Origin of the sequence: Herpetosiphon gulosus (assembly GCF_039545135.1) — a bacterium.
Taxonomy (GTDB): domain Bacteria; phylum Chloroflexota; class Chloroflexia; order Chloroflexales; family Herpetosiphonaceae; genus Herpetosiphon; species Herpetosiphon gulosus.
On sequence record NZ_BAABRU010000028.1, the window covers coordinates 1 to 43,455 of the forward strand.

The 43,455-nt window shown below is 59.2% G+C and carries 38 protein-coding genes; 15 read left to right on the forward strand and 23 right to left on the reverse strand.

The features are described 5' to 3' along the window. Window positions 1-315 precede the first annotated feature (315 nt). Window positions 316-729 (reverse strand): VOC family protein, encoded by a 414-nt coding sequence (locus ABEB26_RS23565; protein WP_345724540.1) that lies wholly within the window; start codon window positions 727-729, stop codon window positions 316-318. Window positions 730-826: 97 nt separating this feature from the next. Between ABEB26_RS23565 and ABEB26_RS23570 the strand changes: the two genes are divergently transcribed. After that, a complete protein-coding gene (locus ABEB26_RS23570) occupies window positions 827-1,429 on the forward strand; it encodes a TetR/AcrR family transcriptional regulator (RefSeq protein WP_345724541.1) in 603 nt (200 codons plus the stop codon). A 215-nt stretch (window positions 1,430-1,644) separates the two neighbouring features. Next, window positions 1,645-2,163, forward strand: a complete 519-nt coding sequence (locus ABEB26_RS23575; RefSeq protein ID WP_345724542.1) for a peroxiredoxin family protein — start codon at window positions 1,645-1,647, stop codon at window positions 2,161-2,163. 183 nt (window positions 2,164-2,346) lie between these two features. Here the strand turns inward: ABEB26_RS23575 and ABEB26_RS23580 are convergent, their stop codons facing one another. Next, window positions 2,347-3,003, reverse strand: a complete 657-nt coding sequence (locus tag ABEB26_RS23580) for a lamin tail domain-containing protein (RefSeq protein WP_345724543.1) — start codon at window positions 3,001-3,003, stop codon at window positions 2,347-2,349. Between the two features lie 743 nt (window positions 3,004-3,746). Between ABEB26_RS23580 and ABEB26_RS23585 the strand changes: the two genes are divergently transcribed. The 4 genes from ABEB26_RS23585 (at window position 3,747) to ABEB26_RS23600 (ending at window position 8,407) form a co-directional block, all read left to right on the forward strand. After that, a complete protein-coding gene (locus tag ABEB26_RS23585; protein WP_345724544.1) occupies window positions 3,747-5,543 on the forward strand; it encodes an FG-GAP repeat protein in 1,797 nt (598 codons plus the stop codon). Between the two features lie 396 nt (window positions 5,544-5,939). Then, window positions 5,940-6,161 carry a helix-turn-helix domain-containing protein gene (locus ABEB26_RS23590; RefSeq protein WP_345724545.1) on the forward strand — a complete coding sequence of 74 codons (222 nt, stop codon included), beginning with the start codon at window positions 5,940-5,942 and terminating at the stop codon, window positions 6,159-6,161. Between the two features lie 72 nt (window positions 6,162-6,233). Then, window positions 6,234-7,085, forward strand: a complete 852-nt coding sequence (locus ABEB26_RS23595; RefSeq protein WP_345724546.1) for a hypothetical protein — start codon at window positions 6,234-6,236, stop codon at window positions 7,083-7,085. A gap of 350 nt (window positions 7,086-7,435) precedes the next feature. After that, window positions 7,436-8,407 (forward strand): ABC transporter substrate-binding protein, encoded by a 972-nt coding sequence (locus ABEB26_RS23600; RefSeq protein ID WP_345724547.1) that lies wholly within the window; start codon window positions 7,436-7,438, stop codon window positions 8,405-8,407. A gap of 142 nt (window positions 8,408-8,549) precedes the next feature. Here ABEB26_RS23600 and ABEB26_RS23605 read toward each other — a convergent pair whose 3' ends face one another. From ABEB26_RS23605 to ABEB26_RS23705, 21 genes are all read right to left on the reverse strand, one after another. Continuing rightward, window positions 8,550-9,260 (reverse strand): RraA family protein, encoded by a 711-nt coding sequence (locus ABEB26_RS23605; protein WP_345724548.1) that lies wholly within the window; start codon window positions 9,258-9,260, stop codon window positions 8,550-8,552. Window positions 9,261-9,381: 121 nt separating this feature from the next. Further along, window positions 9,382-10,680, reverse strand: a complete 1,299-nt coding sequence (locus tag ABEB26_RS23610; protein WP_345724549.1) for a lipopolysaccharide biosynthesis protein — start codon at window positions 10,678-10,680, stop codon at window positions 9,382-9,384. A 3-nt stretch (window positions 10,681-10,683) separates the two neighbouring features. Beyond that, window positions 10,684-12,972, reverse strand: a complete 2,289-nt coding sequence (locus ABEB26_RS23615; RefSeq protein ID WP_345724550.1) for a hypothetical protein — start codon at window positions 12,970-12,972, stop codon at window positions 10,684-10,686. A gap of 9 nt (window positions 12,973-12,981) precedes the next feature. Then, window positions 12,982-13,449, reverse strand: a complete 468-nt coding sequence (locus ABEB26_RS23620; protein ID WP_345724551.1) for a hypothetical protein — start codon at window positions 13,447-13,449, stop codon at window positions 12,982-12,984. A gap of 112 nt (window positions 13,450-13,561) precedes the next feature. Beyond that, a complete protein-coding gene (locus ABEB26_RS23625) occupies window positions 13,562-13,978 on the reverse strand; it encodes a hypothetical protein (protein WP_345724552.1) in 417 nt (138 codons plus the stop codon). A gap of 251 nt (window positions 13,979-14,229) precedes the next feature. After that, complete coding sequence (locus tag ABEB26_RS23630; protein ID WP_345724553.1) at window positions 14,230-15,396, reverse strand: glycosyltransferase family 4 protein; 1,167 nt, start codon at window positions 15,394-15,396, stop codon at window positions 14,230-14,232. Beyond that, window positions 15,393-16,541, reverse strand: a complete 1,149-nt coding sequence (locus tag ABEB26_RS23635; RefSeq protein WP_345724554.1) for a glycosyltransferase family 4 protein — start codon at window positions 16,539-16,541, stop codon at window positions 15,393-15,395. The genes ABEB26_RS23630 and ABEB26_RS23635 overlap by 4 nt, the downstream gene beginning before the upstream one ends. Before the next feature lies 1 nt (window position 16,542). After that, window positions 16,543-17,046, reverse strand: coding sequence for a glycosyltransferase (locus tag ABEB26_RS23640; protein ID WP_345724555.1), 504 nt, complete (start codon window positions 17,044-17,046; stop codon window positions 16,543-16,545). Beyond that, window positions 17,043-17,492, reverse strand: coding sequence for a PssD/Cps14F family polysaccharide biosynthesis glycosyltransferase (gene pssD / locus ABEB26_RS23645; RefSeq protein ID WP_345724556.1), 450 nt, complete (start codon window positions 17,490-17,492; stop codon window positions 17,043-17,045). Before pssD ends, ABEB26_RS23640 begins: the two co-directional genes overlap by 4 nt. Then, the gene (locus tag ABEB26_RS23650; RefSeq protein ID WP_345724557.1) at window positions 17,489-18,511 is read right to left on the reverse strand and encodes a glycosyltransferase family 2 protein; all 1,023 of its coding nucleotides are present in this window, start codon (window positions 18,509-18,511) and stop codon (window positions 17,489-17,491) included. The genes pssD and ABEB26_RS23650 overlap by 4 nt, the downstream gene beginning before the upstream one ends. 6 nt (window positions 18,512-18,517) lie before the next feature. Beyond that, entirely contained in the window at window positions 18,518-19,540 is a 1,023-nt protein-coding gene (locus ABEB26_RS23655; RefSeq protein ID WP_345724558.1) for a glycosyltransferase family 2 protein, read from the reverse strand. Window positions 19,541-19,865: 325 nt separating this feature from the next. Continuing rightward, window positions 19,866-21,956: a C25 family cysteine peptidase gene (locus ABEB26_RS23660; RefSeq protein WP_345724559.1), complete on the reverse strand. Its 2,091-nt coding sequence runs from the start codon at window positions 21,954-21,956 to the stop codon at window positions 19,866-19,868. Between the two features lie 481 nt (window positions 21,957-22,437). Further along, window positions 22,438-25,392 (reverse strand): type IV secretory system conjugative DNA transfer family protein, encoded by a 2,955-nt coding sequence (locus tag ABEB26_RS23665; protein WP_345724577.1) that lies wholly within the window; start codon window positions 25,390-25,392, stop codon window positions 22,438-22,440. A gap of 2 nt (window positions 25,393-25,394) precedes the next feature. Continuing rightward, window positions 25,395-27,329: a hypothetical protein gene (locus ABEB26_RS23670; protein ID WP_345724560.1), complete on the reverse strand. Its 1,935-nt coding sequence runs from the start codon at window positions 27,327-27,329 to the stop codon at window positions 25,395-25,397. Continuing rightward, window positions 27,326-27,586, reverse strand: coding sequence for a hypothetical protein (locus ABEB26_RS23675; RefSeq protein ID WP_345724561.1), 261 nt, complete (start codon window positions 27,584-27,586; stop codon window positions 27,326-27,328). Before ABEB26_RS23675 ends, ABEB26_RS23670 begins: the two co-directional genes overlap by 4 nt. Then, the gene (locus ABEB26_RS23680) at window positions 27,573-29,660 is read right to left on the reverse strand and encodes a helicase HerA domain-containing protein (protein WP_345724562.1); all 2,088 of its coding nucleotides are present in this window, start codon (window positions 29,658-29,660) and stop codon (window positions 27,573-27,575) included. The genes ABEB26_RS23675 and ABEB26_RS23680 overlap by 14 nt, the downstream gene beginning before the upstream one ends. Continuing rightward, window positions 29,657-30,052: a hypothetical protein gene (locus ABEB26_RS23685; protein ID WP_345724563.1), complete on the reverse strand. Its 396-nt coding sequence runs from the start codon at window positions 30,050-30,052 to the stop codon at window positions 29,657-29,659. The genes ABEB26_RS23680 and ABEB26_RS23685 overlap by 4 nt, the downstream gene beginning before the upstream one ends. A 67-nt stretch (window positions 30,053-30,119) precedes the next feature. After that, entirely contained in the window at window positions 30,120-30,389 is a 270-nt protein-coding gene (locus ABEB26_RS23690; RefSeq protein WP_345724564.1) for a hypothetical protein, read from the reverse strand. A 15-nt stretch (window positions 30,390-30,404) separates the two neighbouring features. Then, complete coding sequence (locus ABEB26_RS23695; RefSeq protein ID WP_345724565.1) at window positions 30,405-31,670, reverse strand: hypothetical protein; 1,266 nt, start codon at window positions 31,668-31,670, stop codon at window positions 30,405-30,407. After that, complete coding sequence (locus tag ABEB26_RS23700) at window positions 31,667-32,929, reverse strand: hypothetical protein (protein ID WP_345724566.1); 1,263 nt, start codon at window positions 32,927-32,929, stop codon at window positions 31,667-31,669. The genes ABEB26_RS23695 and ABEB26_RS23700 overlap by 4 nt, the downstream gene beginning before the upstream one ends. Next, a complete protein-coding gene (locus ABEB26_RS23705; RefSeq protein ID WP_345724567.1) occupies window positions 32,916-33,206 on the reverse strand; it encodes a hypothetical protein in 291 nt (96 codons plus the stop codon). The genes ABEB26_RS23700 and ABEB26_RS23705 overlap by 14 nt, the downstream gene beginning before the upstream one ends. Before the next feature lie 78 nt (window positions 33,207-33,284). On the opposite strand from ABEB26_RS23705, the gene ABEB26_RS23710 reads away from it, so the two are divergent. The 9 genes from ABEB26_RS23710 (at window position 33,285) to ABEB26_RS23750 (ending at window position 43,197) form a co-directional block, all read left to right on the forward strand. Next, window positions 33,285-33,968, forward strand: coding sequence for a hypothetical protein (locus ABEB26_RS23710; protein WP_345724568.1), 684 nt, complete (start codon window positions 33,285-33,287; stop codon window positions 33,966-33,968). Continuing rightward, window positions 33,968-34,105: a hypothetical protein gene (locus ABEB26_RS23715; protein WP_345724569.1), complete on the forward strand. Its 138-nt coding sequence runs from the start codon at window positions 33,968-33,970 to the stop codon at window positions 34,103-34,105. The genes ABEB26_RS23710 and ABEB26_RS23715 overlap by 1 nt, the downstream gene beginning before the upstream one ends. Then, window positions 34,098-36,746 (forward strand): hypothetical protein, encoded by a 2,649-nt coding sequence (locus ABEB26_RS23720; RefSeq protein ID WP_345724570.1) that lies wholly within the window; start codon window positions 34,098-34,100, stop codon window positions 36,744-36,746. The genes ABEB26_RS23715 and ABEB26_RS23720 overlap by 8 nt, the downstream gene beginning before the upstream one ends. A 310-nt stretch (window positions 36,747-37,056) precedes the next feature. Next, on the forward strand, window positions 37,057-37,983 hold the full coding sequence (locus ABEB26_RS23725) for a replication-relaxation family protein (RefSeq protein ID WP_345724571.1): 927 nt from the start codon (window positions 37,057-37,059) through the stop codon (window positions 37,981-37,983). A gap of 176 nt (window positions 37,984-38,159) precedes the next feature. Continuing rightward, window positions 38,160-38,732, forward strand: coding sequence for a hypothetical protein (locus tag ABEB26_RS23730; protein ID WP_345724572.1), 573 nt, complete (start codon window positions 38,160-38,162; stop codon window positions 38,730-38,732). A 68-nt stretch (window positions 38,733-38,800) separates the two neighbouring features. Beyond that, window positions 38,801-40,054 (forward strand): hypothetical protein, encoded by a 1,254-nt coding sequence (locus tag ABEB26_RS23735; RefSeq protein ID WP_345724573.1) that lies wholly within the window; start codon window positions 38,801-38,803, stop codon window positions 40,052-40,054. Continuing rightward, complete coding sequence (locus ABEB26_RS23740; RefSeq protein WP_345724574.1) at window positions 40,018-41,181, forward strand: C40 family peptidase; 1,164 nt, start codon at window positions 40,018-40,020, stop codon at window positions 41,179-41,181. The genes ABEB26_RS23735 and ABEB26_RS23740 overlap by 37 nt, the downstream gene beginning before the upstream one ends. A gap of 22 nt (window positions 41,182-41,203) precedes the next feature. Further along, a complete protein-coding gene (locus ABEB26_RS23745; protein ID WP_345724575.1) occupies window positions 41,204-41,920 on the forward strand; it encodes a hypothetical protein in 717 nt (238 codons plus the stop codon). After that, the gene (locus ABEB26_RS23750; RefSeq protein WP_345724576.1) at window positions 41,917-43,197 is read left to right on the forward strand and encodes an exo-alpha-sialidase; all 1,281 of its coding nucleotides are present in this window, start codon (window positions 41,917-41,919) and stop codon (window positions 43,195-43,197) included. The genes ABEB26_RS23745 and ABEB26_RS23750 overlap by 4 nt, the downstream gene beginning before the upstream one ends. Window positions 43,198-43,455: the final 258 nt, after the last annotated feature.

Genomic DNA, 43,455 nt, shown 5'->3' on the forward strand with positions numbered 1-43,455 from the left:
CGGACAATCCGTCAGCGTTTCTACACCCAACCCTGCATCCACCCCATCTCCGCTCTATCCCCGCGTCCCCGCAAACACATCCCAATCATAGTCCCGACGTAGACGGAATAAGATATTTTTTAGGAATGAGGTAGCTCAAATGTACTGAAGTGGGAGTTTTTGAGGGAATTTACAGTTAAGCCCATTAAGCCACCGCTCATGCGAGGAGCGCAACCCATGCATAGATTGCGCTCCTCTCGCGTTCGTTGTTCACTCCATGAACGGCGCGTTTTTGAAATCCCCCGCCATAGGCAGTACATGCATAAGCGAAAAACGCTACCCGGTATAGTGGGCACTGAATTCCTGCGATGGGGCAATCGTCGTAATCACATCAATGAGCACTCCATTCGGATCAGCCGTGATGAAATGGCGTTGTCCCCAAGCTTCATGACTGAGTTCGCGGAGCAATGGGAGCGCCGCGTGGGTGATTAATTGTTCATAGACGGCATCAACATCGCCCACCTCCATATTGAGAATCAACCCCGTTGTTGGCTGTTGTGCGACAGTTGGTACGCTCGAATGGGTATAATCGACGATAGCAAGCTCATAGTGCTCGGCAGTGGTATGGCGCAAACTGATATACCACGTCGATTCAAACGTTGGGTAAAATCCAAAATACTGCGTATAAAATGCGGCTGTTTCAGCAACACGCATGCTTTGAATGACGGGATAGATACTCGTTGGTTGCATAGACACTCTCAATCGCGTATACTTGATAGAAACATACAGACTGTATGTTTCTATCATACATACAGTCTGTATGTTTGTCAATCCATAGGAGTTACGAATGGTCGATCGTCGTCCTTCAACCAAAGCTGAACAGCGCACCCTCACAACCGCCCGCTTACTCAGGATAGCCCGCACGCAATTTGCCGAACACGGCTATGCACATGCCTCGACGGAACACATTGTCCACCAAGCTGGGGTCACTCGCGGAGCGCTCTATCATTATTTTGATAATAAAGCGGGTTTATTTCGCGCGGTTGTGGCAGAGCTGCAACACGAGGTCGCTCAACGGATTGCCGAGGCGACGAGCACCACCCCAGATCCATGGGAACAACTCCTGATCGGCTGTCGAGCATTTTTGCGGGCCAGCCTTGATCACGAGGTTCAGCAGATTCTCTTGATCGATGGGCCTGCCGTTTTAGGGTGGGACGCATGGCGCAAGCTCGATGCAGACCATGCAATGCGGTTACTCGAGGCGGGCATCCGTCAACTTGCGGATGCTGGCGAAATTGTTGTTTCCTCGATTTCTGCCATGACCCATGTCCTTTCTGGGGCGATGAATGAAGCGGTATTGTGGATTGCTCAAGCGACCGAACCGCAAACAGCGCTTGATGAGGCCATTGCGGTGTTGGAACAACTGCTCTCAGGGCTTCGTCAGCGTTAATCAGTGCTGCCACGCACTTCCATGAACCATCGGGATGATGTGTTTCATTGACATACAATGCAATCATACAAATGGGCTGGTGTGGGTGATGACATCCCGTCCGCCCCATGGTTATGGTGGACAGATGCACCCCGTTGCTTGACAACCATCCCAATGAAGCGGGGCGTACCATCGCAAATTGCTGGTGTTCCGCTACCACGTGCTGGAGGTTCATCATGATCCCCCTTACTCTGCTGACGGTCGGTCATACGGTTCCTGACTGGACATTGTCTGATGTTCACGGACAGCCCTATACCCTGTCGCGCTCGCTTGGTCTGTCTGGGGCACTCCTGACCTTCATCCGTGGGATGTTTTGCCCGTACTGCACCGCTCAATTGCACCAACTTCGTGAACATAGTGCCCCGATCCTTGCCCAGGGCGTGCAGCCACTCGTCATTGCAGCCCATGGCCCGGAGGCGCTCGCCGTTCACGCGGCGCTGGAAAACCGTCTGCCCATTCTGATCGATAGCGATCGGCATGTCATTACCACCTACGGCCTGCGCCATGATCTGCGCACCTACGCCGATGTGGGCTATCCGACGGGGGCGCTCGTGCACCCAACCACGGCCTTACTTGATACAGAACGTCGTCTCCGCTGGATCTACCGTGGCATCAACCCCGCCGACCGCCCCCGCCTTCCGATGATCCTGGAACAGATTGCCTTGCTCAACCGCCCCGCACACGATGGGGCATAAACCCGCTCTGGCGCGTCTCGGGTACAGGCTCCAAATACCATGGATCGCGTATATATGGCACCCGCTCCATGGTATTTAGAGCCGGATCGGGCGTTGTTGGCATTGGTTGAACGGTACATCTCTTTCGTTCACACATAGCTCAGCGCGACTCATAGCGTGATAGGCTCCTGCGCGATGTCCTACCTACTGACTCCGATAGCTTACTTGAAATCCATCACGCCGAAAGAGCACAGCGGGATCGGTGGTCGTATTATTCCAAATCGGTCCGCCTGCTTGCGAAACAATCACCAAGGATTGGCCTGGGGCGATCGTGCCACTGAGGATGGCATGGCGCTGATTGCCATTCATAGAGCAAATCCACCAATCCGTTAAATCCACCGTTTGGGTAGATTGGTTGCGAAGCGTGACAGTTTCCGGATTACCAGCTTTATTGACATTTTTTATCGCAATCGGCAGGTTGGGGGCAGCGGTATTAGCGACACCCGAACATGTTGGATTGACCGTGATCAAGGTCGGGGTTGGCGGAATCGCCGTTGGGGGAACTGCCGTGGGCGTTGGCAGGGGTGTATGCGTGGGAATCGGGGTGGGGGTGGCCGTGGGTGGTGGTGGAGCTTTGACAACGAGCGGCAGATAGCTCGATAGGCTGATGGGGACGATTGTTGGTATGACGGTTGGGGTTAGCGTGGCGGTTGGAGTCAGGGTGGCGGTTGGGATGAGCGTCCCCCCATCACTACTTCGTGTTGTCGAACGAGATGCAGGCAATGGCGCGGCAAGGGCTTGATAGCCGAGCAGAAAGCAGCCAAGGATACCCACTCCAACGAGGATGAGACGACGGATCATGACGATTCTCCTCCAAAGCAATACAGCAATCACGAATCGCAGTCACCAGTGCATCGCGACGGTGACTGTCATACGGTGTATTATACGCCATAGGCCACATGGTGAACTTAAACATACCTATCTGGCTATTTGCAGTCCATGCACCGAGGTGGTATACTGGGTTCCTCGACGTTCTCGCCACGTAACGGCGAACGCGCAGTTCATGGGGTGAACTGCGCGTTTTTTGTCGGTGGGTTAACTCCCTCACAGCTTAATTGCCCGGCATTGGCCGACATGACGCTTGCGTAGCTGGTCTTTCGTCAACGACGAGCACGGTTTCTCCACACCCTCCTTCCGCTCAAGCCAACCCACCCACATCCTGATTACGTTCTGTTTACGCTCCCACGCTATGCTCGTCATGGGACGACAGGAACATACTGCGCACGATCATCCGCGTCGTTCTCGCCCCATCCCATGCCGTCGCGTCGGCTTGAGGGACGGTGTTCTCGGGTGCGCTTGGAGGGTTTATGGGTCTGTTCTGGTGGTTACCGCGTCGCTGGTGGCGCATCGTTCGCATCATGCTGCTCACGCTGTTCACGCTGGCATGTGGACTGGTCGGGTGGAACCCGGTCGCACGGACGACCGCAGCCTCACGCCCGACCGTGGACGAGACCACCATTCGTCCACTCCTCACGCTCCACCAGCAGGCGTATTTCAAGCCCACGCAGGTCTCCATCGCCGATGCAATGGGATGGAGTGTAGCCGTGGATGGGGATACCCTCGTGGTTGGTGTGCCCCACGAGGATAGTAGCACCGCTGGAGTCCAAAACAGTGCCACCCCGACCGTGGATGAGGCGGTACTCGATGCTGGAGCCGTATATGTGTTTGTGCGCACAGGAACAACCTGGAGTCAGCAAGCCTACCTCAAAGCATCGCAGGTCTCCGCCGAGGATGGCTTTGGTACGCATGTCGCAATCCACGGCGATACGATTGTGGTTGGTGCGCCCCACGAGGATAGCAGCACCACCGGAGTCCAGAACAGTGCCACCCCAACCGTCGATGAGGCGGCCCTCGATGCTGGAGCCGTGTATGTGTTTGTGCGCACGGAAACGATCTGGCAACAACAGGCCTACCTCAAAGCATCGCAGGTCTCGCCAGCGGACATGGTTGGAACCAGTGTCGCTATCACCGGGGACACGATCGTCGTGGGAGCAACCGGGGAAGCCAGTAGTACGGCAGGAGTGCAAAACAGTGCGACCCCTACGGTCGATGAAACCACGCCCGAGGCTGGGGCCGCGTTGGTGTTTACACGCAACGGGACAACATGGAGCCAGCAGGCGTATCTCAAAGCATCACAAGTCTCGGCTGGCGATATCTTTGGCAAGTATGTGGCGATCGCCGATGACACTATCGTGGTTGGTGCACCGCAAGAGGATAGCAGTACTGTGGGTATTCAGCATAGTGCCACACCGACCGTGGACGAGGCCGCCCTCGATGCTGGGGCGGCGTATGTCTTCGTGCGGAGCGGGACGATGTGGAATCAGCAGGCGTATCTCAAAGCATCACAAGTTTCGGCTGGCGATATCTTTGGCTGGAGTGTCGCGGTCGATGGGGAGACCATCGTGGTCGGTGTGCCCCATGACGATAGTAGTACCACCGGAATCCAGAACAGTGCCACGCCGACGGTGGATGAAGCGTCAATTGATGCTGGGGCTGCCTCTGTCTTTATGCGGAGCGGGACGACGTGGAGCCAGCAGGCCTACTTCAAAGCATCGCAGGTCTCGGCTGGCGATATCGTGGGGTTTAGTGTTGCCGTGGATGGGGACACCATTGTGGTGGGCGCACCGCACGAGGACAGTAGTCGTGCTGGGGTCCAGAACAGTGCCGTGCCAACGGTGGACGAAGCGATGCTTGATGCAGGCGCGGCGTATCGATTTAGTCGCAGTGGCACGACGTGGAGCCAGCAGGCCTACCTGAAAGCCGTCCAAGTATCAGCGTCAGACATCGTTGGCTTCAGTGTGGCCGTGGACGGGGAGACGATCGTGATTGGTGCGCCGTATGAGGATAGCAGTACCACCGGAGTTCAGCACAGTACCATGCCGACCGTGGATGAGGCGGCCCTCGATGCCGGAGCCGTGTATGGCTTGAGCACTGGTCACGTCCAGTATCTGCCCTTCGTCGCAACCAGTCAGCCGTTGCTGCTTGCCACCCTCACTCCGGTTGCCGTGCCGACGATGCCCGTGACGACCCCACGAATGATCTTTTTTACCGCCACAATCACGCTTCCGAACGAACTCCCCGCCTATGGGCATTATTGGCTATCGGCCCATCCCCGCATGCTTGTCCCTAGTCTCGTTGACGATGCGGTGATGCTACGAGCAGGAACGACTACCATCTTTGCCTATACCTACAGTTTACAAGGCCAACCGCTCGCAGCATTCGTCGAACTCCCGGCGGACGTGCTGCTGCCGTGGGCAGGCCACGCGATCACGATCGAATTGACGGATGTTTCTGGCAGCGTCTATAGCAGCACCCCACTCTATCTGCTCTGGACTCCCTAATTCCCACCCCCTATCGGCTCCGTGCGCTTGGGTCGGAGCCGATAGGAGCACATACCCGTCGCAAGCACGGTGCAACACCGATCGTAGAGGGAGCACAGGAGGGTAGCCAATGTCCTCACCTGACCTCATAACAACAGCCCATTACCACCATTGATCTTCCAGCGGGGAGCAAACAAATGGTGCGTTCTCACGACTATCCTCCATCGCGCTTCTCAGGCCAAATACTACAGAATGTGGTATACTCTCTATCACATTGCCCACTGTTGTGTCTCCGTTTCTCGACACGCCGCTTCCATGACCTCGCCTAGCATTGCCTCCCATAGGAACACAACTCATTCTTCCCGAAGCTTATGCGGTTGAGACCAGCCATTGGTTCGTGTATAGCGGGAGGGCCACATGTCCCCAACGAAACGGCTCAGTCCACGGAAACTCCAGATTCTTGCACTCGTGGCGGAAGGAAAAACCGATCGGCATATTGCCATCCTACTGGGCATCGGCGAGTCCACCGTTAAGGCCTATTTGCATGAAGTGTATACGCTTTTGCGTGTGCAAAATCGGGCTGCTGCGGTGTATTGGTACTGCCATTATCTAGGACTGACGGCCCCCATCAAAGAATAGGCTATAGCGCTACCTAGCTATCGTGTACAGTAGTCGTATACCAAATCTTCTTTTGACCCTTCGGGAGGCCGTATGAATGACCAAGGAATTGATCAGGTCCACGACTGGTTACGGGTTAATGATCCGGTGTATTATCAAGCCTATCATGCGTCTGAAACCATTGCTGGGTTTCGTCAACGCCTTCAACTGGCAGAAGATCCGGTGACGAGCGTTGTTTCCAATGCACGCCTTGTCGGGAATAACGCCGATGCTGTTTTAAATGATAGCCGCGCCTTGCAAGCCGCAATTAGTACCGCAACCCAAGCGCAAGGGTTGGCCCAATTCAAGAAAAATCCGATGGATGGGTGTACGAGCGTCATGAATATTGCCCGCATTGCCGCTAATTTTAATCCTATCACCCCCAACATCACTGGAAACTATCAAGCCTACAATACCTATATCGAAAAAATCCTGAGTGCTCCATTCTTCAATCTCAATTTCACCGATATCAAAGTGGTCAATCAAAGCAGCAGTAATTGGAATGAAGCAATTGACAGCTTTGTCAATCTCTTTGAAGGGATTCTTGATTCCGATCGGTCAAAGATTAAAGAGGGTTTGGTTGCCTTAACCAAGGCCGCAACGAGCCACCTCAATCAGAAACAAGAACAGCAACTCTTTGTGCAGAATGTGCTCCAAGCAGATACCAATGCCTATACGATTGCCATTTATTATAGTCAAGTCGAGCTCGTGGAAGATTCGAAAAAAGGGGGCACAACGAAGCAATCTACCTTTAAGGTGGCTCGCACCTTGTTGAGTTTTCGGGTCAATGAATGGCCCTATTTTGCCGAAGCGGTGTGGGGGAAACATGTCCAAACCGTGATCGATTGGCTCAACGTGAATACCACGACCGCTGGAGCACGAACGGTCAATCTTTGCCTGGAATAACACCCCATCAGCGATCAGTTTGGTTACCGTTCCACGCGAAGCATCGCGATCTGACCACAGCATTCCGCACACGCGATGGCGGTTGGCCATCGCGTGTGCGGAATGCTCACCAGTGAGCACTGTGGATCGGACTGATCACGAACTCTGCTCGCGGCAGGAATGATCCTTGATGCTTCCTGCGCGATACCCCTTGACACCCCATGTGCTCCCGGCAATAATGCGGTATCCACATGCATTTCCATTCACCCCACTCCATCGTGGTGCTATTTCTGTTGGTAGGGAGATTTTCCATGATTCACCATGTAGCTCACCGAGCACACCGGAGCCACCGCATTGGAGCGTTCGCCGTCATGATGCTCATGCTCCTCGCTGCCTGTACAACCCAAACCACCCCCACCCCGGTTCCCATGGATGCCGTCACACTCCAGCTCAATTGGGTCAATGATTTCTCATCAGCGGGCTTTTTTGCAGCAGAAAAAAATGGCCATTTTGCCGACCAGCACATGCAGGTCACCTTGCGCGAAGGTGGCTTTGATGACAATGGCTATATTGATGGAACGGAACAAGTCAGCAGCGGCGCTGCCGATTTTGGCGTTGCCAGTGCAGATAGCATCCTGCACGCCCGTGCCCAAGGAAAACCCATCGTGGGCATTGCCGTGCTGACCCAAAACAGCCCGTTGGCGATTCTCTCCCTCCCTGCGACCAATATTCGAACCCCACAGGATTTGATTGGAAAAAAGGTGTTGGTATCGGAAGGCGGCGCAACCCAATTGTATACCACCTTGCTGGCATCCCAAGCCATTGCGATCAATCAAGCACCGCCGTTACCACGGACGGATTCGGGGATTGATCGCTTGGTGCGCGGCGAAATCGATGCCTTGGTAGCATGGAATATCAACGAGGCGATTGCCCTCGCCGAACTCGGCTATCCGCCATCCATCATGTTGTTAAGTGATTATGGGATCAATAGCTATGAATTAGTCCTGATTACGACAGAGCGCTTGGTAACAGAGAATCCCGACCTCGTAACCCGCTTTCTGAAAGCCTCCTTGCAAGGATGGAACGATGTCATCCTCAGTCCGGCGCAAGCGATTGGCTACGTGAAGGACTATGCACCTGGCGTTGATCGCGATGGTCAACTCCAACGCCTCAGTGTCTTCGTCGAGCTATTAAAGCCAGCCCAAACCAAACTCGGTGCTATGCTGCCAGAACGGTGGGCCTTTACCCAGAGGATGCTTCAGACCCAAGGTGTGTTGACCCAACCACTTGACCTTAGCCGCGCCTACACGACCAGATTCTTGGATCAACTTCCAGATCGCTAAACCATGCTGATCAACGAACGGTTTTTTGCGGTAAGACAGAAGTGGCTGATCAGCACCGCGCGTCACTCCACCAGCTACCTGTGTTGGTAGGTAGCTGGTGGAGTGATAGGGTGGGTGTCCTTCCCCTCGCTACCAAGCACACCTATTCCTCAATGGCTCCACCGATCTGCCGCAAATGCTGGCGAAAGGTGAACGACGGATCAGCCTGTCGCCGCACGCGATAGGTCTGAAACTGCACTTGATCACGCAACGATGTCCCTTCTTGAATAACGACCGCTTGGTGGCGTTCTCGTGCCCACAACGCCTGCGCCGTATTCAAGATCTGTTCGCCATGCTCGGCGGCGACCACGATCACGCCATCGTCATCGGCAAACACCAGATCGTCACGGGTCACGGCCATATTTCCCAAGTGAGCCACCTGTTGGGCATCGTCATCCCATGGATCAAGCCGGAGCGGGCCAACCGGGAACCGACCAAGACTAAACACCGGAAACCCGATCTGGAGGAGATCGGTCGTATCCCGATGCAGGCCCCAAACGACGATTGCTGCTAATCCTGCGGCCTGCGCTTCCAAGACGACTAAATCGCCAATACATGCTTCATCCATACGTCCATCATTATCAATCACCAATACATCACCAGGTTGGGCCGTTTCAAGCACGTCGAGGAATATATCAACACTGCCGTAATGGCGAACGGGAACTGCCCGACCAACACAATGACTTCCCGGGATGAGGGCTTGGAGCGTTGGGGGAGCTGCCCGAATTGGGAGCTTGAGCCGCACACACGCATCAGCAATCAGAGCCGTCGAGAGCGGAGCAAATTGTGTTTTCAGCACATCGTTGGGCATCATTATGGCATCCTCCATAGGCGATATGGTGCATGGTAGCATCGTTTGATCGGTGCTTCGGTAGCCTTCTGATGATGGGTCGTATCATGCGTCGACTACCGAAGCCATGCTATCCCGAACGCGATTATGGGGCAACCTGCCGATCACGGCGCAAGTGGTAACTATAGAGTCCTAATCCGAGCATCACGACGACTTGCACCCCACCCCACCCCCATCCGGCGGCGAGTAACCCCTTCGGAAGCAAGACTAGCATAACCAAGGTTCCGATGCCATTACTCAGGATGAGGCCGACCAGGACGGCGATCCGCCGCTCGCGGATGCGGAGGAGGGTGATCAGCAGAGTTGTTCCGACCCACGGAACGTTGCTGATTAACAAGACCAAGAGAAAGGGATAGCCCATTGTGGCATATGCTTGTCCATACCATGGTAAGAGGATCGGACTGACGAGCGCAAGGATGCTGCCTAAACCAACCGTGAGCAGGAATCCGGTCATCAGCACCCGTGGCAACAGGGTCATTAAGTGGTTAGGATGATAGGTTCCTTCACGCAGAAATGCATCAGCGGTTGAACTGGCCCACGCACTAATACTACTCCCCAACGACCACATAATAAAAAAAATCGCTCCGATGCGTCCCCCAGCCTGATGCACAACGATTAATGGGAGCAGCATGTCGGGTAATCGTTGCAATTGATCCGACAGATAGTTGGGCAATGCATCATTCATAAGGGCACGCTGTGGCCAATATTTCCATGAGAGCGTCCGTTGATACTGCGGAATCACCTTCGGCAACCCAATAATAATGCTTACGATGGTGACGATGCATGCTGCGGTTGTATAGGCAAGCATAATGGTCAAAAAACCACCAATCGGTTGGAAGAGGATGATAAGACCTAAGGCTAAACACGCTTGTCCTCCTTGTTTCAGCAAGGAAAATGATAAGCGTTGTTGGGTGAGGAATATCCAGTTCACAATCTGTGAAAGGGCAAGACTCATCGTGAGAATCAGGAGGATACCCCCTACCACGAAGCGATTGGCTTGGTCTTGTTCGTGAGGAAACCAAGACCTCATTGTTCCAAGGGCAATACTCACCATGAGGAGGGTCATTACCGCAATGATGCTGAGAATCAGATTAACCAAACCACTAGGGTTGCTCTGATAGCGAAGATGGCGCAGAACAACATATCCGAATCCCATTTGGGCAAGACTCGCCATGAACATTGCCGCACTAATGAGCGCAGAGCTATATCCAATCGCATCAGGAACAGCGATCCGCGTTGCATACATCCAAAAGAAAAATCCTAATCCGGTACCCACCATCCGCATCACGAGCAGGAAACTGGTTTGAAGCAGAAACGCATCACACCACTGATATACTCGGGTAGTAAGGGTTTGGATGGTGAGTACTCGTTGTTTCGTATTCATGACTTATTGTCCTGATGGAATGCGTGCAAACCACAACGTCAACGTCGGATGCTGATCGGCCATCACGCGTATGATTGCGGGTTGGTACGCTGCGGTTGTGGGAATCATCCATGGAACAGCGGTGACCTGGTGGGCAGGAAGCACCTGCTTCGTGGTCATCACGACCATCCCCTCCGGCGTTTCAATGACTACGGTTGCGGTGGTTGGCGTATCCGTGTTATTCGCGACCTCGATGGTTAATGATCCGGTCGTCGCTTGGGTTGCAAATACTTCAAGGGCGGGCATCAGGGTCGCTTGCGCACGCACCCCATGCGTTGCAAACCCAAGCCAACACCCAAGTACGATGACAATACTGATGCCATAGCGCCACCAGCGAGGAGCAATCGTGAAGCGCTGTCCGCGCAGGCGGAGCACCATCAGACTCGCAAGCGGGACGATCAGGGTCAGCACGACCATCCCATTAATGCCCATCCCACTTAAGTGCACGACATACCCCATCACGGTCAGATTCAACACAGACAAGGCAATTGTGCAGGCAAGGATGATGCGAATATCAAGGTCAGCACCAAAGATCTGTTTCCGTTGGGCCACCCAAAAGATCGCGAGGCCTGGGAGGAGAAACAGACCGAGGATCGCCCCCAGTAACCGCATCGCTGGAATGAACCATGAGAATGGTTTTGCTGGTGGGTCTGATGGGATAGGCAGCGGAAGCCCATGATCGGTCGGTTGTAACACACTTAAAACCGAACTCGCATACACTTGGTTCATGGAGGGATGGCGTTCAATCATGGGATTGGATAGCAGCCACGCAGCAAAAGACTGCCATTGGGTCGTGATTAAGGGCTTCGTGGTTTTCGCAATCGCAATAGCATCAATAGCCGCTGGAAGGGGTTGTCCTTCCACCATGGCGCGATAGGTTGGCGCGTCAATCCACGCGAGATTGACCGTCTGGTTGTCGATCGCCCGTTGGAGCGCAAATGACCCATAGAGATTCGCATCGCTGAGCATCGTACTTTTCGTGGCAAGCAACTGGCTGGCACGGCCTGTTTGGGCGGCGGTCATATCGGGCTGAATGGTTGGCGCAAAACTAAAAAAGCCCACCATGGCACTTCCGACGAGCAAGACGAGTACTCCCATGCTCCATGATTTCCAGGGAGCATCGCTCCAAATAATGGGCATTAACAAGGGAAACAAGACCGGAATAACTCGCAAACTTAATGCTCCATACAATAAATACATGCTCGTATGGGCTATCGCAATGCCGATGATGGCCCAGACAAAAATGCGTTGCGGTGTTGCCACGAGCGTCTGCAGATCCTGCGTTTTCCATGCCGTCTTTAACTGCGCGATCATCCACCATCCCACAGGCACGGTCAGGATCAGCAAACAGATCAAGGTACTCCATGTTGCGAGCGGTGGATTCACTGGGGCAATTTCAAACGGATCAAGCCCTGCGGGTGTTCGTTGGAGCAACGGACCAAAGACTTTACTCAGAAAACTTTGACCAATCGTATTCGCATTGACGGCTTGAAGCTGCTGCCAGCCATTCCGTAAGACACTTTCAAACGTGATGTCCCACGCCAACCAACTGAGCGGGAGCAACCATGAATAGCGATAGGTCGATCCCGTGGTTCGTTGTGCCCATTTACTCCCCGCAACCCCTATCGTCATTAAGCCAATCATCCAGAGTGGCGTGGTGTGGTAATGCAGAAAGGTGGCAAGAAAGATCGCGGTAAGGATGAGTTCATAGCTCCGTTTTGGGTGGTTAAGCCATTGAAAAAAAAGAATCAGAAAGCCGAGCAGCAGGCTATAGACCCAGACATACGTTTGCGTCCCAAATTGACTGTAGATCCCGGGATAATACCAACTGCAAAAGAGGGTAATGCCTGCGGCCCACCGTCGTGAGGGACTCAACATGATCGCAATTCCATAGTAGGCCAGCGCTAAGAGCAATGCGCCAATTGGGAGGACGACGAGCGCATCCAAGGGCCAATCGGTAGCATTAATGAGTGCGGTATGAATAAGATCGCTGCCTAAATGCTCGGCTCGATATGCTCCAGCACTAGTCGTATAGTCGGCGACCGCCCCTTGGTTGATAGAGAGTTGTGCTCGCGCGAGGCGAAAGGCATTCCACGGTTCTTGAAGCGGCTGTTGCGAGAGAATAATCCCTGGCAGGATACAAGCAAGTAAGACCATGATATCGAAGAGCATGGTGCGCGAAAAGCGACGTAGCTGTAGGCGATCGACCCATGCGTGGTGGGGCGTATTCGATGCGGGAGAAATAGCACTCATAACAGACTCCTACGCATGGGTCTCATGCGATTGCTGGTGCGGATCAAGGATATAGAGATCAAGCGGAAATCGGGAGACAAACGCACGGGTGCGTTCTTGAATGCCAAACCAACTTGCACGGATGCCATTAAGCAGACCTGCGTGGCGTATGAGGCGAATATCAAGATCGGCATAGGGTGTCCACGTGTGAACGGCACTCCCAATGACCTCACTCGTCGCAATGGATGATGCTTGGGTTATTCGGTGCATCAATTGTTCACGATACCGTTCAAAGCTTCGTGCCGTTTGTCCGGTCGGATAAAAATGTTTCAGCACCCCCCAGACATGGCCGTTACAACAGACATTGATCGTATGGGCAATCCCCCATGCGAGGAGCCAGCCATACCCATGACCGATGATCGCGGTTAATCCAAGCCCAATGCCCACGGTCAAGATCAGATCAAGGCCGATTTTGACCATGCGTTCCGTCCGGTGCATGTAGAATAGGCTCTGGAAACACCAGTGAGACATGAGTGCCATGCTTGGGTGGTGTAACAGTCGTCGCAGGCCATGATGGGACAACCGTGCATAGCCATGGGGTTTGGATGATTTAGGTGTTAGCATAGCGATCCTCAACAATACGCCAAATCGTCTGATGAATTTCCTCAATGGATTGATCCCCGTCAATTAACGGCCAGCCGAAGTGCGCAGCAATGAGACGAAAGGCATGAATACGATCGGGAAGTATCCGATCATGGGCCAAATCGGGTCGTCGTTGGCAGATACGGGCAGGATCGCCATCGAGCAGGATCAGGATGGTGTGCGCTGGGAGTAGCCGCCGATACCAGCGACCATACCAGCGCTCAAGGAGCGTAAAATCCTGGGTTGCAACCATTAAATCGGCGAGCATATCGATCACAAACCGTTCGCAGACGATTAATTTCCCATGCGCGATTGGCCAATACACCGCGTGGATTGCCACACTGAGTGCATCAACCCACAGCACGATTGGAAAGATAGTGTGCATCAACCACGATGCACGAAAATCCCAATACCCCTGCCGTCCATGGGGGTGGGATTCATACCAACTGAGTCCCCGGAGGCGTGCATAGATCAACAACCCACGACTTAACCGAAACGGAAAGCGTAACCAGCGATGGGTCACGGGAAATCCCTGCGCTTTAAGCTCATCCATTAATCGTCGTGCTTGGGTCGTTTTGCCGGTCCCATCACTCCCCGTGATATAGATCATCGGATATCGGTTGGTGTGAGGGCGCATTAATGACCAAGAAAGTGATGCCATTGGTTTCCCATTTCTGTCCATGACTGTACCAACGATGGTGTCGTCGGTGGCGTATAACGGTGTTGACTGCTGGCGATCAGTGCCTGCTGGAGTGATGATGGCTTGGCTGCTTCCGCAAGGATATGCGGCCCATAAGCGGCGAATTCAGGCAAACAGCTAATCGCCGTCGTAATCAACGGCTTCCCCAAGGCATGGGCTTCGAGGAGACTCAACGGTGCATCTGATGGAACAAGATCAAACGGCAAGGCCACACTATCCGCGAGGGTCACATGGCGAACTAACTCCTGAGCGGGCAGATACCCACTCACGATCCGCACAAAGGGAGCGATCTCGGGGTGCTGCAAGATGTGCCCTAGTTGCGCATCCGCACGCTGTAATTCCCGTGGATGGCGACGACTTAAGATCAGGAGTCGCAGTGCAGGATGCTGGCGACGGGCGGCGCGGAACGCATGGAATAAGGTATGTAACCCTCGTAATGGGGCAGGCGACCCAAAATATACCAGTACATGATCGGAGGGATGAAAGCCCAATGCATCACGGTCATCAGAGGCATGCGGCGGCTTCGCTAACCAATCAGGATCAACACCAGGTAGGAGCACGGTCATATCGTGCTCGGGAATGCCAAGGGCACGCAGGTGGGCTTTGGTGGTTTGGGTTTGGACGACCACATGATCGAATTGCTGCCGACGGTAGCCCTGCTGAAAAATCTGTGATGGTATCAAAGCCCCCGCCAGATGGATTGCGCCAAGCTCATAGTTTTTCAGTAATCGCCCCATCCCGATATCCCATAATTGGGAAAGCTGATAGAGCGGACTGGTAAAAATACCGATATTGACCACGCCGGGATAGTGATACACCCCATGGAGCATGCTCGTTTTTCCAAGATGCCACAACACCACCTCAGGGTTGCAGGCATGGAGTGCGGCCTGCAAGGCCTGATTCTTCGGATGGGCAACAATCGACGCGAGACGAATAAGCGGAATGCCGTACACCAGCGAGGCGGCATCAGACCCGGTACTGATGATCGTGACGGCATGGCCATGCTGTTGGAGTTGGGCGGCAACCTCACAGAGGTAGCGCCACGGTTGTAGCCGCAAACAATGGTTCTCACAGCCAGCGGCAATTAAGACAATCCGTTTCATGCAACGACTCCTTGGAGTGCTTGGTCATAGGCTGCAAGATAGCGCTGGCCAATCTTTGTCCACCCATAGTGCTGGTGAATCGTTAGCCCTGCCTGGTGACCAAGGGCACAAGCCACGTCAGGCTGCTCTATCAGATGACAAAGTGCCTGGGTTAATTGCGCGGGCGCATGCGGGCTTACCAGAAGACCATTGTCGGGGGTGATCACGTCAAGGGCTCCACTCACGGCGGTCGCGACCACGGGACAGCCACACGCCATTGCCTCCAGTAATGCCGTCGGCAATCCTTCATAATGGGCGGGGTGAACATAGGCCCATGCGCCCCGATACAAGTCGGCAAGCTGAACGCGATCATGGATATGCCCAAGGATATGCACATGCTGCTCAAGGTGTTGCTGTGTGATCTGTTTGTGGAGGGCGGCAGCGAGTGGCCCTTGGCCCACAATCAAAAAGCGATAGTCAGGGTACTGTTTCACCACATCCGCCGCACAAGCGATCAAATCCTCTAAGCCTTTGCGCGGCGCGAGCCGTCCAACGGTTAAAAAATAGCGTTGGCTAAACCGGGCCTGTGGGTCGATGGCCGGATAGAAGGTCGCCGTATCCACGCCATTTCCAACCACAGCCACCTGCTGTGGCGGTACTCCATACGTCGTTAATTCGTGGGCAACACTCGTAGCCACGGTAGTAATGGTCGTGGCTTGCTGCAAAAGTCGTTTTTCTAAGCGGATGCTAAAGGGGGTTTGCAGTTTGACCAAGAGTCCCAGGATCGAGCGCAACGGAATGGCGGCGGTATCGGTCTTCATGGGCGTATGCACGGTAACCACGACGGGATACGCACTGGTTGGAATTTTAACCAGCGGTGTATGGACATGGATCACATCAAGCCCATCGGTATTTGCAATCGTTTCCAAGGTTTGGGTCACAAAATAGCCATGCATATCGACATGCAAGGGGTAGATTGGCCAAAAGGCTGGCCGCCAAATATGGATACCCTGAACCCGTTCATAACGAGGCTTGGTTGTCTCACCCCGCGTAATCATATGGACAACATGGCCTTGGTCGGTTAAAAAGCGGCCAAGATTCCACACATAAAACCCAATGCCTTCGCAGGCTGGCAAGGGGGTTGAAAAGACAAGCGCAATACGCATGCTAGAAACCTTTCCGGCGTGACATAACACGATCCCATTGGGCCAAATAGGAACGAACGGTTGCAACTAAGGGTGATTGCGTTAATTCCCCCACACCAGGATCGATGACGTGCGTTAATGCCGCGATTAACGCCGTTGGCGTAATATCACGAACAAATTGCGCATAGCCGAGCTGTTCTACCGCGTGGGCGAGTTCGCATTGATGGTCGTCAGGACATTCGTTAAATTGCCGTGATCGTGCCACAACAATTAATGGGCGACCAGCTTGACGTGCCCCGAGAATGGAGCCAGCTCCTGCTTGACTGATCACGACGCGTGCTTGTTCGAGCAATCCACGATAATCATCCGCATTGAGCCATGGCTGCGCCTGCGCATGATGCACCGCAAGATGTGTATGGCCTGTTTGCATAACAACGGGTTCGTTGAGTTGGGCAGCAACGCGATCCATGGCATTAACAAGCCGGGTAAAGGGTTCTGGCCGTGTGCCAACACTTACAAAAATCATAGAATGGCTCCGACAAACTGAGCTTTTTTACCAGCAACAGAACATAATTGCGGCCATTGCACAAAAAAGGCATCACTGACTGGGTAGACGAGTTTTCCGGTTTGTGAGACACTCGTGACGCGACACCAACTTTCAATAAAGATGGTTTTACAACCAAACAATTTGCCAAGATAAAAAAAGGGAATGGCAATTTCAGCCCCCATACTGATAAGAACGTGAGGGCGTTCGTTACGAAGCACCTTTGCGGCCCACACAAATGTCCGCGCCATCCGGTAGAGATTTCGGCCAATATCGTGCGTAAAATAGGCTCGGCTCACCTGTTGCACATCTGCGGCACGGGCACTCTGATAGGTTGCAATAAAGGTGTCATAGCCCTCAAACGCAGCAAAGATCTGACATGTTTCAGTCCAATGACCACCATGGGAGCAAATAATGCCGACTTTCATGACCAGCCTCCTGCAAATCGATGCGCCAGATGAAGCAACGGATTGACCAACCATGCAAGCCATCGCGTGAGCCAGCCTTGCTGGATTGACTGAAAATCAAGCTGACTGCTTAATTGCTGGATAACGGCCCGTTCTTGCGCCTCGGTGGTCGGTGGTGCTGATACTGTCCGCAAATACCGCCAGATATGCTGATAGAGTCGGGGTTTGATCCCCCAATACCGTGGCCCACGCAGCAAAAAATAGCTTCCCGTAATGATCTCGGCGATGAGCAGTCCTGGAAGTAATCGGACTAAGACGCTTGGTGAAAAATTTTTGATGAGCATTGAATAGCGATTACGTTCAATCAAAAATGCTTTTTGGGCGGTATAGTTCAATTGATATTTGTGATGAATAACCGCCTCAGCAACATAAAAACACTGTAAGCCATGGAGCCGCACGCGTAAGGATAAATCACTATCTTCGACGTACATAAAAAATTGCGGATCAAACCCGCCGAGTGTCGTAAATAGGCTGCGCCGGATTGCGCACGCAGCCCCCGAAACAGCATCAACATAGGTACTTGTTTGATAATCCGTGCGCGGTTGGTTTGCCCCTCGGCAGTACGCCAACCCGGTATAATGCATCTGGTTACCACAGGCGTTAACCTGCTGTGGATGGTCATGATGGACAAGACATGCCGTTGTCAGACCAATCATCGGATCAGTTCTCAACGGACCTAAGAGTGCATCAATGGCTCCGGGCATCACCACGGTATCCGGATTAAGAAAGACGAGATACTCGCCTCGTGCCAACGCTGCACCATAGTTATTGCCCCCGGCATAACCGGTATTCGTATTTTCCAAGAGTCGAACCATGGGGTAGTGCTGCTGAATCACCATCTGGCTCGCATCCTCTGACCCATTATCCACAACGATAACTTCATAGCGTGTCCGATCGGGGCATGCTTGCAGGATAGAGTCAAGGCAATCTCGAAGATCTGCCTGGCTGTTATAACTCACAATAATGATGCTTGCATCCATACGACTCTATCTTTCTGCTGCACTCAGTGGTTGATTGAGGCTGTCATAAACCCGCTCCCTAGGAGTCAGGAGGACGGCTTCGGTTGGTGTTGTTGGCGCAGTACGCAGGAATTGATGTTTCAAGGATGTTTCCATGCGTTGGAGCATCACCCGTTGGCGCTGTAAGATAATCCCAGTTCCAATCGCCCCAATACTCACCAACATCCCAATCATCAGGATACTGAGCAGCCATGCAAACTGTGACAGCGCCATTGTGGTATGGGAAGCCAAGAAGACCATCAAGGATGTACTGACGGCTAAAGCAACGAAACCGCTTCCACACCAAAAAAAGAGCGGTCGCATCGTAGTGGCGATGCCCAAAATCCCCTTCACGACTTGCATACCATGCCCAATGGGGTTTCGCTTGGCTTTTTCTACATACAACACATGAATGGGAACCTCACAAATCCGTAATGCGTGTTCGTGGATATGAAATTGCATTTCCGACTCGATGGAGAAGCCCCCATTCGCCGTAAATGACATCACAGCGATGGCATGAGCGGAAAAAGCCCGAAATCCACTCTGTGAATCGCTAACCTGCACGCCTGAGATTACATTCGTTAATGAAGTTAATCCCAATTGGCCCACTTTCCGGTAGAGCGGAATATGGCTGTGAATCGCCCCATAGCGTGATCCAATCACGACATCGGCTTGCCCTTGACAAATTGGTGCCAAGAGAGCTGGAATATCATCCGCCCGATGTTGCCCATCACCATCGAGCATCACCACAGCAAAGGGATTGAGAGTAGTCAAATACCGAAAGCCCGTATTGACCGCCGCAGCCTTGCCTTGATTGACAGGATGCTGCAAAACATGCGCACCCGCCTTTTGTGCGATGGCAACCGTCTGATCCGTGGAGCCATCATCCACGACAAGCACGATGTCAACATAGGCTTTTGCCGCAAGCACCAAACTTCCGATAAAGCGCGATTCATTAAAGGCAGGAATGAGCGCAACGGTGGGATGAACGATTGATGTGTGACGTTCCATAGGGTAACTCCCAGTATCCTCAACTCCGTATACCACGTGGTGCTCGTGAGGACTATATGACGTGACAGGTTGATGCACCAAGTATCATCGAAATGGATGCATCCTGCTATATACCATCAACCCTTACCTGCGGCTTCTATCTAGGTGCTTCGTATTGGGGTAAAAGTACTGACCATATGCCATTGACCCCTTCTCATACCGACTATTTCGGTTTGTACCATTGGGGTAAAAGTACTGATTCTAACCGTATCGTTCAAACGCTGGTTGATGCAAAGCACTGTTTGGGATACAGCAGGAAATAGTCGTTCGTATGGAGACCTTGAGTCTACCGTTGCCATTGCTTGACCAAAGGAAGCCACACCCGCTGCGGCACAGGCGCAATCTTTAGCACGGTGGCCGGATTCCCCAGCAGCAGGGTTGTGCGCAGGGCATCGGTGCAACATTGACCATGCAGCGCCAACTGGAGCACTCCGGCCTCCGTCACCTGCCCCAACGTTGGCCGAGGCCGCGTCATAGCCGCCGTCACCAGTCCATGCTGGAGGTGGTCATGGCCGTGGGCGACCCCCAAGCCACTCGATCCCCATGTGGCGATTGCACCCCCAGCCGGATGCAGCACCAGCGCCTCATCGAGCGTGGTTCCGCGCGGGCTGGGCTGGTGGAAGACACTCGTCAGGCAGGTCAAGGCCAACAGCAGCGGCAGCCGTTCACCATTCTGTAACTCCCCAACCGCATTCAGATCGAGCAACCCACGCGGCTCGACCACGGGATCGGTCACGGCCCACTGGTAGGCGTGGCTATGGCCCGTATACTGCATCAGCACCGCCCCGGTCTGCCAGATGGCCATGACCCGTTCACGCACGGTACGGGCATCAGCCACATGCCACGCCGGATCATCGCTCGTGGCATGCGGATCGTAATAGGCGCGGTGCAAGGTCATCGTCAGCGGATAGACGGCCTCACTCTGCGCCGCCAGCTGCGGAAAGTCAAGCGCTCCCTCGGCGTTATCAGCGATACTCCCGACCGTGCTTTGCCACGCCCCCCATGGCGCGGCGGTATAGCGCTGCTGTTTGGCGATCAGATTGGTTAAATCATCGAGCGTTTGCACGGGCCAGCGGCCTACGGGCAGATCGGGCAGCAGGTCATCCAGCGGATCAGCACCGTCCAGTTGGCCATAACAACTTTCACAGGCGGTTTCACCGAGCCATAAATCGACCTCCGCCAGATAGGGCGGGATGAGCGGTGGCTGGTTATAGCCCAAGACATCACGCGGGTCAGCCGCGCCGTCGCCGACCAAGAGCACGCTGGTGGGTGGGGTCGGCCACGTCGCCGCTGCATGCTGGAGCAATGCCCGAATTGCCGTCGGGGATAGGTTGCCAAAGGCCCATGCCGCATCCAGATCCTCGCGGGCAATCAGCACGGTCGTCAGCGTGCGCAGCGGGTCGAGGGCAGGCAGGAATACGCGCGGGGCAATGATCACATCGGCTCCAGCGGTGGGCAACACGACGGGGATATGGCGTTGAAGCGTGGGCGTGGGCAGGGGTGCGTGGCCAACCACGAGATAGCGACGGTTGACCAACGGATCGGCCAGCACAGGCGTAAGTCCAGCAGGCAGGATGACGATCTGCGGCTGCGCTGGCGCGGTCACATCATAGAGCGTGCGCAGCGGGGGCGCATCCGGCAGGGCGTACCGCGCAGGCAGTGGCCCACTCCACAACGGCACATTTGGCAGGGTCGTGAGGCGCAGCGGGCGGGTCACGGTGATGGTTTCGAGCAAGACACTGGCCGCGCCGATGGTTGGAGCAGGCAGCGTCACCGTAAGGGTCTCGCTCGTCGTCACCACCACTGAGGATTGCCATGCCGAGGTGGCAGGCACGGTCAGCGGGACGGTGTTCACCACCAGCGACACGGGCAGGCTGGTCGCCGTCGCGCCGCGCAGGGTCACAGTCATGAGGCCGCTGGCCAATGGCAGGGTGGGAGTCAGGAGCAGCGTGGTTGTCGAATCATCGCCACCCGCGAGACTGCTCAGGCGGGTGCTGAAGGTATGCCAGCCACGCATCCCCGCATGGCGACTGTCGAGCAGCTGCGGATCGTCCCATGCATTCGTCATCCAGACGGTATCGCTCATCGGGGCGGTGCTTTCGAGGGCGAGGCGCGAGGCCATGGTTGGCGAGGGCGTGGCCGCTGCGGTCGTGAGCCACAGGGTCGTGGTTCGGTTCCAACGGTCGCCGACGGTATCAACCCAAAACCGCAGCTCGTCATGGGCATCGACGACGGTATCGCCAACCCCGCGCCAATCGAGCGGGAGCACCACGCCATCATGCTGCACCTGCACCGTCGCCGGATTGAGCGTCGTGAGGTCAATCCCCGCTGCGGCCAGCATCGCTCCGGTCACCCGCTGCATGCCCGGTTCGGTCACCGTCAGTGTCCATGTCTGGTGGTCGAAGGCCAGTGGGTTGGTGGGCGGAACCGGGTCACCAAACGGCACGCGCGGCAGGGCTTGGAGATCGGCAGGGGATGCCACCAGCACGGCGTTGTCGAACACGGCGTGCAGCTGCGTCACCTGCTGCACATGGCCGCGCTGCTGGATGGTTGGCTGGACCAGGTACACCCACACCGCGTAGCCGCGATAGCGCCCGCTGCGCAGCAGGGTCACAGGGCTGGTGGGTAGGTCAGCCAATCGCGCCGGATCAGCCTCAGGCAGCGTCGTCGTTTCCAGCGTGAGCGTCAGGGGTGGCGCGGCAGTGCTCAGGCTCCGCACCGCCACGGTCGTCGGCTGGGACGGCACGCCAGCCAACACCACGGTTTGGCCTGCGGTGGTCACGGTGAAGGGTGTCGCTGCTGCCAGTGCCGCCCGGGGCACGACCAGCAGGATCATCAGGAGTGAAACAAGCATGAATCTATAAACCCGCATCAGGATTCTCCGCTAATAACTGCATCAAACTGGCCGCCGTTGCCTCGGCCTGCATCACCGTGGCCACACCGACCTTACGCGGATTGACCACCGCTGGAGCGGCCACGGAACCGCCTGTGGGAGCCGCATCCGGTGGGGATTCCGCCGCGCCACCCCGTCCGCGTTTGCCCTTGGCAGGTGGCTCGTCCTCGACGACATCACGCGGAATACTCAGGGTTAGGCGGGTCAAGGCGGCGAGGGTCAGATCGCGCGGGGTCGCGGCTTTGGCATGGCTCAAGGCCAGCACGCGTGCGGCACGCGGCAAGGGACAGGTCGGAGCCAGCAACTGGGCATGGCGGTCGGCGCGATCCGCTTGCATGCGGGCAAGAATCGCCTCCCACAGCGCGGGTGGGGCATCACGCAACAACCGCAGTCGCGTCGTGCGGTCGAACTGGGCCAGCGCCCGGAGCCGTTCGTCGAGGGCATCACGCGGCGGGGGAGCCAGCGTGGTCAGGGTTTTGGTCGTGCCGCCGTGCGGCAGGGCAGGCCACAAAGGTAGCGGGGTGATCGTGCAGATTGGCTGGCGAAAGCCATTGATTGAGATCGCGGCATAGCCTTCTTCGCGCAAGGGAATCCCGGCCCAGTCTTGCATGGTCAGCCGCGCATCGGGATATTGGCGTTGCCAGACCGCCGCATCGGGGCCAAAGGCCGAGAGGATCAGCCGCGTTTGGACGATCTCCAGCGTGGTGGCCAACATTTCGGCAGGCAGTTGACTCGTGCCTTGATGCATCAAGACCAGCCCAATCCCAAACGAGCGCAACCGTTCCAAAATCTTCTGGTAATTGGCCGGATCGCCCCGTCGCATGGCTTCCTGAAACTCATCGACGACCAGCACCCACGGCTCGCGTTCCTCTTCCGGCGTATCCAAGCGACTAAATGCCGCCGCCAGCACGAGATTAATCAGTACATTGGCCAGAATCCCGCCAGCAGTTGCGCCGATGAGTTCTACCGGAAGTTTGGCCAACACAATCTTGCGTTGATCCATCACCTGCCGGAAGGGAATCGTCGTGCGCGTTTGGTTGCAGGTAATGCGCACCGTGCGGTTAATCAGGAATTGGCTCAGGCGGCGTTGCAAGGCGGTCATCGACGACTTTTGGGTGTCCGAAAGCTTGGGAAACTGATAGGTCCAGAACAGCACGAGGTCAGGATCAGTCACCCGCTCCAGCACGGTGGCGCGATAGGCACTACTGGAAAAGAGCAGATACAAATGGGCAATCGTCGGGGTTGGTTCGCCTTCCATCAGGGTCAATGCACCATAGCGCAAGGCTTCCTGCATCCCCGCCGAATCGCCCCAATGGCTATCGGTGCTGGCCACCAACGCCTCCAGTAACTCGACCAAAAAGTCTGGTTCGGTATCCTTGTTTAAATAGGTCGGGTCGAGCAGATTGAGGCCCAAACAGTGATCGGGGTCAAGTGGGTCGAACACAATCACATCATCCAGCCGATCATCGGGAATCATGGTCAACAGGTCATTGACCAAATCGCCCTTGAAGTCAATCACCCCAAAGCCTGCGCCGATGCGCAGCAATTCGCCCAGTTGCACCTTGGCCGCGTGGCTCTTACCCGCCCCCGTGCTGGCCGTGATTTGCTGGTGAAAGGTGTAGCTTTTGAGCGGAAAGCCCAGATAGACCTGCCGCCCATCGGCAGCGACCCCACCCGTGATCCGCACGATGCGATCCTTTAAGGGGGTGGTCGGATCAAACGCGGGCGGCGGCTCCCCGATGGCACTGACCAGCAAGGCCGGACTGGGCGGGGCAAAGCGGTTATTGCGCCAGATCGCCACGGTTAAGTGCCGTCCGGTCGGCAGATGCCAGAGGGCCGTGACTTCGGGCAGGCTCAGCACGGGCACAGTGGGGGCAGGCAGCAGCGGCGGCAGCGGCATGGTCAGCCAGCGCACGGCATGGCGTTCGCGCAACGCCGGGGTGCGGGTAGTCTGCATACGGCCATGGGTCCAGGCTTGGCGCAGGCGGTCGTGCTGGGCGGTATAGCTGTCGAGTGCGCCAAGCAGGATCTGGTGTTGGGCGCTGGCAATCGCCGCCGTATCGGCCACGACCATCGTCCGCAGCGCGACGGTCACGCATGGGCTTTGCAGCTTGGCCAGCATCGTGGCAGCGGTCTCTTTGCTGGCACTGGCCTGCTGCTCCTTGGCTTCGAGCGTGAGCCAATCCGCCATGGCCCGTCCCTGCTGTTGCCAGCGCTCGGGCACGGCTCCAAGGGTCAACGATACGCCAATCGCCGTCACCCCTTGCTGCGGGCGCAGGCCGCCGATCAGGGCATCGAGTGGATCGCCGACCATCGCATCGGCGCGGCGCAGGGGATAGATCGCAGGCTGCGCCAGCGTGTGCGTCGTCCAGACCAACGCGGGGGCAGCGGTCGCAACCGGATCGGGCTGGGCCAGCAGATCGCAGCCCGGCACAAAGCCTTGCCAAGCGCTGAACACGGGGGCATACAACTCGGGATGCGAGAGCCAGAGACTCCATGCAATCCCTTGATCGGTGTACCACACCTCCAACGCAATCCGCCGATCCGGCGGGGCATGCGCGACAATCGCCTGCAACACGCGCACGATCTCGCCCGCCATCGCCGCCTCACGTTGGCCGAGCTGCGCCGCTGTGGCACTGTGCGGATCGGTCGTCATCGGTTTGGGGATGCGCAGCAGATACCATTGGCCGTCCGCCGCAGGCCGTCGCCGCAGCCGCAGCCATGCGATGAGGGTCGCCAGCACCCACAGCCCATAGCCGACCAGCAGCCAGCCACTGATCGCGTGCAGGCGCGTGACCAATGTGGCCAACGGGGCAAGGCGCGGGCTGGTGAGATGGCCGAGCAGCCATGGACTCAGCAGCCGCACGATCATCAACACCACCACCCCCATTCCGGCCAATATGCGGCCATACACGGCCATGATTAAGCGTCCATGCATAGCGATTCCTCCGCGATTGCCCCATCGGTGTCATCACCGTCAAGCCCGACCATAGCCCAGACCTCGGCCTCGGTCACGTCCCGTTTCAGCAGCAAGCCCTGACGCGGGTGATTGCCCAAGACCGCTGCGAATCGTTCCGCTGCCAATGCCACCAGCCGTTCGGCCAGCCCCCGATCCACGCCCAAGACGGTGGCCGCCTGTTTGGTTGACACCCCATTGCGCCGATCCGCCAGCAGGGCTTCGATCAGGGCGTGCAGCTGGTCATCCGTCAGCACCGCATCATGGGTCACTTGGGCCACGGGGGGCATGGCACGGGCGGTGGGTGGCTGCATCGGGTCGGTGACGAGCGCCGCACTGGCGGGTTCCGCCCCACCCGCTGCTGTCGAGGGCAAGGCCACCACAGGCTGAAACAGATCAGCGGGATCGCACTGCCAAAAGACGTGCGACGGTGGCGCATCCAGCGGCGCGATCGGTCCGATCGTGCACCACGGGTCGGCCACATGCACGCAGACCTCGGCGTGGGCCAGTACCAGGCCGCGCATGGTGACGAGCATCCACGGATCAAGCCGATGCGCCTTTAAGACCGCCGTGGTCGGCAGCACGCCACCACCGAGATAGCCATGCCACACCGTCCGAGGGGCACGCGCATCGCCCGATTGGATGGTCGCCTCGGCCCACGGGTGATCACTCACGGTCAGGATCGGGCGCGGACTGCCTGCCTGCCACGACGGCAGGGCCATGGCAAGAATCGATTGCAGCACCGCCGCCTGCGCCGGATCAGCGGGCAGCACCACCACGACCACCCCACCCCGCTGGAGCAGCAGCGGCAGATCGTCACATGGGGTGGCAAAGACGCTTAACCAGTCCAGCGTCCGCCAGTGCCGCAGGCGCACCTGCCAGCGTTGGGCGGCCATGCGCTGGTCAATCGCCGCATGATTGGGGGTGGCCAGCACCTGTCCGGCCAGCGCGATCAGATCGCCAAGGCTGGGATGCGGGCGGCTGCGCCAGTGGGCGAGCAGGGTCGGCATGGTCTGCCACAGGGCATCGTGCGGTTGCAAATCCGCCAGCATTCCCAGCAGCGTGGTCATGGCAGCATCGTCGAGCCACGCGGCCACATCCAGCGTGGTCGTGACCGCAGGCTGGCGACCATCGACGACCCGCAGCCGCTGCCCCAGCGGTTCGAGCATGGGCACGAGGGTCGCGGCATGGGCCGGAGTCACCAGTGCGACAACACTGGCATGGGCGGTCAGGCTTTGTTCAACAAGCTGCGCGACTGTTACCCAGCGCTGCGACGCAGGCCCGACCAGATCGAGCGGCGTGCCCAAGGGCAACGCGATGTCCGCACTAAACCGCCACCCCACCCCATCCACGACGGGCAGCAGGGCAGGCAACGACGGTAGATCCGGCAGCAAGGCGGCTTCGTCGAGCGGCAGGTCGCCCGTCCATGGCTGCGGTCGGAGCAACCCCAACAACCAGACCATGGCGCGGGCAAAACCCCAGCGCTGCGGGGTCGCATGGACGGCCTGCACCATGCCGTTGCGCAGCATCCAGCCCTGCACGGTCTGCGGATCAGCACCCCCACCGCGTCGCCAGCGCAGCGCAGGCAGGGTCAGGGTCACGGGGCGCAACGTGGCCAATGGGATTCGTTCGTGCAGCGTCGTCAGCAGCAGGCTGTGGGTCGCAGGCGTGGTCTGGAGCACGAGTTGCCGCCCCTGCGCCGTGGGCACAAGCCACAGCCATGCCGATCCCATGCCCACCCCATCAACCAGCGCATCGCGCAGCGTCGTCGCAGCAACCCCCGCCGGAACCCGCACCCGCCACACCATCCACGCCGTTTGGTCGGTCGTGATCGTGGCCAGCACCCGCATGAGCAGCCAGCCGCCACCACCGACCAATAGGATGAGGATCAGCAGGCTCATACGACCTCCTCACCATCCTCGATCACGAGGACAGTTGTGGTCGCGGTAGCAGGCGCGGCAAGCGGCGACCGAACCGGAGCCATGCCACCAGCTACGAAGGCCGGATCGGTGGACGATGGCACGCCATCACCCACAGGCCGGGGTGGCAAGGCCGCGCGTTGGGCTGCTAAGAATACCCCCCATGCTGCCGCGCGTTGCCGCGCCGCCACCGTCGGATCGGTCACCCCAGCCCCAAACCAGCGATCAAACCGTCCCATGGCCGACCTCCTCGTGGAGCACTGCGCGTTGGGGGATTAATTGCCATTCCCAGTGCGAGAGATGGTTGTAGATCAGATACGGCGTTTCGTTGACGATAATCAGGTATTGCCCGGCGCGTTCTTGGCGCTGTTCATCGGTCATGCCCAGTCCGGTAATCCACTGCAACTGGGCATCGGTCACCATCGGGAAGCGCTCGCGTAAGGCGGGCAATTGGTCACTGCGCATCGTGCCGATCACCGTGATAAAGCTGTTTTCAAAAATCTCCGCACCCGCCTTCGTGCCTAATAAATGCGTCGTCTGGTCAATCACCCACACGCCCGCGCCGAAGCGCCGCGCGGTCTTGGCTAAGCGTTCGGCAAAGCTGGCCAGCAGCGGATTGGCAAACAAGACCCCGGCCTCATCAATCCCAATAATCGCCTTGCGTGGTTTGAGCCGAATCTCGCGTTGGATCGCGCTGGCGATCAAAATCAGAAAAAATTGCTTGATATGCTCCGGCATCGCCGCGTCCGACACGTCGTAGATCACCACCGGGGTACTGGGGTCAAGCGTCAAATCCATCGTTGAGGGTTGATCAAAGACCTCAGCAAAGGGCGACAGCGTCCACGGCAGCAGCAGGTCACGCAGACCCGTGGTGTCCTCGGCCAACAAGGCCACCACATCCGACAAGCGTGGGGCAGCATGGGTGGCATAGATCACCGAGAGCACCCGCCGCAGGGTTTGGCGATGCCGTTGGGTGAGTGCCCCGTCTAAGAGCCATTGCAGCACTTCTTCCACGTGCAGCACTTGGGTTACGAGGTCATGCTGGAGGTCAACAATCGGGTCAAGCAGATTCAGCCGCAGGGTATCCAAGGCCACCCGATTGACCGAGGCCCGCCCTGCATAGGCTTCGGCCAGCGGAGCAAATGCGCCTTGGGGATCGAGCAGAATCAGTTGGTAGCCTGCATCATCGACCAGGCGCGAGCCGAGGGTGGCGACATAGCTACTCTTGCCGCTGCCCGTGGCCCCACAGAAAAAGCCGTGCAAGGCAGGCAGCGCGGTCAAATCCAAGAGCAACGGCGTGCCGCGCAACTCATCCACCCCCGCCAATAACGCCGACGCAGGTGGTTGCGAGCGCTGGGCCAGATAGATCGGTAGCAGCGTCGCCAGCTGCGCGGTAATCATCGGATGGCCATGGGTGGGCAGGTCAAGCGTGGCGGTCGCGCGGGTTCCGAGCAGCGGCAGCAAATCCGGTTGGCGACCGAGCATCGGGCTGAACGTGATCGTCGATCCCAGCGCTTGGCGGGCCGCTTGGGCCTGCGTGCGGGCCAGCACGGGCGAGGCCGCCCCGACAAACACCGCCACCTGCACCGTGTGCAAGAGTGCGCCCCGCTCCAGATGGGTCGAGGCCGCTTGCCAATCCTGCACGGCGTGGCGACGGGCTTCGTCATAGGTCGGATTGAGTGCCGCATGGGCATCAAGCCGTTGCAAGGCCACATCCATGGTCGTGCGGGCACGGTCGGGGGCCATGGTCAGCGCATCGACCACGATAATTGCATGGGTTTGTTCGAGTAACAGCGAGCGAAACAGCAAGGGCGAGAGCGACCCATGCCAGCGTTCGGCCAGCATGCCCTGCCAGCAGCGTTGGCCCGTGGGTGTATCGGCCACACCGGTTGTTGCACTCAGATGCACCGTCGGCGCACCCAAGACAAAGGGCAGGCTACTCAACCGCGTCGCCCCACCACAGGCCCGCCCCAACGTATGTTCGACCGTGGTATGGGCCAAACTCGGCGGACACCAGACCACGAGATAGTGGGTCATACTGGTCATGGCGTGCTGTTCCAAGTCCTGCATGTGGAGCAACTGCGCGGTCAGACGCGGATGGCGCGGGTCGCTGGGGTCGAGCAAGCGTAGTTGGTCATGAATCCGCTGGCGACGCTGGGCCAACGAGCGCGGCGCGACCACACTGATCAAGCGCCAATCCACGACCAGACTTTGCAGCGCCTGTCGCACGCGGTCAATCGCCACCTCCCACTGATGCGGATGGAGATTGACCACCTCAAGGCCGTGCAATTGGAGCAACAGTGGTGGAGTCATGGCTGCCCCCGATCAGCCAAACTGACCAGTGTGCCATCCGGCTGCATCACCGCCGTCGTGGTCGTGCGGCCCGTGGCCTCGCCCTGCCCCAACTGCCGACAATCCACCGTCAAGCGCTGCGGAGCCAGCAGCCGCACCAATCCATACCGCAGCACGCCGACCACCACCGTGCGCAGCGGCTGCTCCTGATAGGTTCCGCGTGCCACCACCAGCCCCAGCACCACACCAACCAACAGCCGCACCAGCAGCGGCACGCCCGTGGGGCCAAGCACCAGACTCATGGCCATGCCGCCACCCCCCAGCGTCACCAAATCACCGATGGACAAGCCACCCAGCGCCGGAACGCTGACAATCGTGGTAGGCGGTTGTAAAAAGGGTCGAAACACCTGCATCAGAGACCTCCTTGAAAAAAAGGACGCTGCGCAGCACGACCGCTCCGCAGCGTCCACCCTACCGACCCTATTGCCCAACCGCCTTGAAGGCAGGTTTGACCCAGTCCAAGACGATGGGAATAAAGGCAATCAGCATGATCCCGCCGAGGAAATAGGCGATGCGCAGCTTCTTGGCCAAGGCGCTGGCAAACGACCCCGCAAACAACATGACCCCGAAGGTCACGCCGCATAAACCAAAGACCACCCACGCGAAGGTATACAAACTGTCGATATTGACGAGTTTATTCACCAACTCCATCACATCGAACCCACCAGCGGCGACCACCAAACGAGCCATACGAACCTCCAATGCTTAGGGAAGAATCGATTGACCAACCGACCCCAGCTGCACCGTCACCGGAACGGGCTGCGCGGGGTCATGCGGACAGGTCCAGACCACCGTTTGGGCGGTGGTGATCACGAGCGGCCACGGACGATCCGGCTGCAATGGCTGGGTCACGCCGCCCGCCGTGCAGGTTGCGTCGGCAGGATTGAGCACGGTCGCCGGACTGCGCAGCACGGTCGTGATTGCCAACCCGTTGGGTGTCGCCGTGACCGTTTGCCAGTCCACCTGCAAAACTGGTGCGTCCGGCATGGCGATGCTGAGCGGCACGGCCTGCCCATCGACCACCAGCGCCAGATCGACCCGCGTACCCGGCATGGCGGTGGCGGTAATCGGCAGCGTGATCGTCGTCGCGCTCGCCACGGGCAGGCTGACGAGTGCCACCCCATGGCGGCTGACCACGCCGGAACGCGCGGTCGGCCCCACCGTGACACTGACCATGAGCGTGGGTTGAAGTTCCACCAGCGTCCAGTCCATGCCCGTCACCGCCAGCGGCAACGTCGCATCATGGGTCGTCAGCAATGGCTGTTCGCTGGGCAGTGCCTGAATCAGCGTGCGCGTCGTCAGATCGTCCTGATCCCAGAGCACCAGCGTCACCCCGACCTGCTGCTGGGGAATCGCTGATCCGGCATGCACCGCCACGATCTGCCGCGCCACGACCGTGAGCGTGCGCGGCTCGCCCTGCGCCTGCTGGAGCGTCAACACCGACCCCACCGCGAGGTCATTGGCTTCGAGCGCTGCGCGATCAAGGCCGATCACCACCTGACTGCGCGTCCCACCCCAGACCGCTGTGCCAGTGGGAATACCAGCCGGATCAGGCCAGCCTAGCGCGGGGTCAAACGCCAGCACCGCAAACGCCTGCGGCCCGATCACGAGCTGCACCGGAGCGGCCTCGCCATCCGCCGCGACGGTCACCGGACGCAGCACGCCCTCGGCCAACGGTGCGGCTTGCGAGCGCCGACCGAGCAGCCCCCAGCCCAGCAGCACCACCGCGATGATCACCAACCCCAACCAGCGCGGTGCGCCGCGTGGGGCGGTGGCAGCGGTCGGGGTCACGGGCGGGCGGGCCGTGGCAGGCGTACCCAACCAGACGAGCTGGCCATTGACCGGAACCGCGCCTTCGCGCTGCCAGAGGTCGGTCAAGCGGTCGAGTTCGGCGTGTCGTCCGGCCACTGACAAGCCTGCCAGTAGCGGAGCCACAAACGCCTGAAATTCATGGTCATAGGGACTCGTCATGGCGCACCTCCGAATGTGGGCGGCAGCACGGCCTCCGTGACGGGCAGATGCACCCGTTCGGCGGTTGCCGCCAACGCCACCACCTGTCCGAGCCATGGCACGCGCACCACCAAGCCCTCGTGCATGGGCAGGGTCACGACCCAGCGTCCGGTGGTATCCGTCCAGCCCTGCGCGACCCGATCCCCTGCCGCGCTATCCACCACCACCGCCATGCCTGCAATCCCCTGATCGCGGCCACAGGTCGCCGTGCCACGACAGACCTGCACCGTCACCATGCGCGTGGTGGGGGGCAACGCCTGCATGCGCCAGCCGAGCACGGGCAGCGTCGCCGTTGGGCGAACTCCAACCGGATTCGCCAGCGTTGGCAGCGGCACAACGGGCGAGGGCAACGCCGCCACCGGATCAGCCACGGTCGGCAGCGGTGTGGTCACAAGGCTATCCACGATTAAGTCGGCACTCCAGAGCCAGCCAGCCAAGGGCGCGGCCCCGACCCGAAAGGCCGTGACTTCGACATAGCCCTGAAACATCCGTCCCGTCAGCGTGACCGCATACCCGCGTGGGATATGGGCGAGCGGCACATAGGCAAGGCCTGGTCCGGCCCGCAGCTCGCTGTCGGCCTCGGCCACCACATGCGCCAATGCAGGGGGAATCGCCTGCACGGCCAGCGGTAGACTGATGAGCGCACACGGCTCCACGCCTGCCCGAATCTGGCTATCCACCACCGCCACGGGCTGGCCATCGACGACACAGGCGGTGGGCACAGGCGGCGTGGTGCTGCCACTGGGGACTGGCACGACCGTTGCCGCAGGCACAACCGTCAGCGTTGGAAACACAATGATCGGGGGGAGTCCACCATCGACCGAATCAGGGGGTGGGACGCTGGGCAGGGGCGTACTGCTGGCCGTTGCGGTCGCGGTTGGTAGGCTGGTCGCCGTTGCGGTCACGGTTGGCACACTGGTTGGCGTGCTGCTCGCCGTTGCGGTGGCCGTTGGCGCATCCGTCACCGTCGCGGTTGGCGTGCTGTTGGCCGTTGGCTCCAGCGTGGCCGTGGCACTCGGCGGTATCGCCACGGTTGCGGTCGCAGCGGGGGTAACCGTGCGCGTCTGATCCACGAGAACGGTCGTGATCACCGGATCATCGGGGCGATCACGGCGCTGCGCGGTGATCACCAGCGAGTCGGTCGCCGTCACCGGAACCGTGAAGGCCAGCGTCGTCACCGCTGGCAGCGCCGGATCAGCCAGCGCGTCACAGCTCGCCACCGCGCCGCTGATTCCACAGGCCCGATTGTGACTGTCCACCCGATCCCATGCCACGGCGGGCGACAGCCGGATCGTCAGGGTCGCGGTCACGGCCTCGGCAGGCTGAGTGACGACCACCGTTACTCCCATGCCGGGCACGGCCACGCTGGGCTGGGCCACCAACTGCACCACGGGCGTGGCGAGTGGTCCGGGTTGCGCGGCTGGGGTGGGCCAACTCACGACAATGGTGGTGAGCGCCGCCAGCCATGCGCCCACGCGCCGAACACCGATCATGCACGCCTCCTTTCTAAAAAAATACTGCTCTCTCGATTCTAGCGAGCAGCGCGGCGGATGGTGCGATGGCGATGTCGTGGCAATGCACAACACCATCGCACGGCCATCGCACGGCCATCGCATCGCCGTCGCATCGTCGCATGCCCATCGCACGGCCATCGCACGGCCATCGCATTGCCGTCGCATCGTCGCATGCCCATCGCACGGCCATCGCACGGCCATCGCATTGCCGTCGCATCGTCGCATGCCCATCGCATGCCCATCGCACGGCGATCGCATTGCCGTCGCATCGTCGCATGCCCATCGCATTGCCATCGCACAGCCATCGCATTGCCGTCGCATCGTCGCATGCCCATCGCATTGCCGTCGCATCGCCATCGCACCACCCGCCGCCCATCCCGCTATGCTGGAGGCAGAACGGTTTGACCCAACGGAGGTCTCTATGGATGTGTTCGCCCCCAACGCCGCTGGTATCGGGATCGCCTGTGCCGTGTTGTCACCGCAGGAAGTTACGGAGTGTCAAGAATATGGCGTGCTGCCCCGCACCGAGGGCATGCATTGCCTGCGCGTCGCCGATCTCGATGTCATCGTCCATCTCGCCCATGGCTGCGCCACCGCCACTCCCGCCAGCACCACCCCGCTCGGCATGTGGCTCGGCTTCCCCACCTTGCTCGCCCATACCCTCTATCAAGCCAAACAACGCCGGGCATCGGGCGGCATCTGGTATTCGATTCCCTTAACCCTCGCGGCGGAGGCGCTGTGGTAATGGACGCACCAACGCCGATCCCGCCGATCAGCGCGATTCCGCCATGGGATGACCCCGTGCCGCCACCCGTCACGCCGGATCGCCGCGCGGTCATGGCGCTCGTGGTGAGCGAGGAAGGAGCCAGTCAGGATGAATGACCAGTTAATGGATGCCAGTAATAAGGGGTTATTGATCGACCTGATGCAGTATTGGGTCGCCATGCCCGCGTGGTGGATCAGTCGCATGCTGATCTTGTTGCACGAAGCCTGTGCGGTCGTGCTTGGCGTGGTCATGGCAGGCGCATTGCCGAACGCGACAGTGGGCTTTTCTGGGTGGGTTGGGCCATTAACCAGCGCCCTGATGGGCAATTGGTACAGCCGCGCCTTGGCCATTGGCATGCTCGGTTTGGGATTGACCTTGATGCTGATGGGCAGTGGCTTCCAGCTCCGCCTCGTCCAACCACGGGCGTTTGTCCGCTGGTCACTGATCATGGTGCTGTTGGCCATCGCCGCGCCCAGCCTCTATGCCACCACGATTCAGCTCGTGACGCAGGTTCCGGCACTGATCATGCCGCCCATCGTCGAGACCCTGCCGCCGATCACCGCCGCGTGGATCACGGTCGGGCAGGATGGCAACCCGGTAAAACCCTTCGATCCGGCCAATGCCGCCTATGCGCGTCGCGCTGCGGTGCTGGCGGTTCCAGCCACCGCGTCGGGCTGTGCCACCCATATCGCCAGCAGCACGGTCTGTGCCCACCCGATGTACACGCCGATGGATGCCGTTTTGGCCCTCTGGCGGACAGATCGCACCAGCTTGATCAGTGGCGTTGATGGGGTGAATCAGACCACGCCCGACGGGACGGTCACGGTGCAATTCGATGGCTTGCCACCCGATTTTGCCGCGATGTTTTATCCCGATAGCACCCAGCCGTGGTATGGCGGGTCGTTCACCAGTGACCCCAGTGGCATGCAGAAGCGCCGCGAAGCCTTGAACACGGCCAGTAGTGGCACGCTGCACGCGGTCGTGGGCATCCTTGCGGCCTTGGCCACGCTCATGCCGACCCTTGCCCAAGCGCTGATGACCGTCTGCGGCGCACTGCTCTTTCTCTTGGGGATTGTAGTGGCCCCACTCGGCATGCTCGGCAACCAGCGCCAGTGGGTCGCCGTGGTCTATCGCAGTTTCTTCCAGATCAGTGGCTGGCAAACGGTGCTCGCGGTCGGAACCAATCTCGCGACCTACCTGCTCTTTGGCACACCGACCCAAGTAGGGATTGCCATGGCCTATCCGACCATGCTCGTGGTGCTGCCGCTGTTCGTCTGGGTGCAATGGCGGGTGCTGCGTTTTGCGATGGGGTTGAGTTGGCAAGGGTTTGCCGCCGTGCGCACGGTCGTGAGTCGCGAGCCGCTGCAACGCCTGCTGAGTGACCAGCCTGCCGCAGCCACCGAAGCACGGGTAACGGCCACGGGACACTACACGGCCACCGCCGATCCCGCCGCGACCCAGCCGACCATGGCTCCGTCAACCCTGCTCCGCACAACGCCGATGCAGGAATCGACGGCAACCGGAAGCACCGCCCAAGCACCCAGCAGCACCCACACCAGCAGCGCACTGCCATCCCTGATCAATCCGCGAGGCATGGTCATGCGCATGCAGCAGGCGACCCAGCGCACCGTGCAACGTGTGCAGCAGCTTGACCACCAGATCGAGGTCAAGGAAGCGGCCATGCTCCGCACGGCGGAAGTGCGCACCGATACCCAGCTTGACCGCACGGATCAGGCGATCACGACCATGATTGGGGGCAAGGCGATTGCCACAGGCGTGACCTATGTCCATGAGAACGAGGTCACACCCGAATGGCTGTTTGCGCCTCCGCCCGCATCGACGAGCGCTCGACCAACCGCGCAAGCACCACGATCAGGACAACCAAGCAGCGCCGCGCCCGTTGCTCGTCGCGATGGCGACCGCTCCCGCATGTCCAGCGCCGCGCCACGGCCAACCGATGCACCCACGCCGGAACTGCCAACGCGGCCCATGCCCCGCACGGCACGACCACCTGCCACTGATCTGCCGCCAACCCAGCCCTTGGTTTCCAGCGCTGGTCGTTCGGCAACATCAGAAGCAGCAACCGAGGGTGCAGCGCTCGATGCGCCATCGGAATCGAACACGGCATATCCATCAATCGCCAGCATTGCCCATGCACCGACACCAGCGCCCGCGATCCACGCGACGGCCAGCACGCCACCGCCTGCACTTGCAAACAGAACGCAGCTGGACGTGCCCACGCCGCCGACGCAGGAATTACCCGCTGCCGCGCCGCTGCGGAGTAGCGTGGCCACGCCGCCAACACGCGCACAGACTTCCGCACCGCGCACGCCGGAATTGACGAGCAACGCAGCGCGTGGGCCGCAACGACCGCCATCGCCAGCATCCAGTCCAACCAACGGAACCGGACAGAGCAAGAGCGCCGCGCCAACGCCCGTTGTTACCAGCACCGCCACGTCGCCATCGCCAGCGCAACCGGAAGCTCCTACAGGGCAGGCAACCCCTGCCGTGGCGACCGCGACCCATGCGCCCATGGCGGAACCAGCAGCACCCACGGTCGAACAACGCACGCCGCAGACACCAACGCGACCCGCGCGATCACGGTCACGATCCCGCGTTGGCATGCCCACAGAAGCGCAACGAAACCAGCTAAGAATTGACATAACGAAAGAGGGACAACCAGCGCCATCCGACCCGTCACCGCCTGCCGCTGCGCCGCTGATTGCGCCACGGTCTGAGCAGCGCGGTCGTCGATGAACCGGCAATCAGCCATTTGGTCAGACCGTGCATCCGTTCATGGAGGAGTGCACAACCAGTGCAGTACCGTTGCACTATCGTTGCAGCACGGTTGCACTATCGTCAAGTGGGGTGCGCCTGCTCAGGGAGTGGGCTGGACGGCCATTTGGTCGTGCCGACACTCTTTAACAGCCTGCGCAGCCACCATTTTCAATCTCGTCGTTCATCCGGCGTTCGTGCACTCCACCGCGCAGCCACTAATGACAATCCTGCTATTCATCGATCAATCCACCGATCACCTAGCCAGCCAATCCGCTGGAGAAAGCTTGGTATGAAGACTCCCACGGGCTATGCCCCGAACGCCATGGAAACCGAGAGCTTGCTGCTCTTAGCCCGCCTTGGTCGCCTCCTTGCTCGCCACCTGCATGTCGCGTGGCCAGGACGCGCGCTTCGCAATACCTATCAATCCCTGAATCGCTTAACCGAAGCCGGACTCATCACCTATGTCGAACACTTTGAAGCGCCATCGGCTCGCCAGCGGCAGCGCACGAACCAGTTGTGGAAACGTCACGGTCGGATTTATAGCCTCACGCCCATGGGCTGGGACTATCTCAAAGCCGCCTTTCCCCAGCTTGAGGAAGGCAAGGAACGCCTTGCACCAACCTATTTCAATCCGCGTCATCAAGCGGAGCATCAAATCGAATACGCCGATCTGGTCACGAGCATCCTGCGTGATCTCGACACCATTCCGGGGATTATCGGCATGAGTAGTTATATCGAGATGGATCTGAGTGAGCAAGCCCGCCCCCGCGCTGATGGGATTGTCGTCCTGCGCCGCTGGAAGCATGCGATGGCCCATGCTGATGAGCGCTCATCGTGTTATCCGTGGTTGGTTGTCCCCCGCCAAGAAGGGCAAATCGACGAGCTATTTGCGATTGAGATCGATCGGGGAACCGAGGAACCGAGCATCATCACGGGCAAGGCCCAATCCTATGGCGCACTGTTCGCCTCCAAATCGTGGGAGTCGCGCTTTCAATGGCCGTTGATTGCCTTTGCCGTCCCGACCGAACGCCGCCAACGCGTGATCTTCGATGCGTGGGATCGCGGCTGGCCCGGTGGCCCCATTCGCTGTACGACCTTTGACGCGATTCATACCCATGGGGCACTGGCTCCGATCTGGACCCATCAGCATCACCGCGACATGACCTATCAGGTTCCCTTGCTCCGTGCTGTATGGGCCGAGGCGGTGATCGCATGACCGCCTGTCTCACGCCGCATGATCCCATCCTTGTCGCTAGCCTGCACGCCGGACTGATGGCCTTGGGGCCACTGGATCGTGCCACCATCGGTCGGATCTGGTTTCCCACCAAGGGCGATCAGGCGATTCGGCGTATCCTGCGGCCGCTCGTCCAGCAGAAGCTCTTACACGCCACGGTGCTGAGTAACGGTCGCCAACGCATCGCCATGCGCTACCACGCCACCGCTGTTCCCGCGACCGATCTGGCGATTTTGCCGCCGATTCGCATGGCCGCTGCCCTGATCGAAACCGCCCAACGCTTGCCCGATCTGGTCAGCGTACAAACGACGGTGCTCGACCTCTATCGCGGCGGTGGCCGGATCGTGGGCCTGCGCACGCGCACCACCCCGAGCCGTCGGCCATCACCGCCAATCCTGCGCTGGAATAGCGCCGCGCCACGAGAACGGGAGCAGGATACGTGGTACTTACTGGTTCCTGACCACGAACAAGTCTCGCGCGATCAGCACGCCATGCGGGCACGCTGGTATCGCGACTTGGCAACTTCGCGGGGGTTTCCCGTGCCGATTCCGCTGATTGTGACCACGCCAGCACGGCGGGCCATCGTGGACTACGCCTGGACCCCGCACTGGCCGCAGATCGTCATCGGATATGCCACTCCCGATGGCCCATGGACGGACGTGACATGGCAACCCATCGTCGATGGCACGGCATTGCCGCCGCCTGTCCCAATCACGCAGCTCGCTCGCTAATCTCGGTGGTGTCTTTTCTTAACTGGGTGTTTTTCTTTCGCAGTCTGTTTTGTTTGAAGGAGTTTCGCATGACCGCTCACATGCTTTCACCGCGCCGTCGGCGCAGCCCATTTGCTCGGATCGGAGGTCGTATGGTGGAGAATGAATCAGGATTCGTTGAGAACGCCGCGCCGGAGGAGGAGATCACGCTGGCTGAGGCCACGCCTGATGTGGCTTCTATGCCTGTTGCCGCCGCGCCGATGGCCGAATTGCCCCCGATCACGGCGGTGATCCCCCGGGCAGTCACGGCGATTGTGGAGCCAGTTGCGCAGCCGATGGTTGATCATCCCGTTCCGCCGGTGCAGCCCGTGGTCGTCAACCCTGCCGCGCCAGTCCAGCCAGATCGCCATCGGGTCGAATCGATCACGATGCGGCCCACCGAACCCAGCACGCCACCCGCTACCGGACTCGCTGCACCCATCGCGCAGCCCGAACGCCCACGCTATGCTGGCCCGCGCGTGCCGCGTGCGCGATCAACCACCCAAGCCTTTGCGCCGCATGCGGATCGCTGGGGAACCAATCACATTACCGTCGTGGGGCGAGCAACCAATGATCCGGTCACGGTCGTGCGGCCAACCGCTGGTGGAGCCTTCAATCGCTACACGGTCGCCATCTACGATCAGGTGCATGGGCATGATGATGTGCTGCCCCAAATCTCGACCGTGGTGATGCTCGTCCCGCGCGATGCGGCCAGCCTCAATCTGGCTTTCCAGCCGGGGCGGATGTTGACGGTCAGTGGTCGCTTGGTCGTGCGCACCCACTTCGATGGTCGCTATGCCCGCACCAGTGAGTTTGGCGGCTTGTTCCAGACCCAACCCTATGTGCTGGTGGGCAGTGCCGCCTTGACACGCGGGGATGCCAGTCGTCAGCAATACCTGATTGGCCAACTGTCGGGCACGGTCACCGGAGTCCTCAAGGAGCCAACCAGCCGCTTTCGCTTTGACCGCCAGCATGAACAGGTCGTGCTGATGCGCGTCACCGAAGCCTTTGATCGGCCACCGCCCGCCCGTGGCCAACGCATCGAGCACCAGATCGTGCCGTTGTTGGTTCCCTTGGCGGTGGCTGAAACGCTGCCACGGTTGGAGCCAGGCATGCGCATCCAAACCGAGGTCGAATTGCACGTGCGCCACCGGATTTTGGGCAATCACCACTTTGCATTGTCTGGTGTACCCGATGAGGCCAAGAGCCAGTTGCGCCACCGCGAACGCTGGACGTTGGTCGCTACATGGATGGAGGAACAGATCGCATGCAATCCCGCTTCCGACGCGTCGGACTTGTCATAATCTTGTTTTTGGCTGGTTGTGGAGGTCGCCCGCTTCCGGCGGCTTCCACCCATCCGATCACGGGCAAGCCTCAGTGGTGGTGTCCCACGCCCGTCATGGCAGGCGATCCGACCGCAATAGCGGCAGTGCCCACGGTCACGCCCTACTATCACCGTGACCAATTCATGCTCGGCCACGACGTGCTGAGCAATGGGCTGCGCGTGACCGTGCATGCGATTACCAGCGGCGAGGAAGCTCCAGCGGCGATAGGCGGGGGCCAGCTTCAGTGGGTCGATCTCGAACTCACCAGCGCGGTATCCCTGCCGCTCGATCTGGCGGCGCAGGTCGTCATTCGCGAGGTTGAACAGGATGCCGGACAAGCGGCACGCGGCTGGTGGACGACCGATACCGCCACGCTGGCCACGACCGCGATCACGTTGCCAACGCGGCTGGAGGCAGGCATGCCATGGCGCGGCCAGATTCCGATTCGCACGCCTATGGGCAAACCTGTGTTTGTCGTGTTCTACCGCACGCCTGCCGATGCGTTGCTCCGCGAGCAGCCGACCGATGGCGTGATCGTGGTGCAGAATCGCCGTGACCCGACCTGTGCAGGCAATATTGCGCGGGTTCCGTTCCCGACCATGCCCGCAGGCGGTGGACCAGGAGCGCCGATTAACGGCACGCCCGTCGCGGTTCCGCCGGGCACGAATCCCTTGGTGGCCTATGCGGTCAGTAAGCTCGCATGGCCCTATGTGTGGGGCGGCGAGAGTGAGGCCGAAGGCGGCTTTGATTGTTCAGGGCTGATGTATGCGGCGTATGGCAGTGTGGGATTGACGATTCCGCGCACGTCGCAAGCGATGTGGCAAAGTCCCCAACTCCAACGGATTGGCATCAGCGAGCTGCGACCGGGTGATTTGGTCTTTTTCCACACCGATAGCAGCCGCTTCAACAGTCCGCCCACCCATGTAGGCATGTATATCGGCGACATGAATGGCAATGGCACGCCCGATTTGGTGCATGCCTTGAGTCCGGCATGGGGTATTCGGATTGAGGACAATTGGTTGACCAAGCCGTGGTTAATGGCTCCATGGCCCGATGGGACACCCCGTCTGTGGGGCGCTGGGTATTTTGTCAATCCCTATCGTTAACCTCTATTAAAGGAGTCGTTCGATGCGTTGGTGTTTTTTATTCGTGATGCTGCTCGTCAGTCCGTTCGTCGCCGCTGCCCAAACCACTCCGATCACCGTGCGGGTGCAGGATGCGGCGACGATGCAGCCCGTGGTCGGGGTTGCGATCACGTTCATACCCGTCGGCGGCCACCCGATCACAGCGACCAGCGACGCGCAGGGATTGGCCGTGGTCGCCTTGCCAGCGGATCGCATGGTTGTCACGCTGGCCGCTGCCGATGGGGCAATCCTGCCGTGGGAAGCGCCGTATGCCGCAGGCTATCCCATTCAGTCGGTGGTGGGCCTGACAACCTTGACCGTGCAGATCGACCCAGTGACCGGAGTCGCCCATCACGCCCTCGAGCAAGACTGGGCGGGCGGCCCGACCCAAGCCGATGACCCGACCGCTGCCCTTGCCCCACCCGTGACCGGAACCGCCCTCGCCGCCCAAACCGCCACGGTAGAGGTAGCGCAGCTGCCGACCAGCGAAGCCGTGCCGCCGACGAGCGAGCCGACCAGCACCGTGCCAGCGACAACCCCAACCAGCCTACCCAGTCCGATGCCGACCAGTAGTCAACCGGTGCTGGCGATTATGCCCAGTAGCCCACCGACCCCACCAACCACCCGCCCATGGACGCTGTGGCTGCCGATTGTGGTTATTGTGGGCGTGCTGATCCTCGCACTCTGGAGTTGGCGCAGTCGGGCGGGGGTGCTGCGATGATCCGGCGTGGATTGCTCTTGCCCATGGTGCTGATCTGCCTCATCGCTCCAGCAGCCACCACGGCCCAAACACCAACCACGACGGCATCCGTTGCGGCATGGGCATTTGATACCCCGCGCACCTTGGGTAGGGATAGCGGCGTGATTCGCGGCCTCGCCACGGCGCTCGACGACCACGGCTATGCCCATACCAGTTATCTCCGCGCCAGCGAGTTTATGGCTGAGGCCAGTCACAGCGCCCTGATCGTGCAAGGCGTAACCCACGCAGGCGACCGCTATGAGCGCCGTCTGTGGCAGGGCGAACCCAGTGCTGGCCCGACCGCGATCACCGCCCGCTCAGGCCGCATCATCGTCGCCGCAACGCTCGATGGACAGGTGCGGCTGTGGGAAAGTCGCGATAGCGGGGTGACGTGGGGCGAAGTGGAGAGTCCCATTCCGGCCAGCGTAGCGCAACTGGCCATCCTACCCGATGGCCGCGCCGTGCTGGCGTTGCTCACGCGCACGGGGATGCAGTTTACCCTCACCATCGCAACCGAAACGAGCGCAGGCAGCGGAACATGGCTGTTGGCCAACCCCTTGCCAAGCAGCGCTAGTACAGTGTTGACCGTGTGGCAGCGGGACGACGTGCGCACCGATCAGGCTGGATTACCGCAGCTGGTCATCGCACAGGGCAGGGCGGGTGGGGTGCAGCTTGTCATCACGCAGAACGGCACAACGTGGCAACCGCAGACCATCGCCAGTACCACGCCGCATGCGTTAGCGCTGAGTGCCGTTGGGGGTCGTTTAGTCGTGGTGCATGAGCAGTATGGCGAGCGGGTGCTGTGGTTGGCCAGTTCGACCGTGCGCGAGGATTGGCAGGTGACGCGGCTGAGTACGCCGTCCTCGGTGATCGTCGAGGCCAATCCCCTGCTCCACGATCCGCAAACCAACACGGTGATGCTGCTAACGACCTGCCGCTTTCCGGATCGACTATTCGGGAGCTATCGGGCGCAGCTCTGCCTGAGTCGGGTTGGGGCGGACGATTTGCACACGGCAGGAGCATGGGAAAGCCAGTGGGCCGAGCCGTGGACTCCTATCGCCATGGCCCAACCGCATACCGCGCAGGCCGGAGCGGTCGTCGTGACCCACGGCATGCAGGCCCATGTGGCGTGGGTGGGCCAGTTCATCCCCAGCGATTTTCTGCACATTAACGCCACGCAGGCGGGGTTTGTGACGACGAGTGAGGCCATGGCCACAACCGGGCGGATTCCGGCGTTGGCGCGGCTGGATGCGCCGTGATGGAGGCGCGAGTAATTGCCGTCTAAGGGTTTGTCATGGAATCAATCGCTTACTACTTTGATTATTCTACCATTTCAGACAGGGGACGATTGCTGAAGCGTATCTGGTAGAAGCTCAGTAGTGAAACAAACAACCTTCAAGATTCAGCATAAACGAGGGGCCAGGATGCATCGAAACCCAGGCCACATGTTGATAACGTTAGAATGGCTACCGATACGTGTAGTAGAACGCATATATGTTTTATCATCAAAATATGCA

Coding starts and splice junctions, on each gene's coding strand:
- ABEB26_RS23590 (WP_345724545.1), top strand. CDS start 5,940: ATGTCCCCAACGAAACGGCTCAGTCCACGGAAACTCCAGATTCTTGCA.
- ABEB26_RS23630 (WP_345724553.1), bottom strand. CDS start 15,396: ATGAAACGGATTGTCTTAATTGCCGCTGGCTGTGAGAACCATTGTTTG.
- ABEB26_RS23600 (WP_345724547.1), top strand. CDS start 7,436: ATGATGCTCATGCTCCTCGCTGCCTGTACAACCCAAACCACCCCCACC.
- ABEB26_RS23595 (WP_345724546.1), top strand. CDS start 6,234: ATGAATGACCAAGGAATTGATCAGGTCCACGACTGGTTACGGGTTAAT.
- ABEB26_RS23620 (WP_345724551.1), bottom strand. CDS start 13,449: ATGCACCGGACGGAACGCATGGTCAAAATCGGCCTTGATCTGATCTTG.
- ABEB26_RS23625 (WP_345724552.1), bottom strand. CDS start 13,978: ATGCACACTATCTTTCCAATCGTGCTGTGGGTTGATGCACTCAGTGTG.
- ABEB26_RS23570 (WP_345724541.1), top strand. CDS start 827: ATGGTCGATCGTCGTCCTTCAACCAAAGCTGAACAGCGCACCCTCACA.
- ABEB26_RS23735 (WP_345724573.1), top strand. CDS start 38,801: ATGACCGCTCACATGCTTTCACCGCGCCGTCGGCGCAGCCCATTTGCT.
- ABEB26_RS23655 (WP_345724558.1), bottom strand. CDS start 19,540: ATGGAACGTCACACATCAATCGTTCATCCCACCGTTGCGCTCATTCCT.
- ABEB26_RS23750 (WP_345724576.1), top strand. CDS start 41,917: ATGATCCGGCGTGGATTGCTCTTGCCCATGGTGCTGATCTGCCTCATC.
- ABEB26_RS23680 (WP_345724562.1), bottom strand. CDS start 29,660: ATGACTCCACCACTGTTGCTCCAATTGCACGGCCTTGAGGTGGTCAAT.
- ABEB26_RS23685 (WP_345724563.1), bottom strand. CDS start 30,052: ATGCAGGTGTTTCGACCCTTTTTACAACCGCCTACCACGATTGTCAGC.
- ABEB26_RS23640 (WP_345724555.1), bottom strand. CDS start 17,046: ATGATTTTTGTAAGTGTTGGCACACGGCCAGAACCCTTTACCCGGCTT.
- ABEB26_RS23745 (WP_345724575.1), top strand. CDS start 41,204: ATGCGTTGGTGTTTTTTATTCGTGATGCTGCTCGTCAGTCCGTTCGTC.
- ABEB26_RS23605 (WP_345724548.1), bottom strand. CDS start 9,260: ATGATGCCCAACGATGTGCTGAAAACACAATTTGCTCCGCTCTCGACG.
- ABEB26_RS23580 (WP_345724543.1), bottom strand. CDS start 3,003: ATGATCCGTCGTCTCATCCTCGTTGGAGTGGGTATCCTTGGCTGCTTT.
- ABEB26_RS23635 (WP_345724554.1), bottom strand. CDS start 16,541: ATGCGTATTGCGCTTGTCTTTTCAACCCCCTTGCCAGCCTGCGAAGGC.
- ABEB26_RS23725 (WP_345724571.1), top strand. CDS start 37,057: ATGAAGACTCCCACGGGCTATGCCCCGAACGCCATGGAAACCGAGAGC.
- ABEB26_RS23575 (WP_345724542.1), top strand. CDS start 1,645: ATGATCCCCCTTACTCTGCTGACGGTCGGTCATACGGTTCCTGACTGG.
- ABEB26_RS23690 (WP_345724564.1), bottom strand. CDS start 30,389: ATGGCTCGTTTGGTGGTCGCCGCTGGTGGGTTCGATGTGATGGAGTTG.
- ABEB26_RS23720 (WP_345724570.1), top strand. CDS start 34,098: ATGAATGACCAGTTAATGGATGCCAGTAATAAGGGGTTATTGATCGAC.
- ABEB26_RS23665 (WP_345724577.1), bottom strand. CDS start 25,392: ATGGCCGTGTATGGCCGCATATTGGCCGGAATGGGGGTGGTGGTGTTG.
- pssD (WP_345724556.1), bottom strand. CDS start 17,492: ATGAAAGTCGGCATTATTTGCTCCCATGGTGGTCATTGGACTGAAACA.
- ABEB26_RS23675 (WP_345724561.1), bottom strand. CDS start 27,586: ATGGGACGGTTTGATCGCTGGTTTGGGGCTGGGGTGACCGATCCGACG.
- ABEB26_RS23565 (WP_345724540.1), bottom strand. CDS start 729: ATGCAACCAACGAGTATCTATCCCGTCATTCAAAGCATGCGTGTTGCT.
- ABEB26_RS23695 (WP_345724565.1), bottom strand. CDS start 31,670: ATGACGAGTCCCTATGACCATGAATTTCAGGCGTTTGTGGCTCCGCTA.
- ABEB26_RS23615 (WP_345724550.1), bottom strand. CDS start 12,972: ATGAGTGCTATTTCTCCCGCATCGAATACGCCCCACCACGCATGGGTC.
- ABEB26_RS23740 (WP_345724574.1), top strand. CDS start 40,018: ATGCAATCCCGCTTCCGACGCGTCGGACTTGTCATAATCTTGTTTTTG.
- ABEB26_RS23715 (WP_345724569.1), top strand. CDS start 33,968: ATGGACGCACCAACGCCGATCCCGCCGATCAGCGCGATTCCGCCATGG.
- ABEB26_RS23650 (WP_345724557.1), bottom strand. CDS start 18,511: ATGGATGCAAGCATCATTATTGTGAGTTATAACAGCCAGGCAGATCTT.
- ABEB26_RS23610 (WP_345724549.1), bottom strand. CDS start 10,680: ATGAATACGAAACAACGAGTACTCACCATCCAAACCCTTACTACCCGA.
- ABEB26_RS23670 (WP_345724560.1), bottom strand. CDS start 27,329: ATGAGCCTGCTGATCCTCATCCTATTGGTCGGTGGTGGCGGCTGGCTG.
- ABEB26_RS23710 (WP_345724568.1), top strand. CDS start 33,285: ATGCACAACACCATCGCACGGCCATCGCACGGCCATCGCATCGCCGTC.